Genomic DNA, 56,152 nt, shown 5'->3' with positions numbered 1-56,152 from the left:
TCCCGGCACCACCGGTTTCGAGGAGTTTCGCATCAATCGGAACACAATGTTTATACAATCTTTGGCAAAATTCGTTTAAGCTCGGGCCATGCAATCATTCCTGACCCCGGAGCAGCACGCGGATCTTTACGATGCCGAGAACACCTGGACCGTGGCCGAGGATTTCTTCTTCGCCTTCATTGACGAGCAGCCCCGCAGCAGGGTGCTTGACCTCGGCTGCGGCACCGGTCGGCTGACCATCGCCCTGGCCCGGGCCGGACACCGGGTCACCGGCCTGGACCCGCACGCCGGATCGCTGGCCGCCGCCAGGACAAAGCCCGGTGCCCAGGCGGTCGACTGGATCGATGGCACCTCGGCGCAGCTGCCGCCGGGCACCAGCTTCGATGCGGTGCTGATGAGTTCGCACGTGGCCCAGGCCATCAACGACGATGACGAATGGCAGCGCACCCTGGCCGATATCCGCTCCGCCTTGCGGCCCGGCGGGCGGCTGGTGTTCGACTCACGCGATCCTCGGGCACGGGCCTGGGAACGCTGGACCCCGGGCAGCACCCGCAGCCAGTACACGCTGGCCGACGGAACCGGCGTCCATTTGTGGATCGATGCCCAGGAACGCGAACGCGGCCTGGTTGCCATCACCGAGCACCGCCTGCTGGCGGATGGAAACCGGGAGTTCGAGGACGCCGTGCTGGCCTTCCGCAGCGAGGAGCAATTGCGAACCGCTCTGGCCGCCGCGGACCTGCAGGTCGATGCGGTGTTCGGCGGCTGGCACCGGGAACCGGTGGGCCGCGGCGCCGGGGAACTGATCGTGGTGGCACACCGTTAGCGCACCGGAACACCGTGCTTCACCGACCGGTGATGGCTGGTTGCTGCGGTTTCAGGACGGCCGCGCCAGGGGCACCCGGCAGGCTGCCGCTTGGCTGGTTGCCGTGTCCGTCACCGATACCCGGCACCGTTGGCCGGCAGCCCGGCTCCCTGCACCTCGTCCATGTAGCGCCAGCAATCGGGCGCCGACCCGTCCAGGTCCGTGAAACCGTAGTCGCGGGCAAGCCCCCCGCTGGAGAATGACCCGCCGCTGCGCGAGAGAAGCTCGGGATCCGCGGCGAGCGAGGCGATTGCCCGGCCCACGAAGCGCGGGGATTCGCTGATCGCGGCAAAGTGCCCCGCTTCCTCCGGGGAGCTTTGCCAGTTGGCCTCGGTCACCCCGTAGTGCTCCAGCATCATCTCCGAGCGCAGCCACCCCGGGCTCACGACCACTGCAGCGCACCCGTGGGGCTTGAGTTCGTGGGCGAGAGTGAAGGCCATGCGCAACGCAGCGTTCTTGGCCAGGTCGTAGAACGTGGAGACCCGATAGTGGCTCCAGTTGAATTCCCTGGTCCCGTCGGTCACCTCGACAACCAGTCCGCCGGGCTTCCGGGAAAGCAGCCCCAGCGCGTGGTGGGAGGTGATCAGGTGCGTCTTCACCCCAAGTTCCAGCATGTGCAGGCCGGCCTCGAGGTCATGCTCCCAGATGTTTTGTTCCCACTGAATGAGTTTTTCCCCGCCCCAGATGTCGTTGACCAGCAGATCCAGCCTGCCCTGCTCGGCTTCGATGCGCGCCACCAGCGCGGCAACTGCATCGGACTCCAGGTGGTCAACCGCCACCGCGATCCCGGTGCCGCCGGCCGCGGTGACACGTTCTGCCGTTTCCTCGATGGTTTCGGGGCGGTCGTACTCGCTGCGGGCTTCCCGGGTGCTGCGCCCGGTGCAGTACACCGTGGCCCCGGCCTCGCCCAGCGCGACGGCAATGCCACTCCCGGCCCCGCGCGTTGCCCCGGCCACCAGGGCGATCTTTCCTGCAAGTGTTCGTTCCATGGCTTCACGCTAGACCCGGCCCGCGGAGCGTGGCCAGGGTTGCCGGCGGTGGAATCGGCGCGGTTGAACGACGCAGAAGCCCAGAACCCCYGCCCGGGAATCTCGGGTGGGGGTTCTGGGCTTGCTTCACACGTGCTTTTGGCCCGGTGGTTCCTAGGCCAGCGGGTAGAGCGGGTTGTGCCCGGCGGCGACCTGCTCGGATTCGCGGACCGGCTCCGGAGCGGTGCCGTTGCCCCAGGGGTTCCCGCCGAGGGCCTCGCGGCCGTGCGGCTCGAGCCAGTTTTCCAGGTCCGGGCCGACCGGGACGATCTGCGTCGGGTTGATGTCCTCGTGGACCACGTAGTAGTGCTTCTTGATCTGGTCGAAGTCGACGGTGTCGCCGAAGCCCGGAAGCTGGAACAGCTCGCGGGCGTAGGCCCAGAGGTTCGGCATCTCGGTGAGCTTGTTCCGGTTGGTCTTGAAGTGCCCGTGGTAGACCGCATCGAAGCGCACCAGCGTGGTGAACAGGCGCACGTCGGCCTCTGTGACCGAGTCGCCCATCAGGAAGCGGCGGGTTGCCAGGCGTTCCTCCAGCCAGTCCATGGCCGTCCAGAGCCGGTCGTAGGCCTCGTCGTAGGCCTGCTGGCTTCCGGCAAATCCGCAGCGGTAGACGCCGTTGTTGACCTCGGTGAAGATGCGCTTGATGACCGGCATCATCTCCTCGAGCTTGTCCTCGGGCAGCAGGTCCGGGGCGCCTTCGCGGTGGAATTCCTTCCACTGGGTGGAGAGGTCCAGGGTGATCTGCGGGTAGTCGTTGGTGACCACGGCACCGGAGGGCACATCGACGATAGCCGGCACGGTGATGCCGCGCGGGTAGTTCGCAAAGCGCTTGAAGTAGTTCTCCTGGATGCGTTCGGTGCCCAGCACCGGGTCCACCCCGCCCTCATCGAGGTCGAAGGTCCAGGACCGCACGTCGTGCACCGGCCCGGGGGTGCCCAGGGAGATCGCGTCCTCCAAGCCCAGCAGGCGCCGCACGATGATGGCACGGTTGGCCCAGGGGCAGGCGCGCGCGGCAACCAGCCGGTAGCGGTCGGCCTGGACCGGCCAGAGTTCGGCACCCTCGGCCGCACCCGCGTGCACGTTGCCGATGGTCCCCGCGGTCGGCCCGCCGGAGGCGCGCACGGCGTCGGGATCGGCGACGATCCGGTCCTGGATGTAGTTGGTGTCGCGCGTGAATTCCGCGCCCGTGACGTATGCACCGGCGGTGCTGTGCTGCTGTTCGCTCATAACCCAACCCTATGTTCGGGCGCCCTGAAGCACCATGGAGGAAAAGGAATGGCCTGCCCGTGGACTTCTCCGGGGCAGGCCTTGATCCCGCGGGCCGGGCCGCACGTCCGTTGAACGGCACGAGGCGGGCGGCCCGGGGGGAATCGCTTGGCCGGTCCCCGCGCCCCCATGTTGCACGGGGAGCGGCCAAGTGATGTTGTCTTGGGCGGTTGGCCCTTAGGCGGAAACCAGTGCTGCGTCGCGCACGGTCTTCATGGCAACGGTCCACGGCACCAGCTGGTCCAGGACCGGTGCCAGCGAGGCTGCCTGCAGTTCGGTGGGCTTGAACACCGAGAAGTTCTCGAAGTCGGTGAACAGCGAGAACATGCCGGTCTTCTGCACGTGGGCGACCTGCAGCTCGGAGAGGATGCCGCGCAGGTGCTCGACGGCGCGCACGCCCATGGCCGAGCCGTAGGAGACGATGCCGGCGGCCTTGTTGGCGAACTCGGCGTTCAGGTAGGACAGCGCGTTGGCCAGGGCCGGTGCGACCGAGTGGTTGTACTCGGGGGTGACGAAGACGTAGCCATCGAATTCGGCGATCTTGGCCGACCAGGCCTTGGTGGCCTCGTTCTGGTAGTTCTGGTAGGCAGCCGGGTAGGCTTCATCCAGTAGTGCCAGGTTGAAATCGGCGATGTCAACGAGCTCGTAGTCGGCGTCGCCGCGCAGGTTCGCCTGCTCCAGGACCCACTGGGCCACGCCGGCGTTGTTGCGTCCCGGGCGGGTTGAACCGGTGATGATGGCAATCTTGGTCATGCTGGGTCTCCTTGGTCTGGGGGGTGACACGCAGGCTATTTACTGACGCGTCAACTAAAACTTGATATCTCTATCCTGCCGGGAGAAGATTGACATGTCAACTAAATGTGAAGAAGTGTGAGGCGCACCATGTCCGAGCCCCGTTGGCTCAACGAAGTAGAAGCCCAGCTGTGGCTGGAGTTCCGGGAATTCCTCTGGGGGTTCCCCCGCGCGATGGATCGCCAGCTCATCCGCGACGCCGGGATGTCCGGCGGGGAATATGCGGTGCTCGCCGCCGTTTCGGAAGCGGCCCCCGAGGCCCTGCGCTCGGGCGACCTGGCCGCGACGCTGCAATGGGAGCGATCCCGGGTCTCGCACCTGTTGCGCCGGATGGAGGCCAAGGGCCTGATCGAGCGCTGCGCCTCCAGCTCCGACGGCCGGGGCCAAGACATCAAGCTGAGCGATGCCGGCTGGAAAACGATTCGCAGCGCGGCCCCCGACCACGTCTCGTTCGTGCGCGAAACGCTCTTCGACCCGCTGTCCGCGGCCGAACAGGAACAATTCGGCACAATGCTGGCCAAGATCCGTTCGGCAGCGGTCGACCGCAACCTCTGGTGACCGCGCCGGGCCCTGAAACCTACTCCCCGTGTTCTGCGGTTGAGGGCCAGTGCCCGTCCGCAGTGAACGAGGTTGCCCAGTAGTAGGGGTTCAGCTTCCGCAGCGTCAGCATCTCCCACGTATCGTTTCCAGCCGAACCCGGCACGGCGGCCAGGACCTCGGGCCCCCAGACGGCCAGGCGTTCCTGGCAGATGCCGCAGGGCGCAAGCACCTGGTAGGTCCCCTCTTCGGTGCCGTTGGTTACGCAGGCCGAAGCCACCACACGCTTTCCGAGGGTGTAGGCCTGGGCGACCGCTCCGGCCTCGGCGCACAGCGTCGCGGCGGCATTGAAATTGTCGAAACTGACGCTGGTCAGGATCTGGCCGTCCTCCAGGACAACGGCAGCGGCCGCCACAGAGTCCTGCGCCCCGGGCCACCTGCTCCGCAGTTGTTCAATGGCGGAATTGACGAGCAGCTGGTTCGAGTCCATGTTTTTATTCTGCCACGCGATGCCGGTTCCGGCTCCTGGTTCCGGTCGGCGAAGCCGACATGGAGAGCCCCCGGCGGGGGAATCACTCCTTCGGCTCAAACCGTGGAGCTCCCGCAACCGGCTTCGCGTCGGCGTCGGCCAACCACCCCAAGACAACGTCGGAAAAATTGCTCGGTTGCACCTGATGAACGTTATGGCCAACGGGCATGGTGACGAGGGTGCATTCGGGGATGGTTTCGGAGACCTCCACGAGCAACTCCTGCGGGATGTGACTGGCGGGACCGCCACCGATGAGCAACGTGGGAGATGAAATATCGGTCAGCCGCTTCCACCAACGCCGGGTGGGGTCGTTGACCTGGTCGACAATTGCCGGGACAACGGCCCAATCGAACCCCAGTGCACCCTTGGGTCTTTCGGGCACCTGCCGGACACGGGGAAACGGCGGAGGAACGTCCTCGACCACCAATCGCGCGATGCGACCCGGTTGCGCCTGGGCAACCAGGTAGGCCACCGCACCGCCCATCGAGTGGCCAACCAGCACCACATCATGCAAACCGAGAACCTCAAGGACTTCAATGACGTCATCGCGCATGAGTTCGAACGAGTAGACCCCCGGTCGATCGCTGCTGCCGTGACCGCGCAATTCCAGATTCACCACCCTGTACCGCGAAGCGAACCGTGGCGCGACTCCGGACCAGCTGGCGGCTTGCTCCCCCAACGCGTGCAACAACACCATCGCAGGTCCGCCCAAGGGGCCCGATAGGTGACAGGCGATTCGGATCCCGCTGCCAAGCTCAACCAACCGGATGTCCATGAGCCGACCTTAACATTGTCGGGTCGAACTTTCACGGTCAGCCGGGAAACAATTGCCAATTGGTTCCTGGGGCGTGCCCCCGATGGTTCGACGGACACCATCTCGACCGGTCGGTAGTCAGCAGCGAGACAGCTGACACAGTCACTTCAGGACCGATCCACAACACTTTCACGCCACAACTTGATATTCGAGGCCCACACCGGGCCCAAGACCATTCGTACTCCAACTGCGCTCCTTCCACGGTTGCTACGTCAGGTGGCGGCTTCCCGCGAGCCCCATGCGTTGCGCGTGACGAAGTTCCACGAGCCCGCCCGGTGTCCTTTCAACCCAGCCAGGGTTTTCGGCGCGGCGCCCGGTTTCATGTTCCCGAAAGAACTCACGTTGGACTTTCTCCTCCACCGTCCTGTTTCCATGCCATCGATGGGTTTGAACTGGCCGTTCCGCGAAAAATGCATCACGTAGCGCGACGGGTCGTTGGCGAGGCAGACCGCGCAACAGCCCCTCGCGGCCGTCGAAACACCCTGTGGTGCCGCACTGCCCCCTTCCGACTCCCGGGGCAGACCGGAAACGGCGCCCCGACCAACGACAAAAGGTGCCGGTTCCCTTCTCCGCTGGAGAAGGGAACCGGCACCTTACGCGTGGCCGTTCAACGGTCCTTGCCATGGCCCGGACCCGGATGTGGAATCAGCCGGCTTGCGCGGCCTTGACCAGTTCGTTCACCGATCCGAAGAGCGGGTGCCCCTCAGCCAGCCCGGTGATCTTCTCGGTGGCTGCTTCACTCGTGTTTCCCGCCAGGATCACGGCCAGTTCGGCGGCCTCGGCGTCTTCCGGGTCGTTGAACCGCAATGCCGCGGACATGGCCTCGAGCAGCGCCACCGGCTTGATGCCGTTCTCAGCCAGCTCGGCGGCCGGGCCGATGAACCGCTCGTGCCGGCTGAGCTTGCGCAGCGGCGCCCGGCCCACGCGCGCCACGGTGTCGGGCAGGTACTCGTTGGAGAACCGGGCCAGGATCTTTTGCACGTAGGCCTCCTGGTCGGCCTCGGCAAATCCGTGCTTGGACACCAACAGCGACTTGGTTTCCGCCAGCACCGCGGCAACCTTCGCAAAGACCTGCGGGTCGGCCATCGCTTCGGAGATCTTCTCCATGCCGGCGGCAAAGCCCAGGTATGCCGTTGCGGCGTGCCCGGTGTTCACGGTGAAGAGCTTGCGCTCGATGTACGGACCCAGGTCCTCCACGAACGTCGCTCCGCCGATCTCCGGAACGGCATCCCCGAACGGGGTCCTGTCGATGACCCACTCGAAGAAGGTTTCCACCGTGACGTCCAGGCCCTGGCCCGGCGCCTGGTTCGGCACGATGCGATCCACCGCGGTGTTGGCGAAGATCGCGTTGGCGTCGATGGCCTCCGCAGCGGCGGCGCCGTCGGCCCGCACCGCCGCTTCAAGGATGTCGGTGGCGTTGATGGCGTTCTCGCACGCCATCACCTGCAGCGGTGCCAGTGCGGCGTCGCGCTTGGCGATGCCGGCGGCAATCAGCGGGGCGACGAATTTCAGGATGTGCGGCCCCACGGCGGTGGTGACCATCTGGGCGGTGGCGATCTCGTCGATGACCGCATCGGTCTGGGTCGAGGAATTCAGCGCGCGGAAGTTCTCCACGGTGCGCACCTTCGGATCCTGCCCGACCTCGTGCACCTGGTAGCTGTCGGCCGCAGCCAGCGCGGTGATCAGCGCGTCGGCCACGTCCGCAAACACGATCTCGTAGCCCGCGTCGTGCAGCAGCAGCCCGACGAATCCCCGGCCGATGTTCCCGGCCCCAAAATGTACTACCTTCACGATGCGTTGACCTTTCCGAAGATGTCCAGGATTTCCTCGCGGGTGGTCGCGGTTTCCAGCCGTGCCACCTGCGCCTTGTCGGTGAAGACCCGGGCGATCGAGGACAGGATGGCCAGGTGCTCGTTGTTCACCCCGGCGATGCCGACCACGAACTTGACCTCCTTGCCGTTCCAGTCGATGCCCTCGGGGTAGCGGATGATCGACACCGCGGAGCTGGCGATATTGCCCTTGGCCTCGTTGGTGCCGTGCGGGATGGCCAGGAAGTTGCCCATGTAGGTGGACACCGAGGACTCGCGGGTGTGCATCGAGGCCACGTATTCCGCGTTGACCGCACCGCGTGCCAGCAGCAGGGCGCCGGCCTCGTCGATGGCGGCATCGCGCGACGCGGCGGTGCCGGTGAGCACCACGCTGTCGGCGACCAGCACCTCGCGTGCCGGGGCCGCTTCGGTTTCGGCAGGGGCGGCGGCATGCTTGGCCGCGTGGGCCGCGGCACCGGCGTGCTCGTCGGTTGCCGAGGCTCCGGCACCTGCTGCCACTGCGCCCACGGAAACGGATTCCGCCGGTGCGGCGTTGCGGGTGCGCACCAGCTCGACGATTTCCTCGTAGCGCGGGCTGTTCATGAAGTTGTCCACCGAAACGTGCACCGCGCTGGCCGTCACGGGCGTGGCACGGGCCGCAAGGTCCTGGTGGGTGACGACGATGTCGTAGGTGTCGGTCAGGTTCGCAATGGCCGAGTTGGTGACCTTGACGTCCACCAGCCCTGCCTTCTTGAACATGTTGCGCAACACCGAGGCGCCCATGGCGCTCGACCCCATGCCCGCGTCGCAGGCGAAGACCACGTTGTTCACCGGGCCGGAAGTGGCATCGGCGGCGAAGGCGAAGCCCACCGCGGACTTCTTGCCCTTCATGGCTTCCATCTTGGCCGCTGCCTCGCCGAGCTCGTCGCCCTCGGGGGCCTTGGAGATCTTAAGCAGGAACGAACCGATCAGGAAGGAGACCACCGTTGCGGCAACCACCGAGAGCGCGACGCCCAGGTAGCTGTCCGAGGAGGTCATGGCGAACACGGCGAAGATGCTGCCCGGTGCGGCCGGCGCGCGCAGGCCGGCGCCGGTGAGCACCAGCATGAAGATCCCGCTCATGCCGCCGCCGATGGCGGCCAGGATCATGACCGGCTTCATCAGGATGTACGGGAAGTAGATCTCGTGGATGCCGCCGACGAACTGGATCAGCGCGGCGCCCGGGGCCGAGGCCTTGGCCAGGCCCTTGCCGAAGATCGCGTAAGCCAGCAGGATGCCGAAGCCCGGGCCGGGGTTGGCCTCAAGCAGGAAGAGGATGGACTTGCCCTGCTCCAGCGCCTGTTCGGTGCCCAGCGGGGTGAGGATGCCGTGGTTGATGGCGTTGTTCAGGAACAGGACCTTGGCCGGTTCGATGAAGATGCTGGTCAGCGGCAGTAGTCCGTGGTTGACCAGGAACTGCACCACCGCGCCGGCGCCGTTGGAGAACGCCACCACCAGCGGGTTGACCAGCAGCATGCCGAAGATCGCCATGGCCGCCCCGACGATGCCGGAAGAGAAGTTGTCGATGAGCATCTCGAAGCCCGGCTTGACCCGGCCTTCCCACGCGGCATCGAGCTTCTTCATGACCCAGGCCGAGAGCGGGCCCATGATCATCGCACCGATGAACATCGGGATGTCGGCACCGACCACCACGCCCATCGTGGCGATCGCACCGATCACGCCGCCGCGGACCCCGTGGATCATCTTGCCGCCGGTGTAGCCGATCAGCAGCGGCAGCAGGTAGGTGATCATCGGTTCCACCAACGAGCCAAGTTGCTCGTTGGGCAGGAAGCCGTCGGGAATGAACAACGCGGTGATCAACCCCCAGGCGATGAACGCCCCGATGTTGGGCATGATCATTCCCGAGAGGAAGGTGCCGAACTTCTGCACCCCGACCCGCAGCCCGCCGCGGGTGGCAGCCTCAGTTTGTGTTGCCATGATTCTTCCTAATCGTTAGTCCTGCGCCGTCGCAGGGAAGGAACCGACGCGTGTGCACGGTTATGTCGTCTTGGAGATGCGATGCAGCCATTCGAGGAACATCTTCATTTCGGTGTTGGAAAGTTGCTGCGGGTTCGAGGACTCCAACGCGGCGTTCAGCGCGATGGCGGCCACGACGACCGCGGAGGCACCCACCGGGGTGGCGGAGTCGGCAATTCCGGCCTCCGAGGACACCGCGGTGATCACGGCATCGCGCGYCATGTCGGACAGCTCGAAGTTCCGCTCCTTCTCCGGCTCGGAGATGAGCATCAGGGTGACCCCGATATTCGCGGCCATGATGCTGCGCACCGCGTCGGCCGGGGGCACGTTCAGGTGCCCGGCTTCCGCCGCCCGGTCGAGCTTCCCGCGCAGCAGCGCTTCCGCCTCCGAGACCCTGTTGGATCGGTTTCCGGGCCTGACCTTGCCGAACATCACCAGGTAGAGGTGCGGTTTCTCGATGCCGAAGCGCACGTGTTGGTCCCACATGCGCCGCACGTCGTCCAGCGGCTTCCCGGTGGGTTCAAGGTCCATTTCACTGGCCACGTACTGCTCGAAACCCACGGCAACGACCGCGTCGAACAGGCCTTCCTTGTCCCCGAAGTGGTGGTACAGCGTCGGCGCCGTGACCCCCGCCAGCTCGGTGATCTTCCGGGTGGAGACCGGAGCCCCGTCCGAATTGGCCAAGAGCTCGACGGCTGCCTGCAGCAGTCGCTCCCTCGGCGGAAGCTGGATGTCTAGACTCATGACTGCTACCCTAGCACCTATAGCATTGCTATATGAAGGGGATCACAGCTTGAGTTTATGCTCGAGTCCTGCGTGATCATCGTCTGCATCGCGCAACGGACAACCCAAGAGCAACCCACGGGAACGAGGAACTCAAGTGCAAAACTTCTCCGGAGTGGGCGTCATGCCCGGACGTGTCATCGGAACCATCCGGCACATGCCCCCGGCGCTTTCCGAACCGCCGGCCGGCGAGAAGCTGGACGCCGCAGTCACCGCGGAGCAGGCCATCGCCGGGCTCAAGGAAGCCGCCGCGTCCGTGCAGGCGGACCTGCGCACCCGCGCCGCAACCGCCAGCCCCGAGGCCAAGGCCGTGCTGGAGGCCACCGCGCAGATGGCCACCGACTCGATGCTGCTCAAGGGTGCCAACAAGCTGATCAACACCGGCCTTTCGGCCGAACGCGGCATCTGGGAGTCCGGCGAAACAGTCGCCCAGATGCTCATCACCCTCGGCGGCTACATGGCCGAACGCGCCACCGACGTGCTGGACGTCCGCGCCCGCATCGTGGCCGCGCTGCGCGGGGTCCCGGCCCCCGGCATCCCCGATTCGACGGACCCGTTCATCCTGGTGGCCGAGGACCTGGCACCGGCGGACACCGCCACGCTGGACCCGGCCAAGGTCGTTGCCCTGCTGACCACCGGCGGCGGGCCCCAGTCGCACACCGCCATCATCGCCCGCGCCATGGGCCTGACCGCCATCGTCGCCGCCAAGGGCCTGGAGGCACTGGAATCCGGCACCGAGATCTTCGTCGACGGAGCCGCCGGAACCATTTCCACCTCCCCCGGCGACACCGAGCGCACGGCCGTGGACGCCTGGCTGAAGAACGCCGCGCTGCTCTCGGTCTTCGACGGCAACGGCGTGATGGCCGACGGGCACCAGGTCCCGCTGCTGGCCAACGTCGGGGGCGGCAAGGACGCGGTTAAGGCCGCTGCGGCCGGAGCCCAGGGCGTGGGGCTGCTGCGCACCGAATTCTGCTTCCTGGGCCGCGACACCGAGCCGTCCATCGAGGAGCAGGTCGCTCAGTACAAGGCCGTCTTCGACGCCTTCGGGTCCAAGAAGGTCGTGGTGCGCACGCTGGATGCCGGCGCCGACAAGCCGCTGCCCTTCCTCACCGACGCCTCGGAGCCCAACCCGGCCCTGGGCGTGCGCGGCTACCGCACCGACACCACCTCCCCCGGGGTGCTGGCCCGCCAGCTCTCCGCCATCGCCACCGCATCGGCCGGCTCCGAGGCCGAGGTCTGGGTCATGGCCCCGATGATTTCCACTCCGTCCGAGGCGGCCGATTTCGCCGCGATGTGCGCCGACGCCGGACTGGCCACCCCCGGGGTGATGGTCGAGGTCCCCTCCGCGGCACTTAGCTCCGAGGCCATCCTGGGCCAGGTGTCCTTCGCGTCCCTGGGCACCAACGACCTGACGCAGTACACCATGGCCGCGGACCGGCAGCTCGGCCCGCTGGCCGCGTTGAACAACCCGTGGCAGCCTGCGGTGCTGCGCCTGATCGAATTGACGGTTGCAGGCTCCCGGGCCGAGGGCAACCACAAGCCCGTGGGCGTCTGCGGCGAGGCCGCGGCGGATCCGGCGCTGGCCGTGGTGCTGGTGGGCTTGGGCGTCTCGACCCTGTCGATGTCGGCCCGCTCGCTGGCCTCCGTGGCCGCGGTGCTCAAGACCGTCACGCTGGAACGCGCCGGCGAATTGGCGCAGCTGGCACTGGCCACACCGAGCGCCGAGGCAGCACGCACCGCGGTGCGCGAAGCGCTGCCGGCACTGGCCGAACTGGGCCTGTAGCCAACACCCCGGCACCGTAGGATTGATCCTGCCTGCCCCCAATTGTTTCCCAAACACCTTCGTACACAGGAGAAAACACATGTCCGAACGTCTTGCCACCATCGCCAGCGCCTCCGGCCTGCACGCCCGTCCCGCCGCGCTCTTCGCCGAAGCAGCCGGCGCCCTGGACATCGAGGTCACCATCGCGCCCAAGGGCGCCCCGGAGGACGATGCCCTGGACGCCTCGAGCATCCTCTCGCTGATGACCCTGGGTGCCGCCAAGGGCGACGAAGTGGTGCTGCGCGCATCCGGCGACGGCGCCGAGGCCGCACTGGATTCCCTGGTTGCACTGCTGGAAACGGACCTGGACGCCGTCTAACCAACCGCGTCGACCACCGCCGATGGCGTGGATCCCGAGCCGAAAGGCCTGGGGTCCACGCCATCGGCGTTTTGCGTTTACAGGCCGCCGGTGCAACTGCGCGGACGGTCACGAAGCCAAGGCGCAGACATCGCAGTTCCGTTGAAAACATTTCGGCAGACCGGGGGATGCCGTTCTTGGAACGGACCGCAGTGACCTATCAACCACCGGCCCTGGCAAGGTACGGTTGCGCATATCCGGCGCGGCTACGGCCGGCAGGCCCTGCAGGGCGACAGCGTCCCGGTCCGGGCGTCCTATGCGGACCGACCCAACGAATGGTCCAGGTGAGGAGCTCTACATGGAACTGATCTTTGTGCACGGCGCTTTGGTGCGTGACGGACAGTGGTGGTGGCAGCGGACCGCAGAGCTGCTCCACGAACACACCGGGATCCGGAGCAGAGCCATTGCGTTGCCCTCCTGCGGCGAGGGAGCATCTGAAGAGGTTGCCGGCGGCCTCATTGCGGACGCGGCGGTGCTGCGCGGCGCACTGGGCGAGGTGGACTCCGCCATCGTTGTCGGCCACTCCTACGGCGGCACCGTTATCGCCGAAGCCGGCCGGCATCCGGCCATTGCGCACCTGCTCTATGTGTCGTCGTACCTGCCCGAGGTCGGGCAGTCTCAGGGTGCGATCATGAGCGGCGAAGGCGACCCGGTATCCATCGGCGACAACAGTGACGGCACGCTGAGCGTGTCCGGCTACGACGCAACGTCGTTTGGAGCCCGATTCCTTCAGGACGCAGACGACGAGACCCAGCACCAGGCGTGGGAGCGGGTGACCGCACAGGCTGCCGGGGCATTCATGACCCCGACGAGTGCTGCCGGCTGGGAGGGAATCGATTCAACGTACATCGTCTGCGGGCAGGACCGCAGCACGTCGGTCGAGTTGCAACGCTTCCACGCGAGCCGAGCGACGCACTCCGTCGAACTGCCGACCGGGCACCATCCGTTCATTTCCCGACCCGATCTGGTCGTCGAACAAGTGCTGGAGCTGTTGCAGCGAGGGTGAGTCGTGCAGTGTCGTCTGCCCTGAACGGAGCTTTGGGCCTCTCGGGGCGTGGAACCTGTCGGATGGTACTCCTGGCAGCCGACGCCACTGCCCGGTGATCCATCGGCACTCCTCGGCTCCACCGCCTACGTCCGAATGCCCATGTCGACCGCATGGCGAATGCCCGCAGGAGACGACGTTCCAGGCCGTTATACGTCGAGTCATGCCTTAGAGCGACTTGCGGGCAGGGGCAGCGATTCCTCCCCGTGGGAGGGGTCGAGGGCTGTTAGCCTCAGGTAAATGCGTGTTCCCCTTCCAAGCTCCGGAGGAATTGCCAGATGTCGCAGGACACCAATTACGACACCTTTGCCGAGGCGTACTCTGCCGAAAACGAATCCAGTCTGCTCAATGGATTCTACGAACGCCCGGCAATGCTCAACCTCGCCGGGGATGTCCGCGACCGCCGGATTCTTGACGCCGGCTGCGGTTCCGGGCCGCTGGCTGCGGCGCTCGGTGAACGCGGCGCCACCGTGACGGGATTTGATTCCAGCGAAGCAATGGTCAATCTGGCCCGAAAACGACTGGGCGAAGGGGCGGAACTGCTCGTGGCGGACCTTGGCCGGCCCCTTCCGTTCGCCGCCGACACGTTCGACGACGTGGTTGCCTCGTTGGTCTTCCACTACTTGGAAGACTGGGTGGGCCCGCTGACCGAGATGCGGCGCGTGCTGCGGCCGGAAGGCAGGCTCATCATGTCCGTCAACCATCCGATCCTGTATCCCTGGACAAACCCCGGCACAGACTACTTCAAGCCCGTGAAGTACTCGGATGAGCACACCTTCAACGGCCAACCGGCCACCCTGACGTATTGGCACCGGCCATTGCATGCCATGACTGACGCGTTTTCCAAGGCAGGATTCCAGATCGAGGTTCTCAGCGAACCACCGTACTCGACCGATGCGCCCCCGGACATCGTCCCTGCGCAATTCAAGGACCGCGAATCATTCCCGAGCTTCATTTTCTTCGTGCTCCGCGCGAAGTGACGGCGGCGTTCCCGGGCTTCGCCGGGCAAGGACCAGGTCGTCCGGCTCGGGATCGGCCGATTGGGGCCCGGGTTTGCCATGGGACCTTCACCGCAGGCGGGGCCCCTTGGCCTGGATGTGCGTACCGTCGGCTCTCGGGAATCGCCGCTCAGGGGACCAGCTCGGCGGCCCGTTCCTCGCCGGCCGCCACAAGCCTGGCGAAGGGGCCATCGGCATAGCGCAGTTCGGCCGGGCTGCCGCGCTCGACGATCGCTCCGGATTCGAGCACCGCCAACCGGTCGGCGTTTTCCACGGTGGACAGCCGGTGGGCGATCATCAAGGTGGTGCGCCCCACGGCCAGGCGGTCCAATGCCTCCTGCACCAGCGCCTCGGTGGTGTTGTCCAGTGCGCTTGTGGCCTCGTCGAGCACCAGCACCTTCGGGTTGCGCAGGATGGTGCGGGCGATTGCCAGGCGCTGCTGCTCCCCCCCGGAGAAACGGTGCCCGCGCGCACCGACCAGCGTGTCAAGACCCTCGGGCAGACCCGCAACCAGGTCGGCGATCTGTGCGCTGGCCAGTGCCTTCCACAGGGTTGCGTCGTCGGCCCCGGGATCGGCCAGCAGCAGGTTGTTGCGGATCGAGGCGTGGATCAGGTAGGTCTCCTGGGATACCACGCCCACGATCTTGTTCAGGGTTTCCGGGGCGAGCTCGCGGATGTCGATGCCGTCGATGGTGATGCGGCCGCGGCTTGGGTCATGCAGGCGCGGCAGCAGCGAACCGAGCGTGGACTTGCCCGATCCGGTGGGCCCGACGATCGCCGTCGCGGTGCCCGGGGCCAGCTCCAAGTCGATCCCGTGCAGCACCTTCGGCCCGTCCCGGTAGGCGAAGGAGACGCCTTCGAAGCGCACCAGCCCCGCAACGGTCTCCGGGTCCAGGCTCGCCGGGTTCGCCGGCGCCTTGATTTCCGGGTCCATGTCCAGGTACTCGAAGATGCGGCTGAACAGGGCCATCGCGGTGACCCATTGGACCCCGACGTTCAGCAGGCCCATGATGGGGCGGAAGATCGCGCCCTGCAGCGCGGTGAACGCCACCAGCGTGCCGATGGTCATCCCCCCGGAGGTGGCGGGGAAGCCGGCGGCCAGGTAGATGACCGCGGGGATCGCGGCGAACACGATGCCCATGGTGGCCATGCGCCAGCGCCCGGCCAGCTGGCTGCGCATTTCCAGGTCCACGAGCCGGTGCGAGGACCCGGCAAAGCGTTCCACGTCCCGCCCGGTGGTGCCCAGGGTCTTGGCCAGGCGGATGCCGGAGACCGAGAGCCCCTCCTCGATCTGCGTGTACATCCCGGCAAGCTCGGCCTGCCGCTTGCTGGTCACGTCGCGGCGCATCAGCGCCACCTTGCGCGAAAGCCAGATCGCCGGCGGCAGCACCACCAGCGAGAGCAGGCTCATCCGCCAGGAGAGTGCGGCCATCGCGATGGCGGTGGCCACCGCCGTGGTCAGGTTGGAGGCCACCGAGGTGGCGGTGGAGGTCACCACCGACTGCATCCCGGCGATGTCGTTGGTCAGCCGCGACTGCACCTCCCCGGAGCGGGTGCGGGTGAAAAAGCCCAGCGACTGGGCCTGCAGGTGGGAAAACAGGCGGGTCCGCAGCGTGTGCATGACCTTCTGGCCCATCTTGGTCGCCATCCAGGTCTGGACCACGCCGATGGCCGCTGTCGCCGCGGCGACGGCCACCAGCCCGCCGGCAAGCCAGGCGAGCAGTACGGTGTCTTGGTGCGGCAGCGCGTCGTCGATGATGGCGCGGATCAGGAACGGCTGGGCCAGTCCGATGACGGAGGCTGCGGAGATGAGCAGCACGACGACGGCGATGGCGAGCTTGTGCGGCTTGAAGAGCGCAGCGATCCGGGCCGGCTGCACCGGGTGGAGCCTGACCTGCTTGAGGTCCGCGGGGTTCAGGCGTGCGGCGGGACCGCCGCGGCCTCCCCCGCCGCCGGGTGCACGATCGGCACCGGCGGGATTCTTGGCCGATTGGCCCTGGCCCGAACGGGCCGTGCTGGAAGATGAACTCGATTCCAACATATGCACCACCTTTCGTGGTGGTCGTGGGTGCGGGACTCGCACCACGTTATTGATGAGGTTACCTCACTATGTGGTTGCCCGTCAAATTCCGCACCCGCCGGACGGTAGTCTTGAGGGCATGCCAGCCAGCAACAATCCGGCACTTCCCGGTGACCTTTCGGAGCTTTTCCACCGCGCTTTTCGTTCGCTGCGCCATTCCTGGTCGCAGCGCCTTGCCCCCTTCGAGCTGACCCCGCACCAGTTCCGCGCCCTGCACTCGCTCGCGCGCAACGCCGCGGACCCGGCGTCCGCCGACGGGATGCGGCTCAAGGACGTTGCCGAACGCCTGCGCATTGCCCCGCGCTCGGCCACCGAGGTCATCGACCACCTCGAGGCCAAGGGGCTGGTGGCCCGCAGCGCCGACCCCGTCGATCGCCGCGCCACGCTGGTCACGCTGACTGCCGAGGGGCTCAGGCTGACCGAGGAAGTCCGCGCGGCACGCCGCGAGCACACGGAGAGCTACTTCGGGCGGATCGATGCGCAGGAACGCGCCGAGCTGGCCCGCATCCTGGGCAAGCTCGGCGGCCACCCGGAGCGCTGAACGCGTTCCGCGGCAACTCCCCGGCGACCGGGCCCTAGTTCTCGGACCTGCCTCGGCGCCAGTACCCCATGAACGCCACCTGCTTGCGGTCCATGCCGGCCTCGCGGACCAGGTAGCGGCGCATGCCCTTGATCATTTCCGCCTCGCCGGCCAGCCACGCGTAGAACGGCTGCGTGGAGGCGGTGGCCGTCTCCCAAAGGATCTGCGAGTCGACGTCGACGTCCTCCGGGTCGGCCCCGGGCATCACCGCACCGGCGGCGGGAATCGCCACGACGTCGCGCACCGCGGCCGCCAGCAGCTCGCCGTGCGGGTGGGAACCGCGCGGCAGCCACTGCACGGACACGCCCGAGCGGGTCGAGGAACCCTGGATGTCCCCGGTGTCGGGCACCTCGATGAGCGCATGTCCGGTGATCCCGGCAGGCAGCGATTCGAGGATCGAGCAGATCGCGGGGGCAGCGGTCTCGTCCCCGGCCAGCAGGATCCGCTTGGCCGAGCCGGGGCGGAACTCGATGCCGCCGTAGTCGGGCCCGCACAGGCCCGCGTTGGGACCCAGCAACAGCAATTCGTCCCCGGCCTTGGCCCGGGCCGCCCACACCGTGGCCGGGCCGCCGGCCAGCTTGCCGTTCTCGGTGCGCAGGTGCAGCACGAAGTCGATGTCGATCTCCGCCTCCGTGCCGCGGTTGTCCCGGTGGCCCGCAGGGCGCAGGGCACGGACGGTGTAGGTGCGCATGGCGCCGCGGGATTCGGCCGGCAGCGCGAGCCAGCGCCGGTACCAGCCGGTGGCCTCCGCCCGGGAAAGCCAGGCGCCCGGGCGCAGCGACGCGAATTCCGCAGGCAGCCCGGCAGCCGGGACCCCGGGTTCGGCGGCCGGCTGGATCATCAGCTTGATGCGCAGATCCAGCGGGGAATCCCCGGCGCCGAAGTGCGCCAGGTCCGCCCCGGCCAGGGTGATGCGCTTGAAGTTCTCGCCGATGCCCTGCACCGCGACCACATGCGTGGCGAAGGCCAGCATCTCGCTGATCTCCTCGGCGCGTTCGGGCACGTCCTGGGCCGCGGGCGCCGGGGAGTCCGCTTCGGCGGTTGCGGCTGCGGTCCCGGTTGTTGCCTCCGCCACGGAATCCGTGGCTGCATCCGCAACGCCGCCGGCCTCGGGGCCTGCGGTTCCCGGTGCGGCCGCGGGCACCTCGGACGGCACGGGACCGGCATCGAGCCGGGCATCGGGWTTCGTGGTGCGGTGGATGCCCTTGGCCGCCAGCACCGACTCGGCGCGCAGCACCCGGTGCCGGCCGATCGGCAGCACCAGCGGGGTGCCGGCCACCGGGTCCGGGATGACGCGGCAGGGCATGCCGAAGACGTTTTTCACCATCTCCTCGGTGACCACCGCCGCGGGGTGCCCGGCGGCAACGATCTTGCCTTCCTTCAGCGCGACCAGGTGGTCGGCGTAGCGGGCGGCGAGGTTGAGGTCGTGCAGCACGATCACCACGGTGGTGCCGCGGGTGCGGTTCAGCTCGGAAATCACGTCGAGCACCTCCAGCTGGTGGGCGACGTCCAGGTAGGTGGTCGGCTCGTCGAGCAGCAGCAGCTCGGTTTCCTGGGCCAGCGCCATGGCGATCCAGACGCGTTGGCGCTGCCCGCCGGAGAGCTCGTCGATGGGCCGCTCGGCCAGGTCGGTGGTCCCGGTGACGGCCATGGCGCGGGCCACCGCGGCCTCGTCCTCGGAGGAGAAACGCTTGAACCAGCCCTGGTGCGGGTAGCGGCCGCGGCCGATCAGCTCGCGCACCGTGATCCCGTCGGGCGCGGTCGGGGTCTGCGGCAGCAGTCCCAGCATCTTGGCGACCTCGCGGGCCGGGCGGGTGTGGATGTCCTCGCCGTTGAGCAGGACCTTGCCCCCGGCGGGCTTCAGCAGCCTGGACAGGCCGCGCAGCAGCGTGGACTTGCCGCAGCCATTGGCTCCCACGATGATCGTCACCTCGCCGGTGGGCAGCTGCAACGAGAGCTCGTCGACGATGCTGACCGCGTCGTAGGCGAGTGTGAGGTCCTGTGCTTCGAGAAGTGCCATGCGTACCCTCAGGTTCCTTCCTTGTTGGAGCGCACCAAGACCCAAATCAGGAATGGTGCTCCCAGTGCGCCGGTGACGACGCCGACTGGTAATTGTATGTCGGGCAAGATGTTGGTGGCGATGAATGTCGCCGCGGTGACCAGCAAGGCGCCGATGCCGGCGGCGGAGCCCAGGTGGCTGCGGCCATTGCACAGGCGCAGGGCCAGCGGCCCGGCCAGGAACGCGACGAACGCCAGCGGGCCGGTCACCGCGGTTGCCACGGCGCACAGCCCGACCCCCAGCAGGATCAGCCCCAGCCGGGTGGACCGCACGCGCAGCCCCAACCCGGCGGCGGTGTCGTCGCCCAGTTCCAGGATCCGCAGCTTCGCCGCGGCGGGCAGAAGCAGCGGCAGCAGGATCGCCAGTGCCGCACCCAGCATTCCGGCCCGCTCCCAGGTGCTGGCGGACAGCGACCCGGTGAGCCAGCGCAGTGCGTCGGAGGCCATGCGGATGTCGGTGCGGGTGAGCAGGTAGGAGATGATGCCCTGCAGCATCGCGGCGACCGCGATGCCGGCCAGGATCAGCCGGGCCCCGGTGTGCTTCCCGGCGTCGGCAATCGCGTAGATCAGCAGCGCCACGGCCAGGGCGCCGGCGCAGGCGATCAGCGAAAGCCCGATCCCCTGGGCGCCGAAGAACAACATGCCCGCCACCGCGGCGGCGGACGCCCCGTAGCCGACCCCGATCACGTCGGGGCTGGCCAGCGGGTTGCGCAGCATGCGCTGGAAGATGGCCCCGGAGGCGCCGAACGCGGCCCCGGCCAGGATTCCGACGGCGGCCTGCGGCAGCCGGTCCTCCCAGAGCATGAAGGAGACCCCCGGAACGCGTTCGCCGGACAGGGCGGCGAGCAGCTCGTCGAGGGCGATGGGATGGCGCCCGGCCACCAGGTTCAGGAGCACCGCAACCAGGATGCCGGCGGTGGCCAGCAGGTTCACCCGGGCCACCGGGCCGATGCGGCGCTTGGCGCGGGGCGTGGATTGGCGCGGGGCCCGGGGCATGCGCCGGGGCCTGGGCCGCGGCGCGCCCGGAGGCCGTCCTCCGGATGGCGCGCCGGAAGCCTCGGCCCGCTCCATTGCGGGCGCAGCCGCGGCGGCGTCGCCAACCCGGGAGAGCATCTGGCGGCTCACAGCGTGACCTTCCTTCCGCGGCGCAGCAGCCAGAGGAACAGCGGCGCGCCGATCACCGCGGTCATGACCCCGACCTGGATTTCCGCCGGCGGGGCGATGACCCGGCCCAGCACATCGGCACCCAGCAGCAACACCGGGCCGGCGAGCATGGACAGCGGCAGCAGCCAGCGGTAGTCCCCGCCGGCCAGCACGCGGATCGCGTGCGGCACGATCAGCCCGACGAAGCCGATGGGCCCGGCCAGCGCGGTGGCCGCTCCGCATAGCAGCACCACGCCCGCCGCCGACACGGCACGCCCGCGGCCCACGCGGAAGCCGAGACCCACGGCCGAGTCGTCGCCCAGGGCCAGCGCGTTGAACAGCCTGGCACCGGCCAGCACCGCGACCGCGCCCAGGGCCAGGAACGGGGCGACGGAGAGCATCTCGGGCACCTCGCGGGCGCCGAGGGTGCCGACCTGCCAGAACCTGAAGCGGTCCAGGGCCTCCTGGCCGATCATCAGCACGGCGTTGGTCAGCGACCCGAGGCCCGCGGCCATGGCCGCACCGGCCAGGGCCAGTTTCAGCCCCGTGGCGCCGTCGCGGCCCAGCGATGCCACCAGGTAGACCAGCAGCGAGGCGCCCGCGGCTCCCACGAAGGCGAAGAGGATGTAGCCGTGCAGCGTGGTCACGGCGAAGAAGTGGATGCCGGCCACCACGGCCAGCGCGGCCCCGGCGTTGACGCCCAGGATGCCCGGGTCCGCCAGCGGGTTGCGGGTGATGCCCTGCATCCCGGCTCCGGCGAGCCCCAGGGCGGCGCCGATGAGCAGCCCGGCAACGGTGCGCGGGATGCGCGAGGCGACGACCGCGTGGTCCCCGTTGGCCGGGTCCAGGTGCACCAGCGCGTCGAGGACCGTGGACGGGGCGATGGGCCGGGCACCGATGAGCAGGGACAAGAAGAGCCCCAGGGCCAGGGCTGCCGCCAGGAGAAGTCCGAGCACCGGCGCGGGCATCAGCCCGGGGCGCCGGGCGGGCGCGCGGGAATCGGTTTTCTGCGCGGACAGCGGCAGGGCCTCGGACGTTCGTGACCCGGATGGTGGAGCGCTCATGGATTGTCCACCCGGTTCCGGGCGGAGGCGCGGGCCGTGGCCCTAGACTGGGGGCCATGAGCAAGCAGCAAGCCACCGTCGTCTCCGAGCAGGCAGCCTTCCACCTGGCCCCGAACCCCGGACCGATGTCGCTGGAGGGAACCAATTCCTGGATCCTGCGCGCACCGGGGTCCGAGCATGCCATCGTCGTGGATCCGGGTCCCGACGACGCCGGGCACCTGGGTGCGCTGGCCGCCGAATCCGTCGAACTGATCCTGATCACGCACCGCCACCACGACCACACCGAGGGCATCGACACGCTGCACCGGCTCACCGGGGCGCCGGTGCGTGCGGCGCTGCCGGAGCATTGCCGCGAGGCCGGGGTCTTGGTCGACGGCGAGGAGATCCACGCGGCGGGCCTGCGGCTGCGCGTGCTGGCCACCCCAGGCCACACCTCCGATTCGCTCGGCTTCCTGCTGCCCGACGACGGGGCAAACGGCTCGATGCTCACCGGGGACACCATCCTGGGCCGCGGCACCACCATCCTGGATGCGCCAGACGGGACCCTGGGCGACTACCTGTCCTCGCTGGACAAGCTGGAGGCCGGCCCCGATGCGCTGGTGCTCCCGGCGCACGGCCCGGTGCTGGGGTCCCTGCACGGTATCGTGCGCGAATACCGGGCGCACCGGCTTGAACGGCTGGCCCAGATCCGCGCCGCCCTGGCGCAGATCCGGGCAGATTCCGCCGTTGCGCCCACCATCGCCCAGGTCACCGACGTGGTCTACGCCGACGTGGATCCACGGGTGCGACGGGCAGCCGAGATCTCGGTGGCAGCGCAATTGCGCTACCTTGAGGAGTCCGAAGCTTCCTGACATTGCCTGTGGTTCCCGCCTGTATCGGTGCCGGTGCGTGGGTGGTGCGGGCCGGCTACTTGCCGGCGGCTGCCTGCGCGGCCGCAGCGAAGGCCGGGACGACCTTCTCGAGGGCGTAGGGCACCGACAGCGGGGACGCCGCCGAGATGGCGAGCACCTCCATGTCGTTGGCCGCGGCCACCAGCCCGCCCTTGGAGACGGCGGGGAGCTGGGCAAAGAGCTTGTTCTTGGCGACCGCATCGGTGCCGGTGCCCTCGGCGGCCCAGGTGAAGAAGATGTCGGAGTCCAGCTCGTTCGCGCGTTCCGCGGCCCATGGAAGGAAGAACTCGCCGTCCTTGGCGTTCGCATCGACGATTGCCGCCTGGGTCATGCCCAGTGCGGTGAGGAAGCGCGGGCGCGAATCCCCGGTGGCGTAGAGGCTGATGGAGTTGTCCGACAGTTCCAAGTTTCCGGCAATGAAAGTGGTGTCCTTGAAGACCGGGTTCGCCTCGGCGGCAGCAGCGACCTTGCCCTCGACCTCGGTGATTACGGCCTTGGCCTCGGCGTCCTTGCCCAGTGCCTGGCCTACGGCGGTGGTCACGTCCTGCCAGCCGGAGGTGTAGTTCGGTGCCATCGGGCCGATGACCGGGGCGATCTTGGAGAGCTTGTCGTACTCCTCCTGCGTCAGGCCCGAGTACCCGGCCACGATGAGGTCCGGCTGGGCCTCGGCCAGCGCGGTGAAGTTCACGCCGTCCTTCTCGGAGTACTGAACCGGGGCCTTCTCGCTGCCGATCGGGGCGCCCAGCTCGGTGAGCTTGGCATCCTTCCAGTCGGTGGAGCCCTGCTTGTTGTTTCCCCAGGTGTCCTCGGCCATGGCCACCGGAACGACGCCCAGTGCCAGCACCGCATCGGCGTTGACCCAGGAAACCGTGGCCACGCGCTCGGGTGCCTCGGTGATTTCGGTGGTCCCGTAGATGTGCTTGATGCTGACAGGGAAGGCGGCGCTTGCCGCTGCGGTGCTGCTGGCCGGGGCGCTGTCGGCGGTTCCGCCGCAGGCGCTGAGGGTCAAGGCAAGGGCGGTGGTTGCTGCGGCGATGAGGCCGGCGCGTCGAGTGAACTTCATGTGGGTGTGGAATCCTTTGCGATTCAGCGGTGGAAAGCGATGGATACGGAGGAGGAGGTGCTCGGTCGGCAGGAATTGTGGATTGGCCGTCACACCAACACCTGACGAGTAAGGCTAACCTCACCAATTCGGATTACGCAACACAGCTCGGACCTAATTGCCCGATCGCCGCCGTGGCCGGGGATGACAAATGCCCGTCATTTCGCAAGCCATCCGGCCATTCGGTGACTAGGCTCACATCATGAAAGATTTCTTGCCGCCGGAAACCAGCAACCCGCACCGCACTCCGGGCACGGCACTGGTCACGGGCGCCACCTCGGGGCTGGGCGCCGAATTCTGCGCGCAACTGGCGGCCCGCGGACACGACCTGGTGGTCACGGCCCGTGACGGGCAGCGGCTGGCGGAGCTCGCCGCACGGCTGCACGCACAATTTGCCGTCAACGTCGAAGTGCTGGCCGCGGACCTGGTGACCGACGAGGGAACCGAACGGGTGTCCGCCCGCCTCGCCCAAGCCGCGCGACCCGTCAACCTGCTGGTCAACAACGCCGGGTACGGCCTGCGCGGCAATTTCGCCGACAACGACCTCGGCGAGGAGCTTGACCACCTGCGGATCCACACCCAGGCACCGCTGGTACTGATGCATGCGGCACTGAACGCCATGGGCTCCGGCGGCGGGGGAAGGATCATCAACGTCGCCTCGGTCGCCGCCTTCACCCCGCGCGGCAGCTACTCGGCAGCCAAGGCGCTGATCGTGAACTTCAGCCGATGGGCCAACGTTTTCTATGCCGGCCGCGGCATCTCCGTCACCGCCGTGTGCCCCGGCTTCGTGCGCACCGAGTTCCACGACCGCATGGGCGTGGACAAGACCAAGATCCCCGCCCGGGGGTGGCTGGATGCCCCGAGCGTGGTGCGGCAGGCGCTGGCCGACAGCGACGCGGGCAAATCCGTATCGATCCCCTCGGTGCGCTACAAGCTCGCTACCGCCTTGGCGCGGATCGCGCCCGATGCACTGGTGGAGCGCCTGGCCAGGCGCGGGCGCTAGCAAAGCCGTCCACCCCCACCCCGGCCACCCGCCCAGCCACTGCATTACTTCCACCCCTCACGGGCCACCCGTCCGTCGCCGGACGTCAAGAATCGTCACGGCACGCCCTTTTGCCGCGCCCGAACCCACGAGTGACGGAGATCACATTTCAGGGCGAGGGTGTCCCGGATTCCCTGTGTCGCAGGGGTTCCTTAGGCAGACCTACCCTCGCGATCGGATGGCGCCGACAACCTATCAAGGTTGCTCGGTTTGCACATAGGCACGCCTTATCTATAGCGTTTCACTTAAGTTCATTTACGCCACGAGGTCGTTCGCTAATTGATGCGGGCCTTGGGCAGCGGCCCCACCATCGGAGAAATCATCGTGAAGACCCCCGTTCGCGTCGTCCTTGGCGCACTTGCCGCCGGCGCATCCCTGCTCGCCCTGACCGCTTGCGGCGGCTCCACCGAGGCAGGTGCCCAGGCCGATTCCGGCAAGACCGTGAGCATCACCCACGCGCAGGGGACCACCGAGGTTCCGGTGAACCCGGAGACCGTCTACACCTTCGACCTGGGTGTGCTCGACTCGATGACCGCCCTGGGCCTGGAAGCCGACGGCGTTCCGGAAACCAAGTACCCCGAGTCGCTGGCCAAGTACAACGACGCTTCCGTCGCCAAGATCGGTTCCATGAAGGAACCCGACTTCGAAGCCATCTCCAACGGCAATCCGGACCTGATCATCATCACGGGCCGCACCGCCACCTCCTACGAGGAACTTTCCAAGATCGCCCCGACCGTCGACCTGTCCGTCGACCTCAAGAAGCCGCTGGACTCCTTCAAGGAGCAGGCCGGCAAGCTGGGCCAAATCTTCGACGTCGAATCCAAGGTCACCGAGAAGCTCGCGGCCATCGACACCAAGATCGCCGACACCAAGGCCAAGAGCGCCGACGCCGGCAAGGGCCTGATCATCATGACCTCCGGCGGCGAACTGACCGCCTACGGCGCCGGCTCGCGCTTCGGCCTGATCCACGACGTGCTCGGGGTGGCCACCGTCGCCGACGTCAAGTCCGAAGGCTCCCACGGCGAGTCGATCTCCTTCGAGTTCCTCAAGACGAACAATCCCGACACCCTGTACGTCATTGACCGCGATTCGGCCATGGGCACCTCGGGCGATGCAGCCAAGGCCGTCCTGGACAACGAGCTGGTCGCCTCGACCAACGCCGCCAAGAACAACAAGATCGTGAACCTGGATTCCAACGCCTGGTACATGGTCGGCTACGGCCTGAACAACACCGAAAAGATGATCGACGAGGTCGCTGCGGGTCTGTAGGCACCCGCCCACAGTCGCAAACTGATCATGAGCGCACCAGTACTCAGCCGTTCGGCCGCCGCGGAGCAGGATCCCGCGGTGGCCGTTCGGCGTTCCAAGAAGCCCTCCGAAACCACGTGGCTGGTCTCCGGCACCGTCCTGGTGGGGCTGCTCGCCGTCGTAAGCCTGTTCGTCGGGGTGTCCGACGTCAGCCTTCCGATGCTGCTGGCCGGCGACCCGGAGGCCTGGGACCTGCTGTGGATCTCCCGCGTGCCACGCACCCTGGCCGTGATCCTGGCCGGAACCGCGGTGGCGGTGGCCGGGCTGATCATGCAGCTGATGGTGCGCAACCGCTTCGTCGAACCCTCCACCGTGGGCACCGTGGAGTCCGCGACCCTGGGCATCCTGGTCGTCACTGTGCTGGTCCCCGCCGCCCCGATCATGATGAAGATGGGTGTGGCCTCGGTGTTCGCGCTCGGCGGCACCGCCCTCTTCCTGGCGGTGCTGGGCAGGCTGCCGGCGCGCAACACGCTGCTGGTGCCGATCGTGGGCATCATGCTCGGCGGGGTCATCGGCTCGGTCACCACCTTCTTTGCCTACAAGTACGACCTGCTCCAGACGCTGAGCAACTGGATGATCGGCGACTTCTCCGGCGTCCTGCGCGGGCGCTACGAGCTGCTGTGGATCGTCGCTGCGCTCACGCTGGCCGGCTACCTGGCTGCGGACAGGTTCACCGTCGCGGGCCTGGGCGCCGACTTCACCACCAACCTCGGGATGAACCACAAGGCGATCATGCGCCTGGGTCTGGTGCTGGTCTCGCTGATCTCCGCCGTGGTCGTGACCACCGTGGGCGCCGTCCCGTTCCTCGGGCTGATCGTGCCGAACATCGTCTCGCTGCTCTTCGGCGACAACCTGCGCCGGGCCGTCCCGTGGACCGCGCTCTTCGGCGCCGGCTTCGTGCTGGTCTGCGACATCATCGGGCGCACCATCCGCTTCCCCTACGAGGTCCCCGTGGGCATGGTGATGAGCGTGCTCGGCGCCACCATCTTCCTGGCCCTGCTGCTGAGAACCAGGAAACGACATGCCTAAGACACCCTCGCCGGCCCTCGCCGGGACCCGCCGGCCCCTGCCCCGGCGCAGCTTCTCCCCCGCCATGCTCTCGCCCAAGCGGATCTCCCCGGCCGCGCTGATCACCGTGATGGCCGTGATCACCCTGGGCTGCATCGCTGCCTTCATGACGATCGAGCTGCGCGGAAACCTGTCCTACGCGCTGACCCGCCGCGGCATCCGCGTGGGCGCGATGCTGGTGGTCGCCGTCGCGGTGGGCCTGTCCACGCTGATGTTCCAGACCGTGACCGCCAACCGCATCCTGACCCCCTCGATCATGGGATTCGACGCGCTGTACATCCTGATCCAGACCGCGCTGGTGTTCATGCTGGGTTCCTCCACGCTGCTCACCGCCTCCCCCGCGCTGAAGTTCGGGGTCGAGGTGGGTCTGATGATCGTGTTCTCCGCGCTGCTCTACCGCTGGCTGTTCACCGGCGGCACCGGGTCGCTGCACCTGATGCTGCTGGTGGGCATCGTCATCGGCACGCTTTTCCGCGGGTTCTCCTCGCTGCTGCAGCGACTGATGGAACCGAGCGAATACATCGTGCTGCAGGACCTCTTCTTCGCCTCCTTCAACCAGGTCGAGCCGCTGCTGCTGGGGATCTCCGCGGTCATCGTGGCGCTGGTCGCGGCCGTGGTGTGGAAGCTGCGCAAGAGCTTCGACGTGCTGGCCCTGGGCCGCGAAACGGCCATCAACCTGGGCGTGGACCACCAGCGCATCGTCACGCTGGTGCTGGTGCTCTGCTCGATCCTGGTCGCGATCTCCACCGCGCTGGTGGGTCCGGTGACCTTCTTCGGGTTACTGGTGGTCTCGCTGGCGTACCAGATGGTGCGCAAGTTCTCCCACGCCGCCCTGATCCCCGTTGTCTGCCTGCTCGGGGCCATCACGCTGATCGGCGGCCAACTGCTGCTCGAGCGGGTCTTCGGCTTCGCCACCGCGCTGAGCGTGATCATCGAGTTCGCCGGCGGACTGCTGTTCCTCTACCTGCTCCTGAAGGGTTCCCTGAAGTGATCCGCATTGATTCGGTGACCAAGTCCTACTCCGGCAAGACAGTGGTGGACGCGGTGAGCACCACCATCCCCGCCGGTGGTGTCACCTCCATCATCGGGCCCAACGGCGCGGGCAAGTCCACGCTGCTGTCGCTGATTTCGCGGCTGATCCCGATGGATTCCGGTGCGGTGTCGATTGCCGGGCTGGACATCGGGCGCACCCCCAGCAAGGACCTGGCCAAGTCGATGGCGATCCTGCGGCAGGAAAACCACATCACCATGCGCCTGCGCGTGCGCGACCTGGTGGGCTTCGGGCGTTTCCCGCACTCCGGCGGGCACCCGACCACCGAGGACCTGGCGCACATCGAGGCCGCCATGGACCAGCTGGATTTGACCGAGATGGCCGACAGCTTCCTCGACGAGCTCTCCGGCGGCCAGCGCCAGCGCGCCTACATCGCGATGGTGCTGGCGCAGGACACCGACTACCTGCTGCTGGACGAGCCGCTGAACAACCTGGATATGAAGCACTCGGTGGAAATGATGCGGATGATCCGCAAGCTTGCCGACGACCTGGGCAAGACCGTGGTGATCGTCATCCACGACATCAACTTCGCATCCTGCTACTCGGACACCATCCTGGCCATGCGCCGCGGCGTGCTGGTGCACCAGGGAACACCGTCGAAGATCATGACCCAAGAGGTATTGCGCGACATCTACGACATCGACATCCGCATCGAGGAGATCGACGGCAACCGGATCGGCGTGTACTTCGCCTGAGGTTCGTGGCGCGGCCCGGTGGCGGCCATGCTGATGCAAAACAATTCATCGTCGTGCATGTTTCGGGGCGTTGATTCCGGGATGCCGGGGTAAGTTTTGCCACAGTGCGCCCCGCGCCGGTGATGCACAACTTCCTGCTTGACCTGTAGTTTCATGAGCATTCCGTGGGCTTGTCGCGGCTGCCGCAGCGCGCGGCAGACCGCCAATAAATGCAAAGATTTATGCATGACCACGCAAAACATTGCAGCGGGCACATCCAAGCCCACGCTGCGCCAACAACTGGGCGCACGCAAGCCCATCGAGGCATTCATGGCCGAGGCCGGCAACGGCACCGGCGGCCCCAAGCTGCGCCGCACCCTCGGGCTGCTGCACCTGACCATGATCAGCGTCGGGGCCACGCTGGGCACCGGCATCTTCGTCGTGCTCTCCTCCTCGGTGCCGATGGCCGGGCCCGCGGTCTGGATCTCCTTCGCCATCGCCGGGCTTGCCGCCCTTTTTGCCGCGCTGTCCTACGCGGAAATGGCCGGCGCGGTCCCGGTTTCCGGGTCGAGCTACACCTACACATACGCGACCATGGGCGAGGGCCTGGCCTGGATCTGCGGCTGGTGCTTGGTGCTCGAGTACGCGGTCTCCGTCGCGGCGATCGCGGTGGGAGCCGGCGAATACCTCAACGAGATGGCCCGCTCGCTGGGCATCGGCCTGCCCGCGGCGCTGACCAATCCCCCGGGCACCGACGGAGGGGTATTCAACATCCCTGCCCTGCTGATCGTCCTGTTTGCCACGGTGCTACTGGTGCGCGGCACCCGCGAATCGGCCGTGGTCAACACCGTGCTGGTGTTCATCAAGATCTCCGTGCTCATCTTCTTCATCGTGATCGCCTTCAGCGCGTTCACCTCCGGGAACTTCGACCCGCTGCTGCCCATGGGCACCGCCGGGGTCTCCGCGGCGGCCGCCCGCCTGTTCTTCTCCTACATCGGCTTCGACGCCGCCTCCACCGCCGGCGAGGAAGCAAGGAACCCGCAACGGGACCTGCCCCGTGCCATCGTGCTGTCGATGGTCATCATCACCTCCCTGTACATCCTGGTGGCGATCTCCGCGATCGGTGCCCGCCGGTGGACCTGGTTCGAGGGCAAGAGCGCCGCGCTGGTCCAGCTGCTCGAGGAGGTCACCGGGCAGGGCTGGGTGGCGCTGCTTTTCGCCGCCGGCGCGGTGCTGGCCATCGTCTCCATCGTGATCACCGTGCTCTACGGGCAGACCCGGATCCTGGTGGCGATGAGCCGCGACGGCATGGTGCCGAAGGTCTTCGGGCGGATCTCCCCGCGCAACGGCGCACCGGTGGCCGGCACCTGGATCACCGGCGGAGCCGTGGCCCTGGTCGCGGGCCTGGTGCCGCTGGGCCAGCTGGCCGACGCGACCTCCATCGGCACGCTCTTCGCGTTCTCGCTGGTGTCCCTTGCCGTGATCATCCTGCGCCGCACCCAACCGGAACTGCCGCGCACCTTCAAGGTGCCGCTCTACCCGCTGACCCCGATCCTGGCGATCCTGTTCTGCGGGTACCTGATGGCCAACCTCGGGGTGATGACCTGGGTGGTCTTCGGGGTGTGGATGGTCGTTGGCGCGTTCATCTACCTGGGCTACGGGCGCAGGCACTCGAAGCTTGCCGCCGGCTGGGACGGCCTCCGGAAGTAGGCGCCGCGCCAACGCCGCGCGCGCCGCTGCCCGGGCACCGATGGTTGGTGCCCGGGCAGCGGCGTTTCTTGTGGGGTCTTGCCGCGACTAGCCGGATTTGCCCAGCTTCAGCACACCGCCGGTGGCCGTCAGGGCCACGGCCCCGCGCACCGCCAGCACCCCGGCCAGCAGCGTCAGCAGGATGATGCCCACCGAGACCGGGGCGACGATGACGGCGATCCCGGCCAGCGGGAAGACCAGCACGCCGCTGACGAGCACCGCGCCCGCGCCGACCCCGATGACCGGGGCCATGACGGAGCCGACGCGCGCCTTTTCCATGGTGTCCCGCTCCATGCCCAGCCGGTGCAGGCCGGAGTACAGGTCGGCCCGATCCAGGGTGGCAGCGGCCTGGGTGATGGCCGTGGAGCAGGCCACCGAGATGAACGAGGCGACCAGGGTGATCAGCACGCCGGTCATCTCGTCGGCGGCCAGCAACGCGTCCGGGCTGCCGGGGTCGGACTCGGTACCCGCCGTGTTCATCAGCGCGGCGCCGCTGCCGCCGACCACCGCGACGAAGCTGCTCATCGCGATGCCGGAGACCTGCCGCCAGGCCTGCGCCGGGTTTTCCAGGATCATCCGGGCGGCCAGCAGGTCGGCCGGGGCTTCGGCCTTCTTGAGCTTGGCGTTGCCGATGACCCACACGGCCCACGGGCCCACCAGGTTCAACGCGCCCAGGCCCAGAGCGAACCCTCCGAGCAGCACGGCAATGATGATGGCCATGGACTGGAAGGCCGAGAGCATCGAGAACGCCAGGGAAACCACCAGGATCAGTGCCGCAACGACCACCGCACGGATCCAGCGCGGCTTCGGGGTGGTGGTGCGGTTGCGCACGCCCAGCGGGGAGACGATGACCTTGCGCAGGCCCACGGCCGCCGAGATCGCGGCGATGAGCGCCACGGCCGCCACCACCAGGGCGACGATGCCCGGTTCCAGCCACATCGCCGAACCGATGGCCGAGCCCTGGAAGTGCACCAGGCCGACCGCCGGAGCGGCAGCGGCGTAGAGCAGCACCCCACCCACCGCCCCGGCCAGGGCGGTGGCGCTGGATTCGATGATGGTGATGCCCACAACCAGCGACGGGGTGCCTCCGAGCAGGCGGACGGTGGACAGCCGGGTGTCCTGGCTGCGGGCCGAGAGCCGGGCGGCGGCCGCGCCGAGCACCGCCAGCGGAACCAGCAGCAGCACCACCGCGAGCCCGGCCAGCGTCAGGTACATGCCGGTCAACTCGTCTTGCACGCGGGTGAAGGACAAGGCGCCGGCGGTGACGGTGAGCACCAGCGCGGAGACCAGGGCGTAGGCCCCCATGGTCAGCAACAGCGGGGCGCGGCGCCCGTGGCCGGGCCGGCCCAGCATCCAGGCCAGGGTCAGCGCGCGCATCACTTCATCGTTCCCGGGGTTGCGGTCCGCGGGCTTCCGGCGGCAGGGGCCGCGGCGTGCTCGGCGAGGATGCGTCCGTCGCGCAGCCGGATGGTCCGGTCGCAGCGTGCCGCGACCTCGGCATCGTGGGTCACCATGACCATGGTGTTCCCGCGTCCGACGGTGGAATCCATGAGGCTCGACAGCACCTCGGCCCCGGTGCCCGAGTCCAGGGCGCCGGTCGGTTCGTCGGCAAAGGTCACCTGGGCACCGGACACCTGGGCGCGGGCGATGGCCACGCGTTGGGCCTGGCCTCCGGAAAGTTGGCCGATGCGGCGTTCCTCCATCCCGCCCAGACCCAGTGCACGCAGCCATTCGGTGGCCCGGGGCAGCGCCGCGGCGCGCGGGGTCCCGTTGATCATCAGCGCCATCGCCACGTTCTCCACGGCGGTGAGTTCCGGGATCAGCAGTCCGGACTGGAAGACGAAGCCGAAGGCCCCGCGGCGCAGCGCGGAGCGTTCGGACTCCCCCAGCGCGGTGATTTCACGCGGTGCCCCCTGGGCCGGGGCGAAGAGCACCGAGCCGGAGTCCGGACGTTCGATGCCGGCCAGGGTGTGCAACAGGGTGGACTTGCCGGAGCCCGAGGGACCCATGATGGCCACCGACTCGCCGGCGCGGATGTCCAGGTCCACGCCGTCCAGTGCCAAGGTAGATCCATAGGCGCGGCGCAGGGCCCGGGCGGAAAGCACCGGGGTGGTGGATGGGGGTGCCGCCGTGGCTGCGGCGGTCTCGGGTGCGGGGTTTGCTTCGATCATGCCACCAGCATTTCAAATCCGCACCGCCGCGGCATCGGAGCAGGTGATGAACTGTTTGCGGCCCGTCTCCACCCCAGGGTGGAGTTCATCGTCAGCCCTGCGGTGGCCCCTATCTTGTGATTTGTCCTCAATCGACTGAACCACTTCGCTTGAACCAGACGGTTTCAGCTACCTTTTCTGTCGATCAGGACCGGCAAAAATTGAACAAGCCACCTCTGATGTTGCTATCAGGCCTCCAACAACACCACGCCGGGTACAGACCCGCGAACGCCAGCGTCAACGCGAATCTAGCATTTCACGAATATGGGACCCGGTCATTCTCAGGTATGTGGAAACGTCTTTGGTGGAACCAAGCTTTAGCGGCTCCCCACAATTGCGATGTTCCCAAACATAGGCTTCGGGCAACGTTGGATCATCGTAAATCTCAGCTCTGATCAGCAGTGCGGCTTCTTCGTCCCGGCCCAGAACATGCAGGGCCAGAAGATGGTTTGCCGTCAGCAGCTGGTTTTCGTTGCTACGGAATGCAGCCGCGATCCCGAAGGACCTCAAAGCGGCTGACGGATCAAAAGCCAACTGGCAGAAACCCAGATTGTTCCAGGAGTCAGCGTTTGCGGGTTGCAGTTCCGTGATTCCGGAAAACAGGTCGGCTGCTGCGCGAGGATTTCCTTCTCGAAGATACTGCACTGCGATTCCGATTGCGTTGGAAAATCCAACACTTTCGGCCATCCGTCCGTGGTCTCCCATCGTTCGAGCCATGCTGGCAGAGGCTATCTGTTCGGAATCAATGGCGCGCTCATTGAGGAAGTGACGGGGCAGTCCATGGCTTTCTTGAAATTTTTGCCAGTTCCATTCCAATGCGTAGGAGGTGGTTTGCCAATCTTCGAGTCGGGTTTGGGTATGTCTATCCCAAAACCAACTCCCGAGCTTGTCCGAGTACCCGACTTTTGCCAGCGAGCGGAAGAGGTCGACTGACGGAATTCGATTCCTGACGGATTGGAAAACGCCTTCACGTAGCAGCCCGCCGAACCAGTTGCTCAAAGGGTAAACGACTGCGGGGCTGAATACATGCCGCAATTCTTCGTCGTGCTGTATCCGCTGAATCACGACTTCACTGTTTACAAGCCCTCGGATCCAATTTGGCAGGGCCAGTGCTTTGCTCTGAACGTCGCGGTCGTGGTCGTTTGTGAGCTGCATCCGGACCCCATCCAACACTGGCTGCCACGACTCTGCCAAAGTGGATGTTGAGTCCTGGTTGGATCGAATGAGCCCAAGGGTTTCCATTCGTGGGCGCGAGATAAGGGATACAACAGAGCGAGCGAGCGTCAGCGCCAAGCCCGCGCCGGCAGCCTGCCTCACCGGGAATTTTCGTTTTTCCAGCTCTTCCCAGAAATATCCGAGGTCACTTTCGGCTTGTTCATTCTGGCCCAAAACGGCAGCCGTAATTCGAGCCTGAACACCGAGCAACAACGTCGTCGTGGATTGCTCTGACGGTTCGAGGTGCCGATCCTGCAGATAGGTCCGGTTAGCATCGAAGACTTGGTAACCGGCCGTAGCCGCCAGAGGGATCGCGCGACCCGTGAGTCTCAAGCCACCAAAGTCGTGACTCTCCACCGGACGATCACGGTACCCAAGCTGTTCGGCAATCGCCCGACACTCCTCGTCACAGGTCGGGGTACCACCTTCGACCCTATAAAACGGACATGAGGCTGTGAGCTTTGGCCGGGTACAGGAATCGGCAAAGGCGATAATTGCATGACCGATAAACCGTTCGGACTGCGCTTCAAAATCCACAGTTCGTTCCCCCTCAGTAACGTCATCCGAGCATATCGCTGGAGTCTGTTTTATTACAGGGTGAAGGTTATGGGTGTGGTGTTATCGTGACGATGGTGATCATGCCTGGCTCTGGACCATACTGCCAATAAATTCTCCACGCCGATGGCGTGTTGTTTTCAACGTAGGAATCCCAGACATCGGTATCTCCCGGCCCCTGTGCTGAGTGGTACTTGTGCGACCTCAAACCCGGATACTTCGGATCTTCCTGCAACCTGCCAAGAGCCCTTCGAACCTTTTTCAGCCTTTCGGCCGAATGCCCACTCTTACTAAGCCCTTGAAGATCCTTCTGAGCCTGTTTTGTAAAGCGCAACATGAACGCCATTAAGCGTCGTCATCTGCGTCGATGAACTGTGTGAAGTCGCCGAGGTCATCGGTCTCGCCAGCAGCGGCTTCCAGGAGTCCGCGGCTGAGGGCCTCGCGAACCTGCGCATTTTCCCAGATCAGCAGTTCCCGGAGGGGCACGGAAGCCAACGGCGTCAACAGTATTTCTCCATCTTCGTTGACAGCCACTGCGTATTTGTCGTCGTGGCGTACGCCAACCTTGCCGAAGGCCATGCGTGAGCGCCCATCAGCGATCACTTCTCCTGCTGGCACAAAGCCGCGCTCGTCCATGCTCTTGGTCTCCGTCGTGGTTGAAACTGCGTTGATACCATTACAACACGTGTGGGTAATGCCCACAAGCCCAATTGTTTCACAATTCTCGCAGTGCCGCGAGTGTGTCACACCAGCAGCGATGGATGAGGCTTGTGGCCCGCGTGGGCCTGCTTTCCCTTCGCGTCGAAGGCCTCATCGTGAAAACGCTGTCGTTCATCAGAGTCCAGGAGATTAAACCGGATGCCGTGGTAGCGCGCCGGTATCGCACTTCGAAGCTCCGTGGAAGGCCCGGCACCGAACGTCAACACAGTTTCATCGGCACCCCGAGCAGTCCTGCTTGGAGCCGGGAATCGAATGCGCCGAGTCCCGGTTGTATCCCGGTGATGGAACTTATTCTGTACACCTCCGCTTTCTGTGCACCGTGCGTGCGCGCCCGCTCCGTGCTCCGCAAGGCGGGCAAGCTGCTGGCCCAGGCGAGCATCCGCGAGGTCGACGTGCTCTCGCACCTGGCCGAATCCGAGGAGGCGGGCATCGCCTCCACCCCCACGCTGGTGGTGCGCCGGGACGGCACCGAGGTGTTCCGCGCCTCCGGGGTGCCCAGCGTGCAGCAGGTGCTGGCCGCGGCGGCGCTCGCGCTGGAGTAGCGTCCGCCGGGTCCGGGGCCGGTCGGCACGTGGGCCCGGGGAGTCTGGGAGCCTGTCCGCTAGGCCGGCGCGGGCACCCGTTCCCCTTCCTGCTGCCTCGGGCTATGCTGTGCTGACCAGTGCGTTTTGGGGATTTTAGGTGTGGCGCACTGCGTGAACATCTGTTCTGCTCCGGTTCCGAGGGTGGTTGTCCTCCCCTTGCCGGGGCATGGCCAAGGGGGAATGGTTGGACATGGAAAAAACAACGTCGTGGACGCGGTTCCTGGGGGTTTCGCTGCGCCCGTTTTCGGGGCATGCGCCCCTGTCACTGGTCCTGCGCGGCGCGCTCCAGGCAGCAATCTGCATCGCGCTGCTGGTGGTGGGCTTCCGGATGCGCACCGAGATGCGGCAGCTCGCGGCGGCGGATGCCGGGGCCGCCCAACTGGGCGGGTTCCTGATGCTGGCCGGGGTCGTGCTGGTGGTGCTGGCACTGGCCGCGCTGCTGAAGGTCGCAGTGGGCATCCTCGATTTGGTGCCGCGGACCTCGGTTCCCGGGACCGTCGTGAGCATCTCCGAGCGCCGGTTCCTGGACTTCCTTCCCGATGCGCTGAACAACGCGCTGTGGGAACGGAAGAACATCGTCGGGCAGTCCTGGGCCGAGCGGCGCAGGGTCCGCCACGAGCTGGTCATCGACACCGAAGACGGGACCCGTGCCTGGACCCTGCGGAACCGGCAAAAGGCCCGCGGGCTGCGGCCGGGGCAGGCCGTCACCGTCGTGGCCAGCCCGCTGGTCGGCTACGTCGACAGGCTGGAATCCCGCGGCTGAGCCCCGACCATCGGCCCGGGTGCCGGGTGCGGGTCTTCAGGTGAGGTTTTGGCAGGCCTGGAGAGGGACACCGGGACCATCGCGATCTTCGGCAGGTCCTCATGATGGACGGGTGCCGGCTTGTACGTGCGCACCAACGACTTCCCGTCACACTTCCAGGTGAAGTCGGGGCGCGAAAGGGCCACGCGGTAGAGGCCGTCGACGGTGTCAGGATGCTGCCCGGCGCAGGACTCCAGGATGAAGAAGGGGAGCTGGTCGTCTTCCAGGTACCCGCGCAGCACCGCGGCACCCGGATCGCCGGCACTGTCCGGCGGGGTTCGGCGCTGTCCGGCGGGGTTCGGTGGGCGTCCTCGAGCGGCTCGTAACCGACCAGGAACACCGCGGACTTCACCGGGTGGTGCTCCGCGGCCCGGTGCAGGAGGGCTTCGATGTCTTCGGCTGAAAGGCGTTCCTTGCCCGAATCTTCCCCCGCGGTGCCCGGCCACCCAGCCGGAGGGGCGGGCTGCGGAAGCGGTGGACCTCAGCGCAGGCCACCGGCTTGCAGGTTCTTCAGGTAGCCGAGGGAGTCCGCGGCCAAGGCGTCCTGGGTGCTGGCCAGCGGCCGCCAGATGGGGGCCGCCTCGGCGTTCGAGGCGTTCCCGGGGGTGAAGGATTCGACGCAGAGCGGGCCGGCGTACCCGGCCAGGTCCAGCGCGCGGATGAAGCCGTGCCAGTCGAAGTGGTCGGCGCCGACGGTGCCGCGGTCGTTGCCGCTGACCTGGACGTGGGCGATGTGGGCGGTGGCGCGGGCGACGGCGGCCGCGATGTCCTGTTCCTCGATGTTCAGCTGGAAGCTGTCCAGGGCGATGCCGAGCCCGGGCCCGAGCAGCGGTTCCAGCGCGTCAAAGGCCTGGTCCACGGTGTTGATCAGCGAGGTTTCGTAGCGGTTGCGCGGTTCGATCCCCAGGGTGATTCCGTGGGCGGCCGCGTGGGCGGCCAGCGGTGCGAGGTTTTCGCGTAGCTGGGTGTAGGTGGCCCGGCGGTGGACCTCGTTCATGGACCAGGTCCGGCCGGTGGCCGCGTGGAAGGGGCCGGCGACGGTGGTCGCCCCGAGGGATGCCGCCGCGTCGATGAGGCCGCGCAGGTGGTCACGGGTGGCTTCGAGCTCGGCGTCGGGTGCGGAGACCAGGTTGCGTCCCGGGGACATGGTGCCGATGAGCACAGGAGCCAGGGAGTGTTCGGCCAGCACCTCGCGGGCGCGCTTCGGGTCCCAGTCTCCGAGGTTTTCCAGCGGGAGCGCAATGGCGCCGAAGCCCAGCGACGCCACATGGGCGGCGAGTTCGGGCAGCGTCGCGTCGGTGAGCGGGGAGGTCCATACCCGGGTGGTCACGCCCAGCAATCGTTCCATGGCGATGCGGTGTTCCTTCCGTTGCGGCGGTGGGGGGTCCGGAGTTTCAGGCTACGCCCGCGTGCGCCCTCCGGCCAGTGCGCTGGGTGCGGCCCCCGGGGTTCCCTGGAGGCTTGGGACATCGATTCCACGGGGTCGTCCATCGTGCGGGGAGCATCCGCGAACGGATGTCGTCGGGGCAGGTGGCATCGGCCAGGGACACCGCAGGCCGCCATCGCCGCGCGGCGGGTGCCGGGGCCCGACGCGCCGCCGGTTCGCGGTGCCCGGGTTTTTTGTGAACAATGGGTCAGGTGATCCCCTCGCCGCTAGACCCCGCCCCCGCCGCCTGCCTGCAGCGCATCGTCGCCGATTCCTCGGACCGGATCGCCTGGCTGCGGGCCCGCTCGCAGGGCATCACGGCCACCGACGCGGCCAGGCTCTCCACCCCGAAATCCATCCAGTCCGCGGCCTGGGACAAACTGAACGGCTCGGGCTTCGGCGGGAATCCGTACACCGACCACGGGCGGGCCCGCGAACCAGTGATCGCCGCGTGGGTGCAGGAGAACTACGGGATCGTGCCCTCCACCCAGCTGTTCCACGCCGCGGAGAACCACATCCACCTGGCCACCCCCGACGGCTTGGGCATCCGGGAGCACGGGCGGGTGGAGCTGGCGGAAATCAAGACCACCAACAAGCCGTTCAAGACCATCCCGCGCAACTACCTGCGCCAGGTGTTCTGGCAGCAGTACGTGCTTGGCGCCGAGCGCACGCTCTTTGTGTGGGAACCGCACAAGGACTTCGTCCCGGTCCACCGGGAGCCGCTGACCCGATGGGTGGACCGCGACGATGCCGAGATCGCCGACCTGATCTCCAAGGCCGATGCGATGGTGGCGATCCTGCGCGAACGCACCGCCCGGGCCCGGGCCTATGAGGACTACGGGCCGGCGGCACTGCGCCTTTAGGCCGGGGCGGCACCCGGCATCATCGGCTTGGGCAGTGCGTCGGGGTAGTCCCTTCCCAATTCGGCAATCAGGTGCTCGCGCACGTAGTTGCGCAGGTCGTAGAGGTCCCCGGGGTTCCTGGCGCTGAGCGCAATCGTGACCTTGAGGATGCCGCCGATGGCATCTGTCACGTTCAGGGACCCGGTGCGTCCGTCCCACAAATCCGTGGAGGCGAGCAATTGCTCGGTGCGCGTGCGCAGGTGTTCGATGGGCGCATTCCAGTTCAGGTCCAGCAGCACGAAGCCGCTGATCTCGGTGCTGCGGCGCGACCAGTTCTCGAACGGGACCGTGGTGAAGTGCGTCGAGGGGATGATCATCCGGCGCCCGTCAAGCAACAGCACCACCACGTAGGTGAGGGTGATTTCCTCGATGGTGCCGCGTTGGGTCTCCACCACCACGGTGTCGTTGACCCGGATCGCGTCGGTGAAGGCGATCTGCAGCCCGGCGAACACGTTGGCCAGCGAGGACTGCACGGCGAGCGCCGCGACCACCGAGATCAGGCCGGCCGAGGCCAGCAGCCCCGCGCCCAGCGCCCTGACCTCGGGAATCGTGAGCAGTGCACCTGCAACAGCCAGGGTGATGACCAGCGCGGTGGCCACCCGGCGCAACAATCCGACCTGCGTCTGGATCTTCGCCAGCCGCCGCGGGTTCCCGTCGTCCTCGCGGTACTTGGCCAGGAGGATGTCCTCGAAGATTCCCATGGCGACGATTAGCAGCCAGGCAATGGAGCTGATCAGTCCCAGCAGCAGCAGGAACTGCCAGATCGTGACCCATTGGTTCGAGGCAAACGAGAGCCCCACGGTGATCTTGGTGAAGGCGAAGGCCAGGGTCAGCAGCAGGGGCATGCGGCGCAGGGGGCGATCGGGTGCGGACCCCTGGATGCGGCGGAGCATGCGGGTGAAGATGAAGGAGAGGACCACGGTGATGAGCACCGCGGCCAGTAACCCGATCGCAACCACAACCCATGGTCGGATGGGATCCGGTAATGCGTTCGTGTTCTCCACTACCTCGTTCAGGGCGTCGTCCAGTGTTCCGGTGGCAAAGATTTGCATATCAACAAGGTTGTCACACCCCCGTGGGCGCACGCTGGATATGACCGGTCGACGTAAGGCATATCTCCTGCGCATTGCAATGGAATGGATTGTGGATATACCCCCTTGCGGCCCGGTTTCCCGGCGCGCATGCTGATTCCACCATCCACCCACACACGGATTTACCGCACCAAGCGAGGATCACCATGAAAACCAGGATCGCCGCCGGCCTGGCCGGCGCACTGCTCATTGCGGGGCTCGGCATCGCACCGGCCGCCCCCGCCGCAACCCCCACCGCGGTGGCCGCACCCTACTGCGGCATCACCTGGGGCTCGCTGGCCGACTCGGTCGCCGGCTACTCCTCGGCCACCGTCACCAACGTCCGCACCGGCCGCCACGATTGCTTCGACCGGATGGTCATCGACCTGAAGGGCAAGGTGAAGGGCTACGACGTCCGCTACGTCTCGGCCGTCTACACCGAGGGCCAGGGCAAGCTCGTTCCGCTGGCCGGGGCCGCGGACCTGCGCATCATCGTCAAGGCACCGGCCTACACGACCTCCGGAACCCCGACGTACTACCCGGCCAACCGGCTGAACGTGCGCGACGTCTCGGGCTACACCACCTTCAGGCAGGTGGCGTTCCTGGGCAGCTTCGAGGGCCAGAGCTCCTTCGGCCTGGGGGTCCGCGCCCGGCTGCCGTTCCGGACCTTCGTGCTCATCGACGCCACGGGCAACAGCCGCCTGGTGATCGATGTGGCCCACCGCTGGTAGGCCGCCTCGTTCCCGGCAACAGGGCGCCGGCYGCACCCCACAAACCGTGGGGTGCGGCCGGCGCCCCTGCCTTGGTGCCCGTTGTTGCCCCGCCGGGGTTGTTGCGTCGTTGGATGACAAAACGGCGTCATCCGGCGCGCCGCTCGGGCGGATGTGTCACGATTCATGCATGAGTATTGCCCGCCCGTACAAGCAAGTCGATGTCTTCTCTTCCTCCCCCTACACCGGCAACGGCCTGGCCGTGGTGCTCGACGGCGAGGGGCTGTCCGATGCGCAGATGCTGAACTTCGCCAATTGGACCAACCTGGCCGAAACCGCGTTCCTGCTGCCGGCCACGCACCCCGACGCCGACTACCGCGTGCGCATCTTCACCACCACCACCGAGCTGCCCTTCGCCGGCCATCCCACCCTGGGTGCGGCCCACGCGTGGCTCGAGGCCGGAGGGGTGCCCAAGAACCCCGCCGCGCTGATCCAGCAATGCGACGCCGGGCTCATCGAGGTCCGCCGCGTCCCGGGCGAGGACCCGTCCGATCCCGAGTCCCTGGCGTTCAAGGCGCCGCCCATGGTGCGCACCGGCGGGCTCGAGGACGACGTGCTGGACTGGGCGCTGACCGGGCTGGGCATCACGCGCGAGGACGTCGTGGGGCACCAGTGGCTGGCCAACGGGCCGCAATTCGCCGGGCTGCTGCTGCGCGACGCGGAAATGGTGCTCTCCCTGGAACCGGACTACTCGATCCTGGCCGGGCTGGAGGTCGGGGTCATCGGCCCGCACACCGTCCCGGGCATCCCGGCACGCTCCTACGACCCCAATGTGCCCACAGACCGGCCCTCCGGGGCGCGCGAGGAGTTGCGCCCGGTCTCCGAGGCCGACGAGCGCCGCGGCTCCCAGCGCTTCCGCAACGTGGTCACCGGCATCCCGGCCGACTACGAGGTCCGTGCCTTCTGCCCCGGCGAGGGGCTTCCCGAGGACCCGGCCACCGGGTCGCTGAATGCCGGGTTCGGGGTCTGGCTGACCGGTTCCGGGCTGGCCCCGGAGTCCTACACGGTGCGCCAGGGCACCCGGCTGGGGCGCTCCGCGATCCTGCACGTGGACCGCGATCCGGCCGGCGTGTGGATCGCCGGGCAGTCGTTCACCTGCATCGAGGGCTTCGTCAACCTGCCCTAGGACCCTAAAACGGTTCACTGTGAGGTGCGGCTCAAATCCCTGTTGCTCCCCGGCGCCCCGGCGTACACTCGGGCGGTGGATGCGAACCAGGACATAGCGGCAAAGACCGAGGACAAGCGCGCATGGGGTGCCCTCTGGGCGCTGGTCATCGGCTTCTTCATGATCCTGGTGGACTCCACCATCGTTTCCACGGCCATGCCGGCGATCATGAACGGCCTGGACACCGACATCAACGGCGTCATCTGGGTCAACAGCGCCTACCTGCTGGCCTTCGCGGTGCCGCTGCTGATCACCGGGCGGCTGGGCGACCGGTTCGGCCCGCGCACCATCTACCTCGTCGGCCTGGTGGTCTTCACGCTCTCCTCGCTGTGGTGCGGGCTGGCCGGCGACATCACCACGCTGATCGTTGCGCGCGTGGTCCAGGGCCTGGGCGCCTCCCTGATGAGCCCGCAGACCATGACCTTCATTACCCGCATGTTCCCCTACGCCCGCCGCGGCGCGGCCATGGGCGTGTGGGGCGCTGTCGCGGGCATCGCCACGCTGGTGGGCCCGATCGCCGGCGGCATCTTCGTCGACACCCTGGGCTGGGAATGGATCTTCTTCGTCAACGTGCCGGTCGGCGTGTTGGCCATCTGGCGGGTGCTGGTGAAGGTTCCCGAGCTGCCGCGCCACTCGCACTCCTTCGACTGGCTGGGCGTGGGCCTGAGCGCCGTGGCGATGTTTGCGCTGGTCTTCGGCATCCAGGAGGGCAACGGGCACGACTGGGGACCGTTCATCGGCCCCATCGGTTCCTGGCACCTGATCATCGGCGGCGTGGTGCTGCTGGGGCTGTTCATCTGGTGGCAGGCAGCCACCCGGGCCGAGCCGCTGGTGCCGCTGGGGTTGTTCAAGGACAAGAACTTCTCGCTGGCCAACATCGCGATCGCCTTCATGGGCCTGTCGATCACCGCCATGAGCTTCCCGATGATCCTGTACCTGCAGTCGGTGCGCGGGCTGACCCCCACGGCCTCGGCGCTGATGCTCGCCCCGATGGCCGTGGTGGCCGGGGTGCTGGCCCCGGTCATCGGCAAGAACGTCGGGAAGATCGAGGCCAAGTACTTCGCGGTCCCCGGGTTCTTCCTCTTCGGCGCCTCGATCACCGCCTACGGGCTGATCCTGCGCGCCGACACCCCGTTCTGGGTGCTGCTGCTTCCGCCGGTGTTCATGGGGCTGGGCTCGGCCATGATCTGGCCCTCGGTCTCGCTGACCGCCACCCGCGACCTGGGCCAGGCCAATGCCGGCGCCGGGTCGGGCGTGTACAACACCACCCGGCAGGTCGGTGCGGTGCTGGGTTCGGCCCTGATCGCGCTGATGATGGAATCGCGCATTGCCGTGGAATCCGAGAAGGTCGTGGCGTCCATGGCCGCCGGGGCCGCCGGGGCGCCGGCCGGGATCGGCGCGGAACCGGGAACCGGGGCACGGGTGCCCGAGTTCCTGCACCAGGCGTTCTCGCTGGCCCTGGGCCAGGCGCTGCTGCTGCCGGGCATCGTGGCGATGGCCGCGGCCCTGGTGGCCCTGATGTTCCGCAAGGGTGCGCGCCGGACCCCGTAGGACAGCCACCAGGGCGAAACACGGCGGGCCGGGGCGCACTATGATTCGTGCGTCCCGGCCCGCCGTTGCCGCCCTGCTACTTCTTCTTGGCGGCGACTTCCTTGATCTTGGTCTTGGTCTTGCCGCGGCCGAGGACCAGGGCGGCGGCAATGCCCGCGAGCCAGAAGTCCTTGGCCATCGCTCCGCCGTTGGTCGTCGGGCGGATTCCGTCGGACTCGGTCAGCCCCGGGGTCTTCAGGTAGACGGCCACCAGTCCCGCGGCGAAGGCCCCCAGGCCCAGGCCGACCAGGCGCGAGGGCAGGAACGGGGTCAGCAGTGCGGCACCCAGGCCGATCTCGCCGACGGCGACGGCCTTGCCGAAGACCGCCGGTTCCAGCTTTTCGACCTGCGGGATGGCGTTGGCGGTCATCGACTGCAGGCCCTGGGCTGATTCGGCGGGAAGCCGCAGCTTCCCGATGCCGCTGTTGAGGATGTAGGCACCCGAGACGAGTCGTAGTGCGGCGTTGGCGATGTTGAAGCCCATGTGTTTTCTCCTGGTCGTGGGTCGCGGTCTTGCTACTTCTCACCCCACCCTATGGTTTGGCCCTCCGCCAGGGCTATAGCTCCCCCGGTGTGGCGCGGGTCGGGTGCCGGCGCACGCGCGGGCTGTGGCGTGGCGCACATTCGTGAATCACGCGTCAACATGGGAGCGCGGGAATCGGGCGGCGTGCTAGATTCTCGTGCATGATCACCTCCTCCGCGGTTCCCGACGCCGCACTGCGCCTGCTTGTCGAAAAGGGCTTCGATGCCACCAGCGTCGATGCGCTGGCCCAGGCCGCGGGCATCTCGCGCTCCACCTTCTTCCGGCGCTTCGGCTCCAAGGAAGAGATGGTCTTCGCCGACATGGAGACGATCATCCACCACCTCGAAACCGTGCTGGCCACCTCCTCGGCCGGGCCCGTGGCCTCGCTGGTGCACGCGGGGCTGACGGTCTTCGACCAGCACACCGCCCGGCCCGAGGCCGCGGGCCTGCGCCACCGCCTGCTGCTGGACGTGCCCTCGCTGCGCGACCGCGAGCTGGTCTCGATCCACCGCTACGAGCGGGTCTTCCGCAACCACCTGCGCGACCGCGGGCTGTACTCGCTGCCCAACGGGCGGGCGATGTGCATCGCCTTTGCCTCCGGGGTCGTCTCGGTGCACAACGACCACCTGCGGCGCTGGCTGCGCCACCCGGAGGACACCCGCCGCCCGGAGCTGGAGCGCGAGCTGAACGCGCTGGGCGCGCTGTTCGCCCCGGTGCTCGAGCCGCAGGAATCGGCGCCGGCACCCGAGCCGACCACGGTGGTCATCACCATCGCCGGCGGCACCCCGGACACCGAGACGGTGCTCTCCCAGGTCCGCGAGGCCCTGGACCGGCCCAGGGGCTGAGGACGGGCCTGGCTTCGGATTCCAGTCCGCCCCTGCATGGGGCCGCCGCTTGGCCGTTGGAAACTGCACGGCTCGCCTTGCGCCCGGCCACGGCTGCGGATGCGGGAGCGACCTGGTCATACCGCAGGTTGCCGGAATCCTCTCGCTGGACCCATTCCGCTTGGACCGACGCCGACGAATACCGACGGGCCTTCGCCTGCCCGGATCACCTGGGCGAACGATTGGTCCTGGAATCCGGCGGAACGCTCATCGGCGAGGTGGTGGTCCGGCTCCGCGACGCGTGGTCCCAGCGCGAGTCCGCGGCCCGGGCCGCAGACACCGAAGCCGAGCTTGGATGGTCGATCGATCCGGCCCATGCCGGCCGCGGGTACGCGACCGAGGCCGTTGAACGGGTGCTGGGCCTGTGTTTTGTCGAGCTGGGACTGCACCGGGTCCACGCCCGCTGCCTTTCCGCCAACGAACCCTCGTGGCGGCTGATGGAACGGGTCGGGATGCGCCGCGAAACCCACCTTGCCGCAGGCTTCCTGCACCGCGACGGCACCTGGATGGACGGGTACGGATACGCCCTGCTCGCCGATGAATGGCATGCAACCCAGACCAAGTGAACCTCAGTCTCTTGACGTGATACTCAGTTCCAGTATGCTGGTGCCCTAGCGACATTTCCGCCGCCGACGAAAGGGCGCCACCTTCCATGAGCATCGAAGCCAGCCTCAGCACCAATTTCCCCGCCGGGGTCGTTGAACCCGAGTACGAACTCTGGGGCGAGGTGGACGTCGATCCGGCAGGGCTCTTCGAGGACATCGACGCGGCGGACCGCGAATACTGGGACCGCGCCCGGAAGTTCGGGCTCGACGAGGTGCGCCCGGTCATCGACGAATACTGGAACAACTCCGACTACCCGCTGGATTTGGCCACGCGCCTGGGCGAGCTGGACCTGCTGCGCGACGGGCTCACCCTCGAGGGCCACCCGGAAATGAGCGTGCTGGCCGCCGGGCTGGTGAACATGGAACTGTCCCGCGCCGACGGATCGGTGGGCACCATCGCCGCCGTGCAGGCCGGGCTGGCGCTGCGCTCCATCGTCTACTGCGGCTCACCCGAACAGATCGCCCACTGGGCCCCGAAGCTCGCCACCGCCGAGGTGCTCGGCGCCTTCGCGCTGACCGAGCCCACCCACGGCTCGGACTCGGTGTCGCTGGAAACCCGCGCCACCAAGGTGGAGGGCGGCTACCGGATCAGCGGCGAGAAGAAGTGGATCGGCAACGGCTCCACCGGCGGGATCACCATCGTGTGGGCGCGCGACGAGGACGACAAGGTCCGCGGCTTCATCGTGCAGCAGGAGTGGGAGGGCTACACCGGCACCACCATCGAGGGCAAGCTGTCCTTGCGCGCCATCTGGCAGGCCCACATCCGCATGGAAAACGTCTTCGTCCCCGACTCGCACGTGCTGCCCGGGGCCAACAGCTTCAAGGACACCGCCAAGGTCCTCTTCGCCACCCGGCTGGGCGTCGCCTGGTCCGCGGTGGGACACGCGACCGCCTGCTACGAGACCGCGGTGCAGTACGCGGCCCAGCGCATCCAGTTCGGCCGCCCGCTGGCCGCCAGCCAGATCGTCCAGGAACGCCTGGCCCGGATGCACTCGGAGCTGGCCACCATGCAGCTGATGGTCATGCAGGCCACGAAGCGCGAGGAAGCCGGCACGCTGTCTCCGGTGCAGGCCTCGCTGGCCAAGTTCACCTGCACGCGCATCGCCCGGACCATCGCGTCCAACGCCCGCGACCTGCTTGGCGGCAACGGCATCCTGCTGAAGAACCGCGTGGCCCGGCACATCGCCGACATCGAGGCGATCCACACCTACGAGGGCACCGAAACGGTGCAAGCGCTGATCATCGGGCGCTCGATCACCGGGATCTCCGCCTTCGCCTAGGAACACGACCGTGGCAAGGGCACCACTGCAGTGTCCTTGCCACGGGCGCCCCCCGCCACGACCCGCTGACGTTTGACGATCTTTCGTATGATCGGTGGATGAGCCTAACTCCCACGCTGCGGCCAGCCCGGTACGTGACCGAAATCCTGTCACCGGCGATCCTGGTGAGCGTCTTGCTGCTGCTGCAGCCGCTTCTCACGCCCGGAACCACCTGGCCCCAGGCCCTGGTGGCCTTCTTCTTCGTGACGGGGCTGCCCTTCGGCGCGCTGCTGTGGATGAGGCACCGGGGCAAGGTCACCGACCACCACGTCGGCGACCGCCGCCAGCGGGCACCGGTCATGATGATGGCCGGAACGTCCCTGGTGGTCGGCGCCGTCCTGCTCTTCGTGCTTGATGCCCCCGCGGGGCTTTTCAGCGCCGTGGGAACCATCTTCCTGGGTCTGCTGGTGTGCCTGCTGGCCAACCTGGTCTGGAAGCTTTCGGTCCACAGCGCGGTGGCGGCCTTTGTGGGCCTGGAACTCCTGGCGCCCTTGGGACAGGTTGGCCCCGCGTTGGCGCTGGTCCTGGCGGCAACCGTGGGATGGTCGCGCATCGAGCTGAAGGACCACACCTCCACACAGGTCCTGGCCGGTCTGGTGGTCGGCTGCGCCGTGTATGCGGTGGGCCTGCTACTGCCCTGAACCCGGGGACCCGACCGGTTGGCTGCCGGAATCTCCTGGTGCACCGCTCGGAGGGGTTCCGCCGGGTCCGCCACTGGGTGGTGTTCCGCCCTGGCCGCCACCCGGGGCACCGCCACCTGCGGCGGGCGTGGTCCGGGTGTCCACCCCGACATCCAGCACCACCTTGTATCCGTTCGAGATATCCCCGGTGACGGTGGCGAGCTGGCTGGCACCCGAATCGTCGCCGAACACGTTGTCGGTCGCCAGCGACAGCTGGGCCATGTTCTTGACCGAGGACTCGTACCCGGTGACCGCGTAGACCTTCGCGGAGACATCTTCGGGCAGCGCCACCTGGGAGGTGGCGATGGCGTTGGCCGTGTCGGTGATCGATGCCGCGTCGGGGTAGACCTCGAAGTGGATGTGCGGCCATCGGCCGGTGTAGCAGGCCGGGAAGATGCTGGTGAAGCGCACGGTGCCCTGTGCATCGGCGACCTGCACCCCGCGCAGGTAGTTCTCGTTCTCCACGGCGGCGGAGTACATGGAGTAGTTGCCCTCGCGGTCGCAATGCCAGACGTAGACGGCGACCCCGGCGAAGGGCGCCGAGGCGTTGGCCAGGTCCTTGATGTTCAGCTCGAGGGTCATCGGGATGCCTGCGGCCGTGGTGCTCGATTCCCCGAAGCTGGAGCGGATGTCGGAGCGCACGATGCCGCTTTGCTCCAGCACGTCCGGGCCATTGGACCCGTCACCAGGATAGGGGCCGGCGGTTTCATCGGGGATCTCCCCGGCGGACGTACCGGACGATCCGAGGGGTACTTCCGCATCCGCGGTGGCGCTGCAGGCGGCCAGGCCCAGCGCCAGGGCCCCAACCCCGAAGGCCTTCAGCGCGCTGCGGCGCCCCAGCAGCGCCTGGACGTCGAAGCCGAGTCCCTGGTCCTCGAGGTCTTCCGCGGGTCGCGGCAGGGTCCTGCCCTTGTACGTGGGACGCCCGGAACTCGGTGTGCGGTTGCGGATCTGGTTCTCCATGGTCGGGTGCTCCTTGGGGCAGCTCGTGCGCCGCATGCCGGCGCGTGGTGGGTTGGTTTCCCACGCTAGGCCCGGCGGATTTGACCCGGCTGTGGCCCGGCCTAGGGCGGGCCATGGGGCCGGCGGATTCGACCTGCGGATAGTCCCGGGCGGGCCGAACTCGCAGGGCTTCGTTGAACCGGAAACCGACCCGGCCCGCCCCACAATTTAGGTACCGGGGGCCAATCTCGCCCGGACATGGTTCTCCTGCTCGGCAGTGAGCACACCCCAGCGGTCCCCGGGATGCGGCAGCGGTCCATACCTGGTCCGGAGCACGTGGCGAACCGTCTTGGGGTCTTTCCCGAGCTCCCGGGCCAACTCGACCGGCGTAAAACCGGGACCCCGCGGCATCCGGGCTTGGGCTGCCACAGGTTCTTCCCCCGAACCGTCCCTGCCGGGAGTCGACGGCGTGGAGTTGCCGGGGACAAGGGCGCTGGCGGCGGCCTGCCGTGCCATGGCTTCACGGGCCAGCTTGAGGCGTTGAAGCGGCCGCGGGTTCATCTGGATATTGATGGGTGGCTTCCAGCATCGGATCACGGCGGATTCGATCTCACTCAGCGGTTGTGCAACACCAGTGGTTTTCTCCCAGGCCGCGAGGGTCAGGCGTTCGTGCATCCAGGCCGTGAGCCGGGCGTCCCCGGCTGCCGTCAGGGCATAGTGGGAATATTTTCCGGGTTTCCCTGGATTCCGTGGAGTCGCCTGCAGGTCCAGGGAATCGCTGAGCAGCGCGGCAAAAGACCTGCGCACGGTTGAGCTGCCGGTCCGGGCCTTGCCGGTTTTGTCGGCCGCAAAGTGGGTGGTGAGGTCCCTGCCCACGAGACTCGATTCGCTCTTGCCCACATAGAGCGCGTTTTCCGGCCGCGGCTCCAGGCCAAGATCGTGCCAGGCGTCGGCGTCACCGTAGATGGCATACAGCCCTGGAACGGGTTGCAGGCGTTTCCTCGCTTGGTCGACGTTCCAGCGTGTAGACAGCAGCGCGTCGAACACGTCGGAAAGTTGCGGCGGGGGATCCATGGCTTCCATCCGATCGACGCTAGCAGGTGCGACCGACAACTGGCCGCCAGTGGACACCGCTGAAACTGCAGGATCGAGCCGAACGGCTCTTTCTGGGCGATCCCTGAATCGTCCGCCGGATTCTCCACTAGCGCGCCCGGCACGAACCAGCCCGGTGTGTCTCGTCATTTGTTCCGTCTGTTCCGTCCTGGGGCAAATTCATGGCGCTGGACGCGGCAATCGTCGAGGTTCTCCTTGCCCTTCGCGAATTCCGGGGCGTTCTGGATCTGGCCCGGGTTCGTGCCCTGCTCGGTTCCGTTGCGGAATTGGGCTTCGATCCGGAAGGCGGCCCGGAACAGCCGCGGGGCGGACTTTTAGATGGCGAGCAGGTGCGGGACCGTCCCCGATGCGTCTGCCGCGTGCCGAGTCCGAGACCCGGGTGCCGACCCGCTGCACGGAAGCCGTCAGTCGGATCCCGGAACGCTGATTTCTTCCGGTCTCTCGCCTGTCACCGGTTGCTTGGGTCCCCGTCCGAGCGTCGCAATGGCGGCAATGATCATCAAGAACCCCGTGGTCGAGGCCACCGTTGGTTCATCGCCCAGGAAGAGCACCGCGATCAGCACCGCCGTGGCAGGTTCGAGCAGCGTGGCCACCACGGCGTTGGCGCTCGAGGTGGTGCGCAACCCGGCATAGAACAGGCCGTAGGCCAGCGCCATCGTCACCACACCCAGGTAGATAACCAGCCACCACGATCCGGCGTCGGTGGTGCCCAGCGGCTCGGCGTTCACCCAGGCCAGCATGAGGCCTGCGGGGACCAGGCAGGCGGCGGCCAGCACCATGGTGATGACGGTCAACGCGAAGGGGTCCAGCACCCGGGCCATCGGCACGGCCGCATCGGCAGCCAGCGCAAACCCCGTCCCCGAGACCAGCGCGGCCAGGATCCCCAGCACCGGGTGCGGAGCCGTGGAAACCTCGGCACCGGCCAGGCTCACCAGGCACAACCCCGCCAGCGCCACGGCCACCGTGGCCAGCGCCCCGGGCCGCGGCAAGGCCCTGGAGCGAATGGACTTGAGCACCAGCAACAACACCGGTGCCAAGCCCAGGGCCACCACCGTGCCGACGCTGACCCCGGCCCACACCACGGCCAGGAAAAAGAAGAACTGGAAGACCGCCGTCAACGACCCCACGGCCACCGCGCGCCCGGGGCTCGCCCGGCCCAGCACCCAGCACTCGCGCAGCCGACCGGCAACCAAGGCCGCCACCAGCAAGGCGAGGGCTGCCGCGGCGGCCCGGTAGGAGCCGAGCAGCGAGGGTGAAAGCCCCGAGGCCCGGTGCGCGAGCTGGACGGCCGGGCCGATGGTCCCCCACGCGATTCCGGCCAGGCAGATCAGCAGCAGCCCGGACGGGCGGCGCCTGGTGGCGAGGGGAATGGGTCTGCGCGGGCTCATGCCCATCAGTGTGCCATGGACCGCTGACAAGGAGGGATCAGGGCTGGCCCATGCGCTTCTTCACGTGCCGGGTGGCGGGAGCGGTCCACGGGTCCTCGGGCCACGGATGCTTGGGATAGCGGCCACGGTTCTCCGCCCGCACCTGGGTGTAGGGCCCGGACCAGAAGGAGGCCAGGTCGTCGGTGACCGCCAGCGGGCGTCCGGCCGGGGAGAGCAGGTGGAACAGGACCGGCACCCTCCCGCGCACCAGCGCCGGGGAGGTCGCCAGCCCGAAGCACTCCTGCAGCTTCACCGCGACCACCGGCGGTGCGTCCGGGGCATCGACGCCCGGGTAGTCGATGCGGACCTTCGATCCGCTGGGCACCGCGAGGCGTTCGGGAACCAGCTCGTCCAGCTCAGTGGCCTCGGGCCAGGGCAGCAGCCGGCGCAGCGCATCGGCCAGGTGCAGCGAGCCGGCGGACTTGCCCCCGGCGAGCGCCTCGAGTTCCGGGGCCAGCCAGGTCTCGGCCGCTTCCAGCAGCGCGGCGTCATCCATGGACGGCCACGGGTCCCCGAGCTCGCGGTGGACAATGGCCAGCCGGTTGCGCAGCGCCGTGGCGGAGGCCGAGAACCTGAGCATGCCCAACCCGTTGGCCCGCAGCGCATCAAGCACCGCGGCGCGTCCCTGGGCGCGGGTGGGTGCCACCGGGGTGCTGGCCAGCTCGATGGCACCGAGCCGGTGCACGTCCCTGGCGGTGAGCTTCCCGTGGGCAAAGACGGTGGCCGTGTCCTGGGTTTCCAGGTGGGCTGCGGCAAGCAGCGCGGTGGCCTCGTCCAGCGGGGCAGCGGCGCGGATCAGCGCGCCGGTTCCGGCCGCGTCGCGGCCGGCGGCCCGGGCCACCTCGGCCACCGCGATCCAGGCGTGGTGTGCCACGGGGCTTGCCGCCGGGAGCCCGGCCCGGGTGCCGGAGGCCAGCAGGTAGGTGGTTCCCGCGGCGCCTTCCACGCGCCGGGCCACCTGGCCCGGGAAGGCCAACGCGGTGATCAGGCCCAGCGGGTCGCCGGTGAAGGCTTCGGCGGACCGGTCCGCTTGGCCGGCAGCCTGCGTGGCGATGCGTTCGAGGCGGGCCGATTCGCGTTTCCAGGCACCGGAGCCGGGGTGCCGGCCGCTGGGCAGCAAGGCCAGCAGCGCCCCGAGGTCCGCACCCTGGGCCCGGTAGTCACCGGCCAGCAAGGCGACGATGCGTGCGGTGGCGGCGGCCCCGGCCATCGGGGCTCCGTCGAGCAGCGCGCGCCCAAGCCGCGGGTCCGCCGGGATGGAAGCCAAGCGCCGGCCCAGCGCGGTCGCCTGCCCGGATTCCTCGATCGCGCCGAGGTGTTCGAGCACCGTGGTGGCTGCCTGCAGGCTGGAGGCCGGGGGCGCCTCGGGCAGCGCCAGCCCCTGCCCGCCGGGGGCGCCCCAGCAGGCCAGGATGAGCGCGGCGGAGGCCAGGTCCGCCACGGTGATCTCGGCTCGCGGGTGCGCCGGGGCGGCGGCGAAGCTCTTTTCCTCGAAGCAGCGCACCACGGTGCCCGGGCCCAGGCGGGCGGCACGTCCGGCGCGCTGGATGCACGAGGCCCGCGAGGCGGAGACCGTGACAAGTCCGCTCATGGAACGGGCCGCGTCCCGGCGGGGTTCGCGGGCCAGCCCCGAGTCGATGACCAGCCGCACCCCGGGGACGGTGAGCGAGGATTCGGCCAGCGAGGTGGAGACGATGATCCGCGGTTTCCCGCCGGGTTCGCGCCCGGAGACCGCGCGGTCCTGCTCATTGGCGGGCACCTGGCCATGCAGCTCGAGCACCTCGGTGCCTTCGGCCCTGGAGCGCAATTGGGCCGCGACGTCGGCGACCTCCCAGGCCCCGGGCAGGAACACCAGCGCGTCGATGCCCGGGTCCTGGGCCAGCGCCCGGGCGTGGGCCTCGACGGCGACGGCCGCCACGTGGGTGAGGAAGGTGCGTGAGACCCCGCGGTCGGTCAGCCGCGGGGCCGCCGCCGGTGCCCAGCGCACCGCCAGTTCGTGCAGCGCGGAGGGGCAGTCGACCAGCGGGGCTTCCCCGCTGCCGGTGGCATCCCCCAGCAGCTGGGCGAAGCGCGGGGCATCGAGCGTGGCGGACATGGCCACCAGGGTGAGGTCCCCGCGCAGTTCGTGGACCTCGCGCAGCATGCCCAGCAGCAGGTCGGTTTCCAGCCCGCGTTCGTGCACCTCGTCGATGATCACCGCGTCCACGTTTTCCAGGCCCGGGTCGGCCAGCAGCCGGCGCAGCAGGATGCCGGGGGTCACGAACTCCACCAGCGTGTGGGCACCGGCGGTGTGTTCCCCGCGCACCGTGAAACCCACCCGGGTGCCCAGGCCGCTGCCGTCCAGGAAGGCCAGGCGGCGGGCGGCGGAGCGGGCGGCGACGCGGCGCGGCTGGGTGACCACGATGCGGGCGGGCTTCCCGGTGCGGGCGGCAACGGCGTTGGCGACCAGCGGCGGGACCAAGGTGGTCTTGCCGGTGCCCGGCGGGGCTTGGATGACCGCGGTGGCGCTGGCCCCGCCGCCCTCAATCACCTGGGCAAGTTCTGGCAGGGAATGGGCAAAGACCAACCCGTGCCCGATGGCTGCCAGGTCGAAGTCGTGGGTGGGTAGGGGATTTTCCTGCCGGATCTGCTGCGTGCTCACCCGCCCCATTATCCAGTGTTGCCGCCGGTTCCCCGGATCAGGGCGTGCGGCGGCGCAGCGTCATCGAGCCCACGACGATGGCGGCCAGGATCCAGGCGGCAATGAATCCGATGCGCAGCCAGATGTAGCCGGCGTCCTGGTCGTCGCGGGCCACGGCGTTCAGCGCATCAATGGCGTGGCTCAAGGGCAGCCAGTCGCCGATCTTCTCCAGGGCCTCGGGCAGCTGGTCCCGGGGCAGGAAGATCCCGCCGAGCAGCACCTGCGGGAAAACGAAGGCCGGCATGAACTGCACGACCTGGAACTCGCTGCGGGCAAAGGCGCTGGCCAAAAGCCCCAGCGAGGTGCCCAGCAACGCATCGACGATCGCCACCGCGAACAGCAGCCCCAGGTTCCCGCCCACGTCCAGCCCGCAGACCCACACGGCGAAGCCCACCGCGATCGCGGTCTGCACGATCGCCAGCAAACCGAAGGCCAGCGCGTAGCCCAAGATGAAGTCGGCCTTGCCCAGCGGCAGGGACAGCAGTCGTTCCAGGGTGCCGCTGCGCCGTTCGCGCAACGTGGCGATCGAGGTGACCAGGAACATCACGATGAAGGGGAACAGCGCGATCATGGCCGGGCCGATCTGCCCGAACACCGGGGTGTCCGTGAAGATCCAGGCGACCAGGCCCACCAGCAGCGCGGGGACCAACAACAGCAGGCCCAGCGTGCGGTGGTCGTGCCGCACCTGGTTCAGCACCCGGGCGGTGGTGGCAAGGGTGCGGGCGACGCTCATGGTTCCTCCGACCCGGCGCGGTGCTTGGGGACGTGCGGCGTGTCGCTCCCTGGCTCCTGTGCCCCTCGGATCAGGGCGAGGAAGGCGTCCTCGGCGTTGTCGGTCCCGGTGCGCTCCAGCAGCGAGCCGGGGGTTTCCTGGGCGATGACCTGCCCCTCGCGCATCAGGATCAGCCGGTCGCAGCGCGTGGCCTCGTCCATGACGTGGCTGGAGACCAGCAGCGTCGTGCCCTCGGCGGCGAGCTGCGCGAACAGTTCCCAGAGGGCCACGCGCAGCACCGGATCCAGCCCGACGGTCGGCTCGTCCAGCACCAGCAGCTCGGGGGAACCCAGCAGCGCGATGGCCAGCGAGAGCCGGCTGCGCTGGCCGCCGGACAGGTCCGCGGCCAACGACTTGGCCTCCGACCCCAGGTCGGTGCGTTCGATGATCTCGGCGACCTGCGCGGGCGGGGCGCCGAGGATCTTGGCGAAGTAGTTCAGGTTCGCAGCCACCGGCAGGTCGTCGTAGATGCTCGCTTCCTGGGTCATGTAGCCCACGCGGTGGCGCAACGCCGCGGAGCCTGCGGTGTCCCCCAGGACTTTCACGTCCCCGCCGGAGATGATCTGGGTGCCCACGATCGCACGCATCAGGGTCGACTTGCCGCAGCCACTGGGACCGAGCAGCCCCACGACCTCGCCGCGCGGAACCAGCAGGTCAAGGCCGGGCAGCACCAGGTTCTTCCCGCGCAACACTTTCAGCCCGGTGATCGAGATTGCCGCCGTGTCAGCATCCATTTCTTGAGTCTTGCCCCTGCGGCGGCCCCGGTCAAGGGGGGTGCTTTGGCGCCCGGACACGGCGCCGCCCTATCCTTGCCCGGCGAGGTCCGGGCATACTGGGTGAAAGGCTGCTGCCCGCCCGCTGCCTCCGTCAACCTCCAGGAGCGCGCCATGAACGAGCTGCGCGGAGAAGGAACCATTCGCACCCCGCATCCCGTGCTCGTGGGGGTGTGCCAGAACCAGCATCCGGAGGTGGTCGCCACCGCGGCACGCCTGGCAGTGGCCCTGAAACTGGATCTGGTGTGTGCCTACGCCGTCACGGGGTTGGAATCTTCCGAGTGGAAGGCGAAGGCAACCATCGATTTCGAGACGCTGGGTCGGGACGCGCAGGAGGAAATCGGCGTCATGGTTGTCCGCGAGCTCCAAGCCGGCCTCGCCGCTGCGTTGCAGGATTCRCCCGTGCGCTGGATCCTGCGCATACTGGTGGGCGCTCCCGCGGGTGCGCTTGAGGAGTATGCAACGGCATTGGGGGCCTCGCTTTTGGTCCTCGGATCCCCCATGCGGCGACCCCTCGGCATCACCTCCGCCCGTCTGCGCGCCTCCACGCTGGCACGTTTGCTTTCCCACCGCACGGTGCCGGTGCTGGTGGTTCCGCCGGAGCCCGCGCCCGGGAAAACGGATACACCTTATTTGCCCATGCCCTGACGCCGAGGGACCCTAGCCCTGATTTTTCATGGAACGCCGACGGGCCGCCGAATCCGTGATTTTCCCGGATTCGGCGGCCTGTCGTATTTTCGGGCACGCCAGGAACGGCCAGGTCGCCGGCCGGGGGCGTCGGGTTCCATCTTCCGAAAGGGGCTTGCTTCTGTCGTTTCGAAGGGGTCGCGGCAGGGGGTCCTATGCCGCGAGGTGTCCGTTGCGCCAGCGTTCGCGCAGCCGGGCGGTTCCCTCGACGAGGGTGAAGAAGAGTGGTGATTCGGGGGCGGACTCGGGGATCAGCAGCCTTTTCTGCCGG

Annotated in this window: 52 protein-coding genes; 25 read left to right on the top strand and 27 right to left on the bottom strand. The window is 67.8% G+C overall.

Annotation, left to right across the window (positions count from 1 at the left end; genetic code table 11):
* Nucleotides 1–88 precede the first annotated feature (88 nt).
* Entirely contained in the window at nt 89–823 is a 735-nt protein-coding gene (locus BLJ79_RS20880; protein WP_071216740.1) for a class I SAM-dependent methyltransferase, read from the top strand.
* A gap of 110 nt (nt 824–933) precedes the next feature.
* Here the strand turns inward: BLJ79_RS20880 and BLJ79_RS20875 are convergent, their stop codons facing one another.
* From BLJ79_RS20875 to BLJ79_RS20865, 3 genes are all read right to left on the bottom strand, one after another.
* Nucleotides 934–1,851, bottom strand: coding sequence for an SDR family oxidoreductase (locus BLJ79_RS20875; protein WP_071216739.1), 918 nt, complete (start codon nt 1,849–1,851; stop codon nt 934–936).
* A 153-nt stretch (nt 1,852–2,004) separates the two neighbouring features.
* Nucleotides 2,005–3,117 (bottom strand): glutathione S-transferase family protein, encoded by a 1,113-nt coding sequence (locus tag BLJ79_RS20870; RefSeq protein WP_071216738.1) that lies wholly within the window; start codon nt 3,115–3,117, stop codon nt 2,005–2,007.
* A gap of 216 nt (nt 3,118–3,333) precedes the next feature.
* The gene (locus tag BLJ79_RS20865) at nt 3,334–3,909 is read right to left on the bottom strand and encodes an NADPH-dependent FMN reductase (RefSeq protein WP_071216737.1); all 576 of its coding nucleotides are present in this window, start codon (nt 3,907–3,909) and stop codon (nt 3,334–3,336) included.
* 129 nt (nt 3,910–4,038) lie between these two features.
* Here BLJ79_RS20865 and BLJ79_RS20860 point away from each other — a divergent pair, with 129 nt between their 5' ends.
* Complete coding sequence (locus BLJ79_RS20860) at nt 4,039–4,506, top strand: MarR family winged helix-turn-helix transcriptional regulator (RefSeq protein WP_071216736.1); 468 nt, start codon at nt 4,039–4,041, stop codon at nt 4,504–4,506.
* 19 nt (nt 4,507–4,525) lie between these two features.
* On the opposite strand, the gene BLJ79_RS20855 is transcribed toward BLJ79_RS20860, so the two are convergent.
* From BLJ79_RS20855 to BLJ79_RS20835, 5 genes are all read right to left on the bottom strand, one after another.
* On the bottom strand, nt 4,526–4,975 hold the full coding sequence (locus tag BLJ79_RS20855) for a cytidine deaminase (RefSeq protein ID WP_071216735.1): 450 nt from the start codon (nt 4,973–4,975) through the stop codon (nt 4,526–4,528).
* Nucleotides 4,976–5,057: 82 nt separating this feature from the next.
* Nucleotides 5,058–5,711: an alpha/beta fold hydrolase gene (locus BLJ79_RS20850; protein ID WP_286135803.1), complete on the bottom strand. Its 654-nt coding sequence runs from the start codon at nt 5,709–5,711 to the stop codon at nt 5,058–5,060.
* Between the two features lie 762 nt (nt 5,712–6,473).
* Complete coding sequence (locus tag BLJ79_RS20845) at nt 6,474–7,619, bottom strand: mannitol-1-phosphate 5-dehydrogenase (protein WP_071216733.1); 1,146 nt, start codon at nt 7,617–7,619, stop codon at nt 6,474–6,476.
* Entirely contained in the window at nt 7,616–9,613 is a 1,998-nt protein-coding gene (locus BLJ79_RS20840) for a PTS mannitol transporter subunit IICBA (protein ID WP_071216732.1), read from the bottom strand. Before BLJ79_RS20840 ends, BLJ79_RS20845 begins: the two co-directional genes overlap by 4 nt.
* A 60-nt stretch (nt 9,614–9,673) precedes the next feature.
* Nucleotides 9,674–10,396, bottom strand: coding sequence for a TetR/AcrR family transcriptional regulator (locus BLJ79_RS20835; RefSeq protein ID WP_071216731.1), 723 nt, complete (start codon nt 10,394–10,396; stop codon nt 9,674–9,676).
* Nucleotides 10,397–10,532: 136 nt separating this feature from the next.
* Here BLJ79_RS20835 and ptsP point away from each other — a divergent pair, with 136 nt between their 5' ends.
* The 4 genes from ptsP (at nt 10,533) to BLJ79_RS20815 (ending at nt 14,640) form a co-directional block, all read left to right on the top strand.
* Nucleotides 10,533–12,218, top strand: a complete 1,686-nt coding sequence (ptsP, locus tag BLJ79_RS20830) for a phosphoenolpyruvate--protein phosphotransferase (protein ID WP_071216730.1) — start codon at nt 10,533–10,535, stop codon at nt 12,216–12,218.
* Between the two features lie 79 nt (nt 12,219–12,297).
* On the top strand, nt 12,298–12,576 hold the full coding sequence (locus BLJ79_RS20825; RefSeq protein WP_071216729.1) for an HPr family phosphocarrier protein: 279 nt from the start codon (nt 12,298–12,300) through the stop codon (nt 12,574–12,576).
* A gap of 337 nt (nt 12,577–12,913) precedes the next feature.
* Nucleotides 12,914–13,621, top strand: a complete 708-nt coding sequence (locus tag BLJ79_RS20820) for an alpha/beta hydrolase (RefSeq protein WP_071216728.1) — start codon at nt 12,914–12,916, stop codon at nt 13,619–13,621.
* A 317-nt stretch (nt 13,622–13,938) separates the two neighbouring features.
* Entirely contained in the window at nt 13,939–14,640 is a 702-nt protein-coding gene (locus BLJ79_RS20815; protein WP_071216727.1) for a class I SAM-dependent methyltransferase, read from the top strand.
* 148 nt (nt 14,641–14,788) lie between these two features.
* Here BLJ79_RS20815 and BLJ79_RS20810 read toward each other — a convergent pair whose 3' ends face one another.
* A complete protein-coding gene (locus BLJ79_RS20810; RefSeq protein ID WP_083411529.1) occupies nt 14,789–16,699 on the bottom strand; it encodes an ABC transporter ATP-binding protein in 1,911 nt (636 codons plus the stop codon).
* Nucleotides 16,700–16,817: 118 nt separating this feature from the next.
* Here BLJ79_RS20810 and BLJ79_RS20805 point away from each other — a divergent pair, with 118 nt between their 5' ends.
* The gene (locus tag BLJ79_RS20805) at nt 16,818–17,279 is read left to right on the top strand and encodes a MarR family winged helix-turn-helix transcriptional regulator (protein ID WP_071216726.1); all 462 of its coding nucleotides are present in this window, start codon (nt 16,818–16,820) and stop codon (nt 17,277–17,279) included.
* Nucleotides 17,280–17,313: 34 nt separating this feature from the next.
* On the opposite strand, the gene BLJ79_RS20800 is transcribed toward BLJ79_RS20805, so the two are convergent.
* From BLJ79_RS20800 to BLJ79_RS20790, 3 genes are read right to left on the bottom strand one after another with little or no spacing between them, the layout of a single operon-like run.
* Nucleotides 17,314–19,338, bottom strand: coding sequence for an SIP domain-containing protein (locus BLJ79_RS20800; protein WP_071216725.1), 2,025 nt, complete (start codon nt 19,336–19,338; stop codon nt 17,314–17,316).
* Between the two features lie 8 nt (nt 19,339–19,346).
* Nucleotides 19,347–20,501: a FecCD family ABC transporter permease gene (locus BLJ79_RS20795; protein WP_286135791.1), complete on the bottom strand. Its 1,155-nt coding sequence runs from the start codon at nt 20,499–20,501 to the stop codon at nt 19,347–19,349.
* Nucleotides 20,498–21,583, bottom strand: coding sequence for a FecCD family ABC transporter permease (locus tag BLJ79_RS20790; protein WP_071216724.1), 1,086 nt, complete (start codon nt 21,581–21,583; stop codon nt 20,498–20,500). Before BLJ79_RS20790 ends, BLJ79_RS20795 begins: the two co-directional genes overlap by 4 nt.
* A 56-nt stretch (nt 21,584–21,639) precedes the next feature.
* On the opposite strand from BLJ79_RS20790, the gene BLJ79_RS20785 reads away from it, so the two are divergent.
* Nucleotides 21,640–22,434: an MBL fold metallo-hydrolase gene (locus BLJ79_RS20785; RefSeq protein WP_071216723.1), complete on the top strand. Its 795-nt coding sequence runs from the start codon at nt 21,640–21,642 to the stop codon at nt 22,432–22,434.
* 55 nt (nt 22,435–22,489) lie between these two features.
* Here BLJ79_RS20785 and BLJ79_RS20780 read toward each other — a convergent pair whose 3' ends face one another.
* On the bottom strand, nt 22,490–23,536 hold the full coding sequence (locus BLJ79_RS20780) for an ABC transporter substrate-binding protein (RefSeq protein WP_071216722.1): 1,047 nt from the start codon (nt 23,534–23,536) through the stop codon (nt 22,490–22,492).
* A 241-nt stretch (nt 23,537–23,777) separates the two neighbouring features.
* Between BLJ79_RS20780 and BLJ79_RS20775 the strand changes: the two genes are divergently transcribed.
* From BLJ79_RS20775 to BLJ79_RS20750, 6 genes are all read left to right on the top strand, one after another.
* Nucleotides 23,778–24,578, top strand: coding sequence for an SDR family NAD(P)-dependent oxidoreductase (locus BLJ79_RS20775; RefSeq protein WP_071216721.1), 801 nt, complete (start codon nt 23,778–23,780; stop codon nt 24,576–24,578).
* Nucleotides 24,579–24,941: 363 nt separating this feature from the next.
* Nucleotides 24,942–25,886 (top strand): siderophore ABC transporter substrate-binding protein, encoded by a 945-nt coding sequence (locus BLJ79_RS20770; protein ID WP_071216747.1) that lies wholly within the window; start codon nt 24,942–24,944, stop codon nt 25,884–25,886.
* A 27-nt stretch (nt 25,887–25,913) separates the two neighbouring features.
* Nucleotides 25,914–26,954 (top strand): ABC transporter permease, encoded by a 1,041-nt coding sequence (locus BLJ79_RS20765; protein WP_286135786.1) that lies wholly within the window; start codon nt 25,914–25,916, stop codon nt 26,952–26,954.
* Nucleotides 26,947–27,984 (top strand): iron chelate uptake ABC transporter family permease subunit, encoded by a 1,038-nt coding sequence (locus BLJ79_RS20760; RefSeq protein WP_083411528.1) that lies wholly within the window; start codon nt 26,947–26,949, stop codon nt 27,982–27,984. Before BLJ79_RS20765 ends, BLJ79_RS20760 begins: the two co-directional genes overlap by 8 nt.
* Nucleotides 27,981–28,739, top strand: coding sequence for an iron ABC transporter ATP-binding protein (locus tag BLJ79_RS20755; protein WP_071216719.1), 759 nt, complete (start codon nt 27,981–27,983; stop codon nt 28,737–28,739). Before BLJ79_RS20760 ends, BLJ79_RS20755 begins: the two co-directional genes overlap by 4 nt.
* Before the next feature lie 225 nt (nt 28,740–28,964).
* Nucleotides 28,965–30,428 carry an amino acid permease gene (locus BLJ79_RS20750; RefSeq protein ID WP_071216718.1) on the top strand — a complete coding sequence of 488 codons (1,464 nt, stop codon included), beginning with the start codon at nt 28,965–28,967 and terminating at the stop codon, nt 30,426–30,428.
* An 87-nt stretch (nt 30,429–30,515) separates the two neighbouring features.
* Here BLJ79_RS20750 and BLJ79_RS20745 read toward each other — a convergent pair whose 3' ends face one another.
* The 4 genes from BLJ79_RS20745 to BLJ79_RS20730 all read right to left on the bottom strand — a co-directional run bounded on the left by BLJ79_RS20745 (nt 30,516) and on the right by BLJ79_RS20730 (nt 35,083).
* Nucleotides 30,516–31,844, bottom strand: coding sequence for a permease (locus BLJ79_RS20745; protein WP_071216717.1), 1,329 nt, complete (start codon nt 31,842–31,844; stop codon nt 30,516–30,518).
* Entirely contained in the window at nt 31,844–32,638 is a 795-nt protein-coding gene (locus BLJ79_RS20740) for an ABC transporter ATP-binding protein (protein WP_071216716.1), read from the bottom strand. The genes BLJ79_RS20745 and BLJ79_RS20740 overlap by 1 nt, the downstream gene beginning before the upstream one ends.
* 276 nt (nt 32,639–32,914) lie before the next feature.
* On the bottom strand, nt 32,915–34,429 hold the full coding sequence (locus BLJ79_RS23120) for a tetratricopeptide repeat protein (protein WP_139194998.1): 1,515 nt from the start codon (nt 34,427–34,429) through the stop codon (nt 32,915–32,917).
* A 363-nt stretch (nt 34,430–34,792) separates the two neighbouring features.
* Nucleotides 34,793–35,083: a hypothetical protein gene (locus BLJ79_RS20730; protein WP_071216714.1), complete on the bottom strand. Its 291-nt coding sequence runs from the start codon at nt 35,081–35,083 to the stop codon at nt 34,793–34,795.
* Nucleotides 35,084–35,448: 365 nt separating this feature from the next.
* Here BLJ79_RS20730 and BLJ79_RS20725 point away from each other — a divergent pair, with 365 nt between their 5' ends.
* Entirely contained in the window at nt 35,449–35,709 is a 261-nt protein-coding gene (locus tag BLJ79_RS20725) for a glutaredoxin family protein (protein ID WP_071216713.1), read from the top strand.
* Nucleotides 35,710–35,941: 232 nt separating this feature from the next.
* The gene (locus BLJ79_RS20720) at nt 35,942–36,514 is read left to right on the top strand and encodes a hypothetical protein (protein WP_139194997.1); all 573 of its coding nucleotides are present in this window, start codon (nt 35,942–35,944) and stop codon (nt 36,512–36,514) included.
* Here BLJ79_RS20720 and BLJ79_RS20715 read toward each other — a convergent pair.
* Together BLJ79_RS20715 and BLJ79_RS20710 are read right to left on the bottom strand one after the other, a co-directional pair.
* Nucleotides 36,484–36,795 (bottom strand): hypothetical protein, encoded by a 312-nt coding sequence (locus tag BLJ79_RS20715; RefSeq protein WP_071216711.1) that lies wholly within the window; start codon nt 36,793–36,795, stop codon nt 36,484–36,486. The two genes, BLJ79_RS20720 and BLJ79_RS20715, sit on opposite strands and share 31 nt — an antisense overlap.
* Nucleotides 36,796–37,034: 239 nt before the next feature.
* Nucleotides 37,035–37,901: a sugar phosphate isomerase/epimerase family protein gene (locus BLJ79_RS20710; protein WP_071216710.1), complete on the bottom strand. Its 867-nt coding sequence runs from the start codon at nt 37,899–37,901 to the stop codon at nt 37,035–37,037.
* 281 nt (nt 37,902–38,182) lie between these two features.
* Between BLJ79_RS20710 and BLJ79_RS20705 the strand changes: the two genes are divergently transcribed.
* Nucleotides 38,183–38,842: a YqaJ viral recombinase family protein gene (locus tag BLJ79_RS20705; protein ID WP_071216709.1), complete on the top strand. Its 660-nt coding sequence runs from the start codon at nt 38,183–38,185 to the stop codon at nt 38,840–38,842.
* On the opposite strand, the gene BLJ79_RS20700 is transcribed toward BLJ79_RS20705, so the two are convergent.
* Nucleotides 38,839–39,933 (bottom strand): mechanosensitive ion channel family protein, encoded by a 1,095-nt coding sequence (locus BLJ79_RS20700; RefSeq protein WP_071216708.1) that lies wholly within the window; start codon nt 39,931–39,933, stop codon nt 38,839–38,841. The two genes, BLJ79_RS20705 and BLJ79_RS20700, sit on opposite strands and share 4 nt — an antisense overlap.
* Before the next feature lie 185 nt (nt 39,934–40,118).
* On the opposite strand from BLJ79_RS20700, the gene BLJ79_RS20695 reads away from it, so the two are divergent.
* From BLJ79_RS20695 to BLJ79_RS20685, 3 genes are all read left to right on the top strand, one after another.
* A complete protein-coding gene (locus tag BLJ79_RS20695) occupies nt 40,119–40,682 on the top strand; it encodes an AMIN-like domain-containing (lipo)protein (RefSeq protein WP_071216707.1) in 564 nt (187 codons plus the stop codon).
* Between the two features lie 169 nt (nt 40,683–40,851).
* Entirely contained in the window at nt 40,852–41,847 is a 996-nt protein-coding gene (locus BLJ79_RS20690; RefSeq protein WP_071216706.1) for a PhzF family phenazine biosynthesis protein, read from the top strand.
* Between the two features lie 75 nt (nt 41,848–41,922).
* Nucleotides 41,923–43,437 carry a DHA2 family efflux MFS transporter permease subunit gene (locus BLJ79_RS20685; RefSeq protein ID WP_071216745.1) on the top strand — a complete coding sequence of 505 codons (1,515 nt, stop codon included), beginning with the start codon at nt 41,923–41,925 and terminating at the stop codon, nt 43,435–43,437.
* A 76-nt stretch (nt 43,438–43,513) separates the two neighbouring features.
* Here the strand turns inward: BLJ79_RS20685 and BLJ79_RS20680 are convergent, their stop codons facing one another.
* Nucleotides 43,514–43,960 (bottom strand): DoxX family membrane protein, encoded by a 447-nt coding sequence (locus BLJ79_RS20680; protein WP_071216705.1) that lies wholly within the window; start codon nt 43,958–43,960, stop codon nt 43,514–43,516.
* 200 nt (nt 43,961–44,160) lie between these two features.
* Here BLJ79_RS20680 and BLJ79_RS20675 point away from each other — a divergent pair, with 200 nt between their 5' ends.
* The 4 genes from BLJ79_RS20675 to BLJ79_RS20660 all read left to right on the top strand — a co-directional run bounded on the left by BLJ79_RS20675 (nt 44,161) and on the right by BLJ79_RS20660 (nt 47,448).
* The gene (locus BLJ79_RS20675; RefSeq protein ID WP_071216704.1) at nt 44,161–44,844 is read left to right on the top strand and encodes a TetR/AcrR family transcriptional regulator; all 684 of its coding nucleotides are present in this window, start codon (nt 44,161–44,163) and stop codon (nt 44,842–44,844) included.
* Between the two features lie 56 nt (nt 44,845–44,900).
* Entirely contained in the window at nt 44,901–45,449 is a 549-nt protein-coding gene (locus tag BLJ79_RS20670) for a GNAT family N-acetyltransferase (protein ID WP_071216703.1), read from the top strand.
* Between the two features lie 86 nt (nt 45,450–45,535).
* Nucleotides 45,536–46,768 carry an acyl-CoA dehydrogenase family protein gene (locus BLJ79_RS20665; RefSeq protein ID WP_071216701.1) on the top strand — a complete coding sequence of 411 codons (1,233 nt, stop codon included), beginning with the start codon at nt 45,536–45,538 and terminating at the stop codon, nt 46,766–46,768.
* A gap of 98 nt (nt 46,769–46,866) precedes the next feature.
* Entirely contained in the window at nt 46,867–47,448 is a 582-nt protein-coding gene (locus BLJ79_RS20660; protein WP_071216699.1) for a phosphatase PAP2 family protein, read from the top strand.
* On the opposite strand, the gene BLJ79_RS20655 is transcribed toward BLJ79_RS20660, so the two are convergent.
* The 6 genes from BLJ79_RS20655 to BLJ79_RS20630 all read right to left on the bottom strand — a co-directional run bounded on the left by BLJ79_RS20655 (nt 47,437) and on the right by BLJ79_RS20630 (nt 55,155).
* Nucleotides 47,437–48,450, bottom strand: coding sequence for an intradiol ring-cleavage dioxygenase (locus BLJ79_RS20655; protein ID WP_071216698.1), 1,014 nt, complete (start codon nt 48,448–48,450; stop codon nt 47,437–47,439). The genes BLJ79_RS20660 and BLJ79_RS20655 overlap by 12 nt on opposite strands.
* Nucleotides 48,451–48,657: 207 nt before the next feature.
* Complete coding sequence (locus BLJ79_RS20650) at nt 48,658–49,503, bottom strand: GIY-YIG nuclease family protein (RefSeq protein WP_071216696.1); 846 nt, start codon at nt 49,501–49,503, stop codon at nt 48,658–48,660.
* A 443-nt stretch (nt 49,504–49,946) separates the two neighbouring features.
* Entirely contained in the window at nt 49,947–50,930 is a 984-nt protein-coding gene (locus tag BLJ79_RS20645; protein WP_286135775.1) for a DMT family transporter, read from the bottom strand.
* A gap of 37 nt (nt 50,931–50,967) precedes the next feature.
* Entirely contained in the window at nt 50,968–53,619 is a 2,652-nt protein-coding gene (gene hrpB / locus BLJ79_RS20640; protein ID WP_071216693.1) for an ATP-dependent helicase HrpB, read from the bottom strand.
* A gap of 28 nt (nt 53,620–53,647) precedes the next feature.
* A complete protein-coding gene (locus BLJ79_RS20635; RefSeq protein WP_071216692.1) occupies nt 53,648–54,382 on the bottom strand; it encodes an ABC transporter permease in 735 nt (244 codons plus the stop codon).
* Nucleotides 54,379–55,155 carry an ABC transporter ATP-binding protein gene (locus BLJ79_RS20630; protein ID WP_071216690.1) on the bottom strand — a complete coding sequence of 259 codons (777 nt, stop codon included), beginning with the start codon at nt 55,153–55,155 and terminating at the stop codon, nt 54,379–54,381. The genes BLJ79_RS20635 and BLJ79_RS20630 overlap by 4 nt, the downstream gene beginning before the upstream one ends.
* 153 nt (nt 55,156–55,308) lie before the next feature.
* Here BLJ79_RS20630 and BLJ79_RS20625 point away from each other — a divergent pair, with 153 nt between their 5' ends.
* A complete protein-coding gene (locus BLJ79_RS20625) occupies nt 55,309–55,842 on the top strand; it encodes a universal stress protein (protein ID WP_071216689.1) in 534 nt (177 codons plus the stop codon).
* Nucleotides 55,843–56,152 lie beyond the last annotated feature (310 nt).

The organism is Arthrobacter sp. UCD-GKA, assembly GCF_001863355.1.
Taxonomy (GTDB): domain Bacteria; phylum Actinomycetota; class Actinomycetes; order Actinomycetales; family Micrococcaceae; genus Paeniglutamicibacter.
The sequence above is the reverse complement of the archived record's forward strand: the minus strand, read 5'-3'. Positions and strand labels throughout refer to the sequence as shown.

Coding starts and splice junctions, on each gene's coding strand:
- BLJ79_RS20880 (WP_071216740.1), top strand. CDS start 89: ATGCAATCATTCCTGACCCCGGAGCAGCACGCGGATCTTTACGATGCC.
- BLJ79_RS20875 (WP_071216739.1), bottom strand. CDS start 1,851: ATGGAACGAACACTTGCAGGAAAGATCGCCCTGGTGGCCGGGGCAACG.
- BLJ79_RS20870 (WP_071216738.1), bottom strand. CDS start 3,117: ATGAGCGAACAGCAGCACAGCACCGCCGGTGCATACGTCACGGGCGCG.
- BLJ79_RS20865 (WP_071216737.1), bottom strand. CDS start 3,909: ATGACCAAGATTGCCATCATCACCGGTTCAACCCGCCCGGGACGCAAC.
- BLJ79_RS20860 (WP_071216736.1), top strand. CDS start 4,039: ATGTCCGAGCCCCGTTGGCTCAACGAAGTAGAAGCCCAGCTGTGGCTG.
- BLJ79_RS20855 (WP_071216735.1), bottom strand. CDS start 4,975: ATGGACTCGAACCAGCTGCTCGTCAATTCCGCCATTGAACAACTGCGG.
- BLJ79_RS20850 (WP_286135803.1), bottom strand. CDS start 5,711: ATGGTGTTGTTGCACGCGTTGGGGGAGCAAGCCGCCAGCTGGTCCGGA.
- BLJ79_RS20840 (WP_071216732.1), bottom strand. CDS start 9,613: ATGGCAACACAAACTGAGGCTGCCACCCGCGGCGGGCTGCGGGTCGGG.
- BLJ79_RS20825 (WP_071216729.1), top strand. CDS start 12,298: ATGTCCGAACGTCTTGCCACCATCGCCAGCGCCTCCGGCCTGCACGCC.
- BLJ79_RS20820 (WP_071216728.1), top strand. CDS start 12,914: ATGGAACTGATCTTTGTGCACGGCGCTTTGGTGCGTGACGGACAGTGG.
- BLJ79_RS20815 (WP_071216727.1), top strand. CDS start 13,939: ATGTCGCAGGACACCAATTACGACACCTTTGCCGAGGCGTACTCTGCC.
- BLJ79_RS20810 (WP_083411529.1), bottom strand. CDS start 16,699: ATGTTGGAATCGAGTTCATCTTCCAGCACGGCCCGTTCGGGCCAGGGC.
- BLJ79_RS20805 (WP_071216726.1), top strand. CDS start 16,818: ATGCCAGCCAGCAACAATCCGGCACTTCCCGGTGACCTTTCGGAGCTT.
- BLJ79_RS20790 (WP_071216724.1), bottom strand. CDS start 21,583: ATGAGCGCTCCACCATCCGGGTCACGAACGTCCGAGGCCCTGCCGCTG.
- BLJ79_RS20785 (WP_071216723.1), top strand. CDS start 21,640: ATGAGCAAGCAGCAAGCCACCGTCGTCTCCGAGCAGGCAGCCTTCCAC.
- BLJ79_RS20780 (WP_071216722.1), bottom strand. CDS start 23,536: ATGAAGTTCACTCGACGCGCCGGCCTCATCGCCGCAGCAACCACCGCC.
- BLJ79_RS20775 (WP_071216721.1), top strand. CDS start 23,778: ATGAAAGATTTCTTGCCGCCGGAAACCAGCAACCCGCACCGCACTCCG.
- BLJ79_RS20765 (WP_286135786.1), top strand. CDS start 25,914: ATGAGCGCACCAGTACTCAGCCGTTCGGCCGCCGCGGAGCAGGATCCC.
- BLJ79_RS20760 (WP_083411528.1), top strand. CDS start 26,947: ATGCCTAAGACACCCTCGCCGGCCCTCGCCGGGACCCGCCGGCCCCTG.
- BLJ79_RS20750 (WP_071216718.1), top strand. CDS start 28,965: ATGACCACGCAAAACATTGCAGCGGGCACATCCAAGCCCACGCTGCGC.
- BLJ79_RS20745 (WP_071216717.1), bottom strand. CDS start 31,844: ATGCGCGCGCTGACCCTGGCCTGGATGCTGGGCCGGCCCGGCCACGGG.
- BLJ79_RS20740 (WP_071216716.1), bottom strand. CDS start 32,638: ATGATCGAAGCAAACCCCGCACCCGAGACCGCCGCAGCCACGGCGGCA.
- BLJ79_RS20730 (WP_071216714.1), bottom strand. CDS start 35,083: ATGGACGAGCGCGGCTTTGTGCCAGCAGGAGAAGTGATCGCTGATGGG.
- BLJ79_RS20725 (WP_071216713.1), top strand. CDS start 35,449: ATGGAACTTATTCTGTACACCTCCGCTTTCTGTGCACCGTGCGTGCGC.
- BLJ79_RS20720 (WP_139194997.1), top strand. CDS start 35,942: ATGGAAAAAACAACGTCGTGGACGCGGTTCCTGGGGGTTTCGCTGCGC.
- BLJ79_RS20710 (WP_071216710.1), bottom strand. CDS start 37,901: ATGGAACGATTGCTGGGCGTGACCACCCGGGTATGGACCTCCCCGCTC.
- BLJ79_RS20705 (WP_071216709.1), top strand. CDS start 38,183: ATGGGTCAGGTGATCCCCTCGCCGCTAGACCCCGCCCCCGCCGCCTGC.
- BLJ79_RS20700 (WP_071216708.1), bottom strand. CDS start 39,933: ATGCAAATCTTTGCCACCGGAACACTGGACGACGCCCTGAACGAGGTA.
- BLJ79_RS20695 (WP_071216707.1), top strand. CDS start 40,119: ATGAAAACCAGGATCGCCGCCGGCCTGGCCGGCGCACTGCTCATTGCG.
- BLJ79_RS20690 (WP_071216706.1), top strand. CDS start 40,852: ATGAGTATTGCCCGCCCGTACAAGCAAGTCGATGTCTTCTCTTCCTCC.
- BLJ79_RS20680 (WP_071216705.1), bottom strand. CDS start 43,960: ATGGGCTTCAACATCGCCAACGCCGCACTACGACTCGTCTCGGGTGCC.
- BLJ79_RS20675 (WP_071216704.1), top strand. CDS start 44,161: ATGATCACCTCCTCCGCGGTTCCCGACGCCGCACTGCGCCTGCTTGTC.
- BLJ79_RS20665 (WP_071216701.1), top strand. CDS start 45,536: ATGAGCATCGAAGCCAGCCTCAGCACCAATTTCCCCGCCGGGGTCGTT.
- BLJ79_RS20660 (WP_071216699.1), top strand. CDS start 46,867: ATGAGCCTAACTCCCACGCTGCGGCCAGCCCGGTACGTGACCGAAATC.
- BLJ79_RS20655 (WP_071216698.1), bottom strand. CDS start 48,450: ATGGAGAACCAGATCCGCAACCGCACACCGAGTTCCGGGCGTCCCACG.
- BLJ79_RS20650 (WP_071216696.1), bottom strand. CDS start 49,503: ATGGATCCCCCGCCGCAACTTTCCGACGTGTTCGACGCGCTGCTGTCT.
- BLJ79_RS20645 (WP_286135775.1), bottom strand. CDS start 50,930: ATGAGCCCGCGCAGACCCATTCCCCTCGCCACCAGGCGCCGCCCGTCC.
- hrpB (WP_071216693.1), bottom strand. CDS start 53,619: ATGGGGCGGGTGAGCACGCAGCAGATCCGGCAGGAAAATCCCCTACCC.
- BLJ79_RS20635 (WP_071216692.1), bottom strand. CDS start 54,382: ATGAGCGTCGCCCGCACCCTTGCCACCACCGCCCGGGTGCTGAACCAG.
- BLJ79_RS20630 (WP_071216690.1), bottom strand. CDS start 55,155: ATGGATGCTGACACGGCGGCAATCTCGATCACCGGGCTGAAAGTGTTG.